This is a genomic window from Pseudomonas sp. F1_0610, from assembly GCF_047470865.1.
Classification (GTDB): Bacteria; Pseudomonadota; Gammaproteobacteria; order Pseudomonadales; family Pseudomonadaceae; genus JAZDRH01.
In genome coordinates this window covers 56,744-114,414 of record NZ_JAZDRH010000006.1, presented here as the reverse complement: position 1 = coordinate 114,414, position 57,671 = coordinate 56,744, and the positions used below count along the sequence as shown (strand labels likewise).

Sequence of the window (57,671 nt, the reverse complement as noted above, 5' to 3'; positions counted from 1 at the left end):
GGAATACATTGTCTTCAACAATAACTGCATCAGTATTGGGCGCGTTAATGTACTTTTCAACACTGACCGAAGTCCCTATCGTTGATGCGCTAATGGGGGCAGGAATGGGCAAAGGGCCAGCATTGGCTTTGTTATTAGCTGGCCCCGCGCTTTCGTTACCTAACATGCTAGTAATTCGAACCATATTGGGTACCGAAAAAACACTGGTTTATTGTGCTCTGGTGGTGGTAATGGCCACCGCAACGGGGTTTGTTTATGGCAACTGGTGGTAATTCCACCTAGTGCTCTTATGTCGTAAGTGAGAATACATAATGAAATTTACTATCTATGGTAGCGGCTGTGCTAAATGTAAACAGCTAACAGCAAATGCGGAAGAGGCTGCAAATGCGAAAGGAGTTAAATACGAAATCGAGAAAATCACCGACACTAACGCCATCATTGATGCTGGTATTATGCGCACACCCGCACTGGCGATTGATGGTGAGATTGTTATTGAAGGCAAGGTTGCTAATACGGATGAGATACAGCATTTGCTTCCCTAGATATCTTCAATTTGATCTAGCGCAACGGAGAGCGCTTTAAAGTGACTTGAGTCGCAAGATTCAGCCTGTGCAAAACTTTAACAGCTACTGCTCAGTGTTTTGGCGCTGAGCAGCTAACACTAAAGAGTAAGAAAAACAGCAAGTTTCAGGACTGAGGGTAAGTGAGGGGTTCTACCCGTATTCTAGGAATAAATATGATGAAAAAGACCTAATGACGGCACCTCTTGCACGGTCAACCAAGAAACATAGTCTTTATCAGGCCCTTGACCACGGCCTTGTTGAATACGACGGATAATCTGTATTTAAGAATCGGCACACGACCTCTTGAATGTAGGTAATTATGGTAACGTATCGGCCGATAATGAACATCACGATCCGAATGCACAATCAGCCCTTTCCTCGCATTCCGGCGGCCATAGACCATGCCCAGGGCATCGGTAATTAGTTGCTCTGTCATGCTCATATCCAGTGACCAGCCAACAATATAGCGTGAGTGAAGGTCCATCACCATTGTGCAAGTCTAGTTTAATTAACGGATCACTTCTAAACTCACACGCTCTGCCCATTTTTTAATTGACTCTTGATTCAGTAATCCTTGGTTTTCAGGGAGTGACTTGGGGTGTGAGATGCGTTTGTAATTATTCTCAAGTGTTCGCGTCAGAAAATAGGTTGGCCACACCAGCGAGTTCTTAATTAACTGTATTTCCAGTTCTCCAACATATTGCTGCGAGTTCAATGATACGTTTTTATGCTTTATCAGCAGGGTTGATAAGCTGCTTGGTTTGTCAGTCGTATCAACCTCGACTAGAGAGTAAAACTGATTACCTTTCTTAATCAGGTGCCATGCAAGGTAACGTGGACTTCCGTCTCTACGTAGGTTTTTAGAATAGCCGTAGATGGCCGGAAGCTTACGAATTTCATGATATGTATGAACGCAATCAGATGTATTTACTAACTGCTGAACCATCGCATCAAACGCTTTAAATTTGTCAGTATAAATATCGGCGTTATCATTTTTTTCGCCAGTTGTGCTGTAGTCGGCAGGCGATAGAATCCCGTGAATACTTGATTCATCCGTACTTACTTCTAGGCTGTTTTTTTCAAGTGGATCTGTTTGTTCTTCTTCTGTTACAGAGCCTCCAGTTCGGGTTTTTCCTGCACTGATACGTGATGTTTTAAATGACTGCGCAAACTCAAGTATCACTGCAGGTGCATCAATCAGTACCTCTTCAAGGTCAGTGTTTGGCTTTTCATCGTCATCAATCGCTGGCTCTGCCCCTGTATGGGGTCTGGCTTTCCCTGAGCGCCCTTGTCCTGGCTGTCCAGTAGCATATCTGGGGTCAACAATATCTACGTGTGCAGGGCAGCTAGAAGGCAGTTTAGAGATGCCATCTATTTCGTAAACAAAGAATGCATTCAAATCTGGCTCATAATGACCGCGTAGTGCTAGCTCTGCTCCTGCTAACGCTGGCGGGTCAAACTGAAAATCCCATAGTCTATATTTATCACTGTCATAACCATTCTTGAGCTGATAAGTAGCAATACTCTCAAATGAATGCCGTGCATCCTCGTCTAATAAAAGCCAGGCGAGCCGTTGTCTGAGTGCGTCATCACTTCGTGCCTTTAGGGGCAAGCTAGAGGTTGGTAATATATTAATCCAGACTTTATTTAGTTCACTTTCCTGCTGGACATCGAATTCTTGGGATAGGCCATTGTGGATTAGCGATAGACGGGCAAGGTAGGCCGTATGCAAAAACAGTACACGAGCCAGCTCAATTTGCGGCAAGAAGTATCGGACTCCATTGAAGTCAAATACAAAGCACCATTGTTTAGCATCGCACGCGCGGTTTACAGCTGGTATAGGACATGCCTTGATCTGCTCTACTTCCCAAAAGCGAGTGCTCGCTATGGTTACACTTCCCGTAAACCCTGCTTGTGGTAATGCCTTGGTTGCATTGAGTACTCGACGCCTTGCCAATATTGGTACTTGCGAAAAACCGAAGTATTGCTTCTGCTGATGAGGAGTTAATTTAACATTAATATTCCAATCTGAGCCCCCATGGCGGCGGAATACAGACCCAATTCCTTTGATTCTGCTATCGTCTTTTAGACCTTTGAACTTCATGCTGTGTACTCATCAATATATCTAAATAAACTCTAGCCTGTTCTGTTAACCGCTCATCACTGAGGGTAGCATTTCTCAGCAGTCGCCATCGTGGCGGCATATCAAATAGGGTTAGTAGGTCATTGTGGGCATTTTGTAAGCGTCGAATTTGGTACTGTGCGACGCTTTCCACGTGATCTGCCAGGAATGAATTGGATAAAGGCATTCGGCTAATATTTTTCTCAACGGTCGAAGCGTTGCCCAATAGTTTGAAAAAGCAGGCTTTAGAACGTCGAGGCCCTTGCGGATTAGATTGCAAGAAAACTGTTAGCTGTCGCAAAGCATGCAAATACTCTCTGTCCCGTTTGTCCCAGTCCACACGTCGACTGGTAGGCTTTGCTTTAGGAGCTGCATATTGGTAGTTGGTATCCAGCAGCCACTCACGGTGCTGACGATACAGCCTAGCGTATAGGGCTTTAGAGTTTTGCCGAGCTTGCTTGGGTGAGTGTAATACTAATAAATTAAGCCAGTCTTCTTGATCAAGTGTCAGATTGATGTGTACTGGCGTTTTAACCTGAACAAGTTGTTGTTTATTACTATTTGTTGGGTATTGACTGGCTTCTTTAATGGCTTCAGTAATTTGCCAGTTATTTCCAAGTAAAGCTTGGTGCACAACAATGTGTTCAAGATAGTTGAAGCTTTTTCGGTGCTTACGAAAGATACACCTGAGCCAGTCAGACTCTTTTGTACTTGAACCTTGTGGCAAAAGCTGATGACTGCTGAGCCATTTCACTGGCCAAGCTTGCAAGACTTTGTCTTTTACTACTTGATGATTTATTTGTGTTTTTCTGTACGTTAAATTGAGTTTGCTGGCGAGGTTGCGATAGTACATTGACCACTGTTCAAAGCTTGGCGAAGTTTGAGCAGGAGACTGCAGTAGTTGTCGTACCTGATGATTGACCCATAGTGACGCTTGGCTGCCAGCGCGCTGTTTAGTCAGAGAGCAATGCTCTGGAGATGCGGCAATAAAATGGTGACGTTCAATAAGCGGCCTAGCAATACGTGTATTAATTAATACGCCATGCTTAGGGCATGCATCGATTCCTTCTGCTTGCCATTCTCTGAGCCAAAAATACTCACCATATTGGTTACGTTGTTCGATTAAGCAGCCTGGGCAGTAGCGGACAAAACGAGGTGTTTGGACTCGTGATGCGGCAACACCTAAAGCAAGCTGGGACGCTCCTTGAGAGCCAATTAGCCATTGCATACACTGTCTACGGCGACCTTCAGGAACAAATGGGGCATAGAGCGGGAATAATGTATGGCTGTAAATCAGTGCTTCTGGAGTGAGTGTGCTGGGTAGCCAGCGTGCAACTTTTTCGATATTACTGGGCAAGTCAATCGTTGCCATAACAGTACGCGATCCAAATACCTCATCCAGTAATTGTTTAGGGCTGATTAGCCCCTGCCGAACACCAGCTCTTGCGATTGTGCTGTACAGCAACTCTTCAGCGTAAGGGACTGGGAAATTCAGCATGCCACTTACCTGAAAGAGTTTACCCACTGCTCAGTATCGAACAATAAGCCTGCTTGTTGTAGTGATTTTTGAATATCCACATCATTGGCGGCTTGAGAGTGCAGGAATCTCAGGTCATCAGACTCTAACGTGTGCCAGTCTGTTTTCTTGATACTTTGTGCTTTTGGAGTTGGAGTTGTTAGCTTCGATTTTACTGTATCAGTATTTTGATACCAGGACAGGATCAATGGCATAAGATCCTTCATGTGCATTTGCGGGTGGTCCTCAAAAGCTCTATTGATCAGCGGTTCTAGTAAATCCGATGCGTAACCCATATCAACCAGCATATTGTGCAGACGGATGGCTTGTTCATTGCCACGATATTTAGCCACTACATCAATACTTTCCTGATGCGAATGTAATAAGTTACTTAATTCCAATATTTTACGATCAACGTCAGGGATCGTCAGGTCTGAGTAACGCGCGATTTTAATAATATCTCCTGATCTCAGAGCATCTATCATCGGGTGAATCGGTTTGAGCTCATCTTCGTATACTCTTTTCATGAGTTCTGGAGTAATGCGCTCGATCTTAGTTACGACCGCTCTGATTTGAGAGAGAACAAATAGCTTGATAACAACATCCATTATCCCTTGGGAAAGATCGTACCAAGTTTCTCTAAGCTCATCAGAAATCACAGGCGCTGCTTTAGTTAGCCACTGATACTTCCAAAGTTGATTGGTGAAAGCCCCCCATTCTGAGCGTGATACATTTTGCTCTGGCAAGGGTTTACTTAATGGCTCCCACAAAATGGAGCCATATCCAGCACCCCGGCGCGCTGAGCGTAAGTCCAGTTCAAAAACAGGCTTAGCTTTTGGTGTGCCTACCATTACAACTGGGACTGATATTTCGTTAACAAGAGTTACAAAGAAATTAAGCATGCGCTCTGAGCCACCCGAGCGCTTGACACTCAGGTGCTGAATTTCATCTATCACAAGAAGGCCAATCGCATGAGTGTTTGCAGTATGTGCCATCATTGCAATCAAAGTTTCTACACCGTGGCGTTTTTCAACGTAGCGGCGTACATAGTTAGTGCCCAGTATTGCGTCAATTTCTCTGAAAAAGTTATGACATAGGCTCTTTAGAGAACCGTCATGCGGGCAATCAATTTTAAGAAATACAATTTGCGTGAAATTGTATTTTTCGTGATAAAGCAGTTGTGGGTAAGTTGCTAGAATACGATTTAATGAGCTTGTCTTACCAGAGCCTGAGCAGCCAATAAATGCCATGCTTTTAGCAGTTGATTCGACATGCTCAAAGCGGAAAACACCCAGGTCACCTTGCATGACACGTTCGTAACCGTTTTGGATATGGGTATTTAAATCGCCATTAGCTAAGTTTCTACCGACATAACCTTGGCGAAGCAAAACAGATAGCTTTGATTCTAACTCTATATGGCGCGATAACGGTTGAAAAAAGCTATCTAACAACTGAGAAATGACGTGAATACGAGTCTGAACATCAAGATAGATATCGTTCGGACGAAATGTAACTTTGCCTGAGAGCCCATCTCTTAACTGAGTCCGATCGAGTATCGGTGGTAGTGCTTCAATAAGAGGGTTTCCGTCATACTGGCTGACTCCAGTCTGATGATATATGGCTTGAAGCATGCCTTTTGGTAGAGTCATTCATCATCTCCAAATAACTCATCAAGAAAATTAGGATAAGCAGCGTCTTCAGGCGGATTATGTAAGTATCTGACGTCGGCTTTTGGTTTTGAATCAGTAGTTTTAGAGTCGGGTCGGCGTTGCTGCCGTTCAGCATTGCGAGCCTCCAATCTGCTTTTCTTAATCCCAGCCAACGTTTCAGTTTTCGAGTCACCAAAATAGGCAGGACGCAGCTTTTCTGCGGCCCTGATTGTTTTATCAATTATATTTTCTAGCGCTCTCTTATTTTCTTGTTCAGACAGTTTGGCAGTAGCTATTGCTTTTTTCTGCTGTTGTTTGCTTGCCCACATCTCCCACATGGACTTGCCTCTGAACTCTCTGGAGCGATCTGTTAACAAACATTCCCAATAATCTGGCTGGCCCTTATCAGGGAAAACATAAATCACATCAGCCACTGCTGGGTCGTAAGCTGCTATAAAAGAGCTTGGACGCTGCTGCCGTGTTCTATGGAGCCAGCCCGTCTCGACTAACTCCCTGCAGGTATAATAAGCACCAAAACATTGGATACCATAATCTGATAGGGTCACTTTCTGGCGAGGAAGCAAGGCGATTTTCAGTGCAGCTGCAGAGGTGTTTCGTAGACGGCCACTGCGATTCTGAATACCCCAGCGCCAAATATTAATCGGAATAGGTGCCAGCGTGTCGGGCATCTCTGGGTCACGATCATATTTAACTAAAACAGAGTGTTGGTTGCGCTGAAGAATGGAGCCAATAATGATTTTAGTGAACTCATGTAGCGTAAGAGTTGCATCTAAGCGGTAATCTTTTCCGCCACGTTTCCTTACGATATCTCCAGTCACCACACCCGGTGCAAAAGGTTTAAAATCAGCTTGTAGGGTTTTAAAACTGCGCTCAACAATACCTTTAGCATCGCCTCGATAAGGAGGCGTGTTTTCAATTCTCACGCCAAATGCTTGCTCAAGAGATTCAATTTGATACCCGAGTAGCTCTCCCCTGTCTGCTAAAATGGCATCAGGGATACCTATCGAAGGCCAATCTTCTGGCTCAATATTATAACCGTATGATTGACACAACTGTACTTTGTCAGTCATCGCATTAACTAGAGCTAACATGGCTGTAACGTACGAAGGGTTCTCAAGGCCGACATAGAAACCAGCAATTAGCCTACTGTAGACATCAACAACAGCGTATAACGTTGGGCGACCGATAATGCTTTTTCGATCAGCCGATAGAAGATAAATATCTGCAATGGTGGCATCAATTTCGTATCGTGCACCTGGGCCATGAACACCAGCTGTCGCTGTACCCTGCAGTGGCTTGATATCCTTATGGTAATTGATCTTATTTGCTCTCAGGCGAATACGATCTGGCCGGATATATTCGCGCTCATAAAAATGGCGTAATTGTCTGATTGTTGGGAAGTTCTCTTTGAGCTCATCAGGGTTTGCGACTTCAAACATATCTTCAAAGCGGCGATGTGCATAAGGCAGAGAATGGCTTTTCTCTGTTAAATAATAACGATCCAGCACAATACGGAACATGCGCTCAATGCTGCTATCAATAATTGCTCCCGTTCCAGGGGCTATACTTCTTGGACGGCCTAGTTTTTTATCTGACGCTGCACGCTTTGTGCCACGAGCACCTGAATTATTGTAGTCAGGTAAAAGAGCGTTTGGTGTACAGCCACGTTGCCAGTACTGGCGCAGGTATGAGTACAAAGTCTTTTTAGCGGAGCCGGATGCTTCAACAGCTTGCTGTATTAAGGCGCCTCTACCCGATCTATAATAAATATTAGGATGATTTATTAGTGTCTCAATGGCAGCAAGGCGCTTATCACGGACTTTCTGCGCAGCTGAACCCTGTTCTGGTAATTGTGCCGCAAGATACAAAAAAGGGTCCTCAACTCTTCTTAAGGTTTCAGATAATATTTCTGTGTCAACTTCTGATAAAGGTATTTGCTCTGGAAAAGCTTTATCAGAGTCAATATCTATCCAAGTATATTGAGTATCGGAGACGACAAGAATTCGATAGCGAATATCTGCATACATGACAACATCATTGATTCGCAGCATAGCGCTCCCTCAATGAATGTATGTCGGATGAGGCTTGCAGCTCACTAACGCATAAAGATGACCAGTGCTTGGTAATATCAAATAAGAAAACTCGTAAAGCTAATAGCGAGCGAATTTTTTGTAGTGATTCGCCGGGTGCCAGTGAGTATGCTTGGTCAAGGATCATTGCTGCTTGTGAAATCTGTAGGGTTGGATTCTGCAGGAAAAAATTTAAATAGAATGCCGCCATAGCTAATGTGCTTTCAAGTTCATCGAGGGCAACCTGCGCGGGATAAAGCCAAGCAATATTTTGTATGACTATCTTGGGTATTTGTTGCTCTGTTAGTAAATACCATGGGATATTTTTCTTAGCCCAATACCGTCGCTCAAGCTCTAGCTTCTCTATCGTTCTGGGGTTGTATAGTTCAGCTGATGTTTTAACTTGTATAGCTATTCTTGGTTGGCGCAACATATTCGTATCAATGAGAAAGTCACTAGACATAATCTGCACTTGCCCTTTAAGCGCGGGGTGGCGAATACCTGCTTGTTCTGCAAGCTCAAGGGTGTCTTCTAACCTGAGAGGATATTGCTCACGTATATCGGTAGCGAATGGGTTCCAGTCAAACAAAAAGAAAGCTGCTAACTCTAAATCTGAAAGCAGGTGGTGGGTACGCTGCGTTTGAAATCCCCAGATGCGATGGGAGCGGCCAGAAGAGGGTAAATCTCTGACCGTTAGCCAAGGTTGATAGTCTTTACCGGAGCCAGCTCCACGCCCTTGTTTTATCCATTTCAAAGAACGTGAGTCAAGTGTGCTGCTTGTCATGCTCCACACCTCAATTTTGAGCATTAAATGTATAGAGCAAGTTACCAATTATATTGTCAAGTTACCAACTTTATTGTTCAGTTACTAACTTTATTGTCATGCCACAAGAAAATGTGGGCGGACAAAATAGTTGGGAACTGGGAGGGGTGAAAATGGGGTTTTTAAGGATTATTTAGGGGAGAGTGACAAAATAGATGGGAACTGGGTGTAGCGTCGCAAGCTAATGCGAAAATTAAAAATGACAAAATAGTTTGGAACTAGATTTCACTTATCTGGTTAACTAATCTAGCTAACCTGCCGCTCAGCTTAGTACGATCCTATATCCAACTGATCATAATCCTTTCATCAGTATCCCAAATTAAATCCCCCTCCTAGACTGCCTCACCAACACTTTACAGTGATCCCGTATTTCCGGACAGGTGATTGATTTTTTTCGCTTGTACAGGTGTTAAGCCACAGTTATCTTGATGTAGACATTATGCATTGTAATAGCCCATTAACATGCGCTAAGAGCATAAATTAATATACAGTAACAAGCATTACGATGTGCTAATGTTTGGAAAGCAGCCTCCTCCACCCACAAATAATTACAAATGACCCCTTTCCGCTATAACTCCGATCTCACCAGCGGCTCGCTACAAACCCGAAAGTGTCGCATTATTACTGGCTTGTTACTCCAAGAGCTTGATGAAGCTGCCTGGGATAAAGCCATGTATGAGGAAAATGTGCTTCAGAAACGCACGCAATCTACGGTAAGACGTATTTCTTCAGCGCTTAGAAAACGCCTAGAACACCTAAGCTCTGACTTTTGGGCTTTTGCGTTTTTATGTTAGGCATTGTCTGGCAGCTGGAGGAAGTGTAATGACCATGAATGGTCACTGTGATTAACAGTATCTTGCTTAAACTTATCTGAACAATGGTAGAACTGGCTCATATTTATCCCCTCTATGATTTTTATCTTTTTCACCATAAAAAGTATCAGGGGCTACTCAGGGCTACATAAAGATATTTATCTACTTTTACTGATTGATAAGTAGCATCAGTCCATCCGCAGGACTGGTGGTGCCGGCAAAATGCTGACCCAACACATGCGTATAGATTTGCGTGGTCTTAACATCGGTATGCCCTAAGAGTTCTTGCACAGTGCGAATATCACGCCCCGCTTGTAATAGATGCGTAGCAAACGAGTGACGAAATGTATGACAAGTGACACGCTTGCTAACGATGCCTGCTTTTTGTACGGCTGCCTTCAATGCCTTTCGCGCAACGGAGTCATGCAGATGATGGCGGCATAATTTGCCGTTATACGGGTGGTTGCAGAGCGTGCTGGAGGGAAAGACAAACATCCACGCCGCTTGTCGATAAGCAGAAGGGTATTTGCGATCTAAAGCAAAAGGCAGCGATGGCCCTACGCCTTGTAAGTTGTCGTCTTGCTGAATAAGCCGCGCTTGCTCAATGAGTTGTTTTATTGCTGGGATTAGGCGCGTGGGCAGTAGGCTGTTTCTGCTTTTCCCACCCTTACCGTCATGCACAGTGATGCAGCCATTATCAAAATCAAAATCTTTAACCCGCAAACGCAAGCATTCATTAATGCGCAAACCTGCACCATACAGCAGCGCAAAAATTACTTGGTTGCGAGTATCCATAACCTGCAAAATGCGTTGCACTTCATTTGCAGAGATAACAGAGGGTAGCCGTCTAGGTTTGCTTGCAGGTATATAATCAATATCGCCCAACGGCTGTTGTAAAAACCTGTTGTACAAAAAAGCTAGGGCATTTAAAGCGATTTTCTGCGTGTTTATGGCTACATGTCTGCTGTTTGCTAAGCTGGATAAAAACAGCCTGACCTCTTCACTGCCCATGGTCTGAGGATGACGTTTTTTGTGAAACAGAATAAAACGCTTAATCCAGTGCAGGTAAGTTTTTTCAGTTTTCAGCGCATAACCTTTTTGCCGCATATCCGTGCGTATAGAATTTAAAAATGGACTGTTAGACATAAAACGCTCCTTGTCTTGCAACTGTCTGCCTATACAGCCTATTCTAGCTGGGATTTAAAAAAGTGCCTGTTTTTTACGCCTAGAGATGCTTGTTTACCGGTAGAGTTTTAATTTAATGCTAAATAAATTAAAGTGTTATGAGTTCTTTGGGTGAGATAATGTGCATCGTGCAAGCAGGATAGACGGCATGCACGATTTGTAATAACAGAGTGTCTTATATTTTTAAAGAAAGTCTATTTAATACAAGTGATTATATTAATTAACGGTAAGCATCAGCGGGTGACAAAACGAGCATGCTTACTAATAAAATGTTATGCCAAATAATAGTACTAAGGAGAAACCATGAAAAAGATTGAAGGAAAAGTAGCCCGTCAAATCCATTTTGTGAATTTTGCAGCAATGATGCCTATTTGGATATTTGTAGGATTTATTGCTGGTGCTGCTCTTGGCATCTGGCTGGAAAACTGGGTGGTTTTCTGGGTTGGGCTTGTGGGCTCCCCCTTGGTTTTCAATTACATGGTTTCATCTAAGCGAATAAATAATATTAATGCTGCGTATCAGTATATGAGTGGCGCTGTTACAGGGAAGTTGAAAAATGCAGATTATTACAATACGGGTGAATACGGTGCAATCGCAGTAGATGCGAAAAACAAGGAAGTATCAGTTATAAGTGCAGATCAAAAATTCAAATTTAAAGAGCCATTTGTATTTAATAGCGAAAAAATACGGAACTATAAGTCCTACGCACCAGGATACAGTACGTGGGACAGTGTTGGCAGGACAGATGCTATGACCCAGAACGACATGTTAAACAAAAATCTCAAAGCCAAAGCCAAAGCACATGCTGAATCTGGTCTATACATAGACCTCGATGATGTTTCCAAACCACAAATATTTGTCCAAATGGAATATTCTGAGGCGGAGAAATGGTTGCTTATCTTTGAAAAACTACTTAATGGTACTCTTGAATCGCAGCCCACCCCAATGCTATTTCCTCAAGCGCAGTAAATTGCATAACAATGCGCTGCACTCGGACAAATTTTCCGCTGCGCTCCAAATTTTCCGGTGAGCGCGGCGTTATGCAAGAGTCCCCACAGTTCTAAAGGAAACGTATGTTTATAATTGGAAAAACAAGACAGTTGACTGAGCTAAAAACAGTCGTTCAATCAAGAAAAGTGGAAAGGTCTTCGGTTTCAATTTTGTGTATTGATGATCAGGGGCTTGAATATGAACAAATTATTAGAAATCACAATTTTAATATTCGAGTTTTGAACGATATTGAGGATATTAAAGCCGTTAGTGATTACCCCGTGGTTATTTGTGATATCAAAGGCGTCGGCAAGAAGTTTGGATCGAAATATGAAGGGGGACATATTATTGAAGAAATCAAGAGTCATTACCCCGAAAAAGTTGTGGTTGCCTATACAGGCCAACAATTCGACGCAACATACAATAAGTTTTTCTCCTTAGCAGACTTCACATTAACTAAAGATGTAGATTCAGATGCATGGGTATCTTTGCTTGATCAAACAATTAATAAAGTGGTTTCTCCCATTGAGCAATGGAAGCGGATGAGAAATTTTCTTCTTGAAAAAGAAGTTCCAATTAAAGTTGTTTTTCAGCTAGAGCAAGAATTTATTGAGGCGGTATTAAAAGGCGATAAAGATAAGTTTGCGAAAGAATCTACTGTTAAAGGCTTGGAGGGTGATATTAGAGCTGTCATTTCCAGCTTCATTGCTAGTATTTTGTTTAAAATGGTGTTCGGAGCATGAGCAAAATATCAGCAATACCAGTGTGGAATGAGGAATCAGAACAGTTGGAGGGCGGCTGCTTTTCAAGCGTTCCCGATGTATGTTCTAAACAAAAGAAGAAAACGTGTAAAAAACACTATGAAAGGATAAAAACTTTAAAGGGATTTCATGAATGCCCTGCTGGACTTTCTTCATATAATTCTGGTGAAAACATATATTCTGGGGTGAGAATATCTGGGCACTATACTAAAAACAAAATAAAAAACTCTAACGCCTTTCTTCCAGCAATACCTCCGAATGTTATTTTGGAAAGCGTAGCAAATTCGAAGTCAATCGAGCGCGAACTTTTCGAAAGTGAAGTTCAAGCAGAATTTGATAAGGATCTTGTAGACTTCTGTCTGCATGAGGTCAGAAAATATAATTTGATCATTAAGCGGAGCTCTGAAGAGTATCTGACCGCTAAAGACACATCTAGTTTAGATTATGAAAAGCTAATGAAAACAGTATTTGCATCAAGCTCTTCAATTACAAACCGTCTTAATATATACGATTTTGAAAGCAACCCAAAAATCATTACTGCATCTACACCGTTCCAAGCATCAGTGTTTCAGAAATTTCAAAAAGCTTCGCATTGCTTGGAGATATATGCAAGAGACGCTGGGGTTAGAATTTCCCCCTTTAGAGGGCGACTTCATACAAATATAGATATGTTTCCAATATTCGATTTCGTACCTCATGTAATATTAGAGAACGCTATTAAATATTCTCCTACCAACCAAACTATTGATGTGTTTTTTGACGAGTACAGTAATTCTTTCGATATAAAAGTCGAGTCGATGGGGCCTAGCCTAAAAAACAAAGAAAAAGTAAGAATATTCGACAAGCGATTTAGGGGGAATAATGCTGAACTCGTTGATACAAGTGGGGGCGGCTATGGGCTCTATTTTGCGAAACTGATCTGTGAGCTACATAATATTGACCTTTCAGTAGAGGTTGAAGAAACAAATACTAGGTTAAACAATATTCCTTATTCAAAATTTACTTTTATCATTTCATACAATAAATTGCATAACAAAGCATTGCAGCGGACAATCCGCTGAATGCGGCGTTAGGTATTTTCATTACGACTCGGAGAGTAATCTAAATGGCAATTGGAACAGTCGATATAAAAATTCTTTGGGGGAGAGCGGGAGGAAGATGCTCGAAACCAGGTTGTGATGAAGATTTAACTGCTCTAGTGGCATCGGGTAACTACGTAGTAGGAGAAATGGCTCACGTTATTGGTAGCAAACCCACTGCTGCTAGAGGCACTCCCGAGGGTGGAGCTGATACATACAACAATTTGATTTTGCTCTGCCCGACACACCATACCCACATAGATAAAGCCCCAGAGGGAACATATTCAGTTGAAATGCTCCATGAATGGAAGCGAAACCATGAAGCAGAAATAAATAGTGCTGGAAAGGCACCAAGGTTTGATAGCTTTACTAAGTTACACATCGCGGTTGCACGACTACTTGCCAATAACAAGGCTACATTTGATGCACTAGGTCCAATGAGCGAAGCCGCTCAATCAGACCCAAGTTCTAATGCATACTTGGTATGGGAGTTGCGGAGAATCGACAAAATATTGCCTAACAATAGAAAAATATTAAACCTTATCGACGCAAACGAAGATCTTATCGAGGATATGCTTACTATCAGAGCTATCGAAAAGTTTCGCGTGCACGTAGAGTCATATGAGAAGCACGTATATCAAAGGTTGGATTCCTATCAGCTATTTCCTACAGAGTTTTCAGAGGTGTTCTCATAATGTCTAATGGTTCAAACTCATGGGGTGTGAGTTACAGTCGAATTGCGTGGCTAGAATCGGCTATCAAATCTCATGGTAATGTCATTCGTTATTCACGTCATGACGATATAATTATGAAATTCGACAGAAAAGATGGCAGTTCAATTACATTAATATGCCTTGACGAATATACGCTAGGGGAAGCCATGGTTCACCGAGTTCTGAACGAATTTCCAGAGGTCAATTTTATATCTGTAGGAGGCAATTGGAACGGATATACGAGAGAGGCAAAACAGCTTTGTCTATCCAACAGTATTGGCCTCTTCAACTCAAGCGAGTTAACAGGAGCTTTGTGGAAAAATGAGTTTTGGTTGTATCACCAAAGAGATGATGACGGAAATCCAATCTATCCATACAAAAAACAGCAATCTGCTTAGCGTTTATGGTTTTGGCTCATTTTTTCGAAGTGGCCACGCTAATGATTGTGACTTGTTGCTCGTAGTTAAAAATGACGCATCAAACTTAGGTAAACTCCATTCGGATTTGTCTAAAGAGTTCTTAGAGTTGGGTTTAAAGCTGTCAATTGATTTTGATTTGACTGTTCTTACAGAGCGCGAGCACAAGTCATCTCCACTTAAAGAGCATGATCGGTTGGTGTTAATCGTTGGCTAACGAGGCACAAATACCTAACAAAAAAATTAACACGGACATCAAACGCTGCGCGGATTTTTGGGGCTTGCCGCTTCGCGTCACTGTAGCCCAAAAATCCACTCCGGTTTGCAGCCGGTTATTTGAGCGTTATGCCCTTTGAAGAACTGAGTAAAATTCGACCTAAATGGTTTTAACTGAGAGAGTTATGCAAAAAGCTAAAAAATCGCCTTCTAGTTGCGAGCGAGAAATAATTAATAGTGATTTCTCAGAGAAACTTGAGGCGTACAAAGGTAGTTCAGCGACAACCCCATTATTAATGCTTGGTGATTCGCTACGAGTTCTGAAAGAACTCCCTGATTCATTGATAGATTGCGTAATAACGTCGCCACCTTATTGGGGAAAGGTCACATAATGACTCGAATTCTCGGCATAAAGAGATGACACAACGTGCGTATGCGTCTAGCCTGCTTAGTCTTTCAAATTAGTCAAAGCTGCTATAACTCTCAGCCTAACCATGCTCAAGAAAATGATGTTATTGAGGATTAGCTAATTCACTAACAGCTGATTAAAGTAACTAGGGTTTCAGTCATTCCTTTAATGCGTAAATTGCTCTCTAACCACTCTCTCAGCCCACCCCTCCATATCCTCTCTCGATACTTGCAGCTCCCCCAACCTCTTTGGATGATTCACCCCTCTATGCCCGTCTTGTCCATATAATTGATCAAACAAACTATTTGGCCAATTCAATGAGCTCTTCACCACTCCACGCCGTATCTTTTCAAAATCATTCCGCCATGTTTCGCTATCAACGCCACTCAACACTTTGGTAGAAAGCATTTTCACCCCATCCGATGCATCCACCTCTAGCAATACAAATTCACTGCCATTACGTTGCACCCCAACGGCTTTAATCACTCTTGGTGAGCCATCTTTACACAGATGTAATCGGCTACGCCCAACTTTTGGCAAAACCAAGGTTTCTTCAAAAAGCACCCGACATGCAAATTTAATTTTTAGAATTGAAATTAACTCATTAAAGGCTGCAAAACGATTGGCAAAAATAGAGTTGTAATTGGTTGCATCCTGCTTCCCACCCACATCTGCCGCTGCTAGGGCACCACCTAAGTGTGGCTCATCAGTACTAACCAAATTACTATTTTCACTTGTTGTTGCTTCTTCTTTTTCTAAAATAGTTTGGCTACTTTTTCTTGCCCTGCGAGATTTTTCAATTCGACTAGGTCTACTAAAACTTATCCATGTCGGCTCAGCCTCTATGACTCGTGTGTCTGTGTCTATATTGGCTGTTTCCTCATCGTCCAACTGTAGATGCTCATCATCAACAACTGACTTTGTTGAAACCGCTATGTGCTGCGCACTACCATCACCTGCCTCCTTTTCCTGAAAAGAGGCATGGCTAATAGCTGTTGTGCTAGGAAGCATAGCGTTGATTTCTAAACCTACTATTTCCTCAACTAAATAATCCTTATCCTCGTTAGAAGAACGTCCTTTTACATGTAATTTCCAACCCTGCATGGGCGGAGGGTCAAAGCTAAAGCACCAGCTTTCAACGCCGTTCTTAATTTCTCTAGTTTGTTGATAGTACCTAAAAATACTTTCATACGAATCCATAACATCTTGATCCGAAAACAACCAAACCAAAAGCTGCACTACGGCCGACTGCTCTAACGCCCCTTTAGGAAACGATGAACTGGGCAAGATCCTTATCTCTAAATGATCTCGCTCAACCTCATACTGAACGTCGAACTCTTGCTGTAAAGCGGTACTGCTCAAACAGCTTCGACAGAAATAGGAGTTAATTAAAAATAATGACCGAGCTAGCTCTAACTGTGGGATGTGATAACGAGTCTTGCTATATGGTGTTTCAGCTTCGTAAATAAATGAACTCTGCGCTCCATCCTTGTTGCGTACGGAAGCAAAGGACGAGAGATTAGGAAAATCGATTATTTTGGCTCGTTGAAGATCCGATGCTTCAAACTCAATCACACGATCCGCCTTATTTATTTGCTTTGTTGTACTGTTAACCACCTTAGCTCGACTTAATAAAGGCAAATGAGTAAATCGAGTCCATTTCCGTTCTTGCATTGGATTAAACCAAACAAAAATACGCCACTCCTTATGACCCGAGTTACGGAATAAATGACCAATATGTACAACCTGCACATTGTCATTAAATGTAGCTAGCCTAACCACTCACTCTTCCCCATAAACCATTTCCAAGAATCTTTGTGCTTCCTCAGTTATCCGCTCTTTAGATAACGTTGCACTTCTTAATAATCGCCAGCGCCTAAGCTCAACATCTTCCTGTTTAAGCTTAATAAAAGCTTGGCTAATCCGTCTAATTTGATAATCTTCCACACTCTCTGAGTAATGCTTTAAGCAAAGCGCTACCAAAGGCAGTTTCTGTAGATTTTTTGCAAGAGAGGTTCCGTTAGGAGTTTGCTTTAACAGCCAGCTCGATGTCGCTCTTGGGTGATCAAGGCTACTATCTAAACGCTTTATGATTCTTAGCAGTTGTCGTACAGCTATTCGATCTCTTTGTCCCCAGTCAACTCTAGGGGCGGGTGCCAGACGCTCTTGTTGATGCTGTTGATTCCAGTGAACTAGCCAATCCCTGTCATGTCGGTAAAGCCAAGCGTATAGCGCTCCACCCTCTAAAGACTGTCTTGCCGCCTTAATTCCTTGGTAGTTATGCACTAGTTGCTGCCAGTCTTTATGCTTAACAGATAAATCTTCAGAGTTAGGTTGCACAGACTGGCTGACAGGTCTTGTCGCTATAGAGTGCTCAGTAATAGCACTTGCCTGCTGTAGCGCTTCTATAACCGTTAGTTTTGGCAATAAGGCTTGCCACACAATACTATGCTGTAAATAACTAAAGGCTTTTCTATGCTTACGGAATATACTTTTCAGCCAACACGTGTCCTTGTTCTCTGCCAACTTTAAATCCAGTTTCTCTAGTGCCTCATCACTAAAAGTCTGCCTCACCCTCTCCGCCACCAAGTCATGACGAATGTGCTTGCTTTTGGTTAGCCCTAGATCCTGCGCTAAGCGCTGATAAAACAGCGTCCACTGCTCAAGGCTTGGGGAAAGCTCTTGCGCTCGTGGAGCATCTAACAGAGGGGCTATATAAGCAGCTAGTGCTGTTAATTGAGATAGGGAGTCTTTGGGGTAGTCTGAAAGCAGCTCAGTATGACCCAAAGCCCAAAATTGATGTCGGTGATCATCTACAGCTCTATCAAAGAAGACTAAAGCACCGTGTTTTGGACAATATGGCAAAGCGGGCAAATACCAATCTCGTTGCCAAAAGGCTTCCCCATACCTATTTAGCTGAAGAGCAACGCAATCAGGGCAGTATCTAAAGCGGTTATCGCTCTTAACTCTAGAAGCAGCGACTCCTAGCATTAAATGCACCGCACCTTGCGCTTGGTACTCCATTAACCGAATAGCTTCGTCTCGGCGCTCCTTGCCTACAAACGGAGCATATAAAGGGAATAAGGTATGCTCATAAATAAGCTGCTGAACAGCGTAACGTCCTGTTTGATGTAGATGTCTTGCTATCACACCTAAATGCGAGGGCAGACCTAAGGTAGCGACCACCTTGCGGTTGCCATACACCTCATCCAACAGCTGCTTAGGACTAACAATCCCTTGATAAACGCCTGCCCGTGCAATAGTGCTATAAATCAGCTCATTCGAGTACGGAACAGGAAAGTTTCTCATGGCTAGCCTGCTTGTTTAAATAAGCTCGCCATATCCACTATTACCCCTTTCCCTTTTAACCGTTCATGCATGGTTTTTTCAGGTTGGCGTTGTGAATAGATATAACGTAAATCCGTATCAGGCAAGCTATCCCAGTCGCTGGGCTTGACTACCTTTATAGCCGAAACCTTTTTACTCTTGGAGGGCTTTTCTAGTTCTGACACTACCGTTTCGCCTTCCATCAACCACTGCAAAACAAGAGGCAGTAACTTTTGTCTTGTCATCGTTGGATTCTGGCTAAACGCTTTTTTAATAGTGGGAATTAACAAGCTTGAATCGTAATCCTCTTTCAGCATCAGATATAAATGACGCTGATCTTCAGTATCTAAATCGTGAAGGGCTTTTTCTTCTGGTGTTTGTTCTTGTATCGCTGCGATATCTAGCTGAAGTTGGATTAACCGTTTGTCAATCTCGGGAACGACTAGATCAGAATAACGAGCAATGCGTTCTGGGATACCCGAGCGTAGGGCCTCTAGCATGGGATGAACGGGTTTCAATTCATCTTGATACACTTGCCGCAATAAACCAGAGGTAATACGCTCATTGCCTAAAGCTAGCGCACGGAGCTGTGCGAGTACAAAAATCTTTACTACAATGTCCATCACTCCTTGGCTTAGCTCATGCCATACATCACGGACCTCATCCGATAACAGCGCATCTTTGCGTTGTAAAAGCTGTAATTGCCAAAGATTATCCGTAAAGGCGATCCACTCTTGATTGGGCTTTCCACGTTGTGTTTGTTGTATAGGATCCCAGAATATAGCTCCAAACCCTGCCCCTCTACGGGCAGACCGCAAATCAGCCTCAAAAATCTCTCGTGCTTTAGGGGTACCAATCAACATCACTGGTACGCCAATAATATTCACCATCGTCACAAAAAAGTTCAGCATCTCTTGAGATCCACCCGAACGAGAGCGGCTTAAATGCTGAATTTCATCAATAACCAACAACCCTAAAGCATGAGCATTGGCTATTTGCGACATCAAAGCCAACATGGTTTCTATACCATGACGTTTTAAGCCATAACGACGCTCATAGTTCGAGCCTAAGGCTCGATCCAGCGCTCTGAAAAAATTCAAGCAAATTTCTTTTAGCGATCCATTATGCGAGCAGTCTATTTTCAAATACACCACCTGCTCTATATTGAGCTCACGATGGTAAATCACCTGAGGATACGTGGCTAGAATACGATGAAGAGAAGTCGTCTTCCCACTACCAGAACAACCAATTAACAATAAACTTTGTGCCGTGGACCGAGCCTCCTCAAAGCGAAATGCCTCTAACTCTCCCTTTTGAACACGCTCGTAGCCATTTTGTAAATGCCTTTGCAAATCACCTGTTTTAGGATTTCTACCTACATAACCACCTCGAATCATGACCGAAATACGCTCACTCAGTAGCAAATGAGTACCTAATGGCTGAAAATAGTCATCTGGAGTACGGCAAATGGTATGGGCTCTGATAACACGAGGCTTTTGCAAGTCAGAGGAAGTAAGCTGTAAAGAGGATTTCAGTGATGCAGCACTATTCACTGACTCTTGTAATGGTGGTAAGGCCTCGATAAAAGGATTACCACGATAAGCCTCTACCCCCGTATCACGATAAACCGCTTGAATCTGGGTAGCACTCATGACTCATCCTTTTCTGGTGGATCCTGAAATAATTCAGGCACGTATGTGGGTAGGCTGTAATCTTCTTGATCATCCACTTCCACTGCGTTGAAAGGAATAACTTTAGCCTCATCACCTGAAGAGCTTGGCTTCAAATGCTCCGCACGTTTTTTACGCTCTGAGGTCACGGCTTCTTTTTTATTGATTTTAATCTGCTTAATACGTGTTGATTTGGACTCAGTAGAACTAGGTGTTAGCTTGTTCGCTTTCTGAATGGTTTGCTGAATAAACGCCTCAAGCTCCCTGCGTTTAGTTAACTCATCCTGCTTCGCATTGGCTTTATTGTGTTTTTCTTGTGCCTGTATATCCCATACATCCCAAAATGAGAGGCCTTTAAACTGCCGACTACGTTCCGTTAGATTACAGCGCCAAAATACACGGCTGCCAACTTGCGGAAACAAATAAATCGTATCAACCAACACTGGGTCATAAGCCGCTTCTAAATGTTGAGGTCTAGCTATATCAGTGCTCCGCTGCAACCAACCCTCACGTAGAATCTCTGACCCCGAGTAATACAACCCCCACAAATTAACGCCAAATGAAGAAATAGAGACCTTTCGGCGAGGTAGTAACGCTACTCGCAACAGCTCTTGCTCCACAGCCCTTAAACTACCTGTACGATGCGGCATACCCCATTGCCATAGCTGGACAGGAATAGACGGTAAATCCGTAGGAAAATCAGCATCCCGATCGTATTTATCCATCACCAAATGGTTATTTCTGAATAGGATCGTGCGCAAAATAATTTGTGTGAACTCAAATACCGACAGAGATGCATCCAACCTATAGTCTGTTTCACCATGGCTTTTGATCCGACTGCCCTCCACAATGCCTGGCGCAAAGGATTTAAACTCGGCTTGTAGTGTTCTAAAAGTGCTTTCCACAATGCCTTTAGCATCACCACGTCTAGGTGGAGCACTTTCTACTCGTACATTAAAACTTGAGACTAAGGCTTCGACCTGATGACTCATTAACTCACCACGGTCCGCTAGCAACACATCTGGCAAACCTATACACGGCCAGTCTGAGCTACTAATCTCAATATCATGCTGGGCACAAATCGCCGTTTTGTCAGAGCAAGCATTTATAAAAGCCTGCATCGCCACCACATAAGACGGATTTTCAAAGCCGATATAAAAGCCCGTGATCATCCGACTAAACACATCAATCACAATGTAAAGCGTTGGTCTTCCTATGATTTTTTGGCGATCATGATGATCCACTAAATAAATATCAGCAATCGTGGCATCAATCTCATAACGACTACCAGGGCCTAATGCTTGAGAGGTTGCTGTGCTACTTAATGGTCGTACATCTTTTCTATATATCCCTGCTTTAACTCTAGACTTTAAGCGCTGAGCTTTAGGATATTCTCGATCATAAAAATAACGAAACTGACGTAGCGTTGGATAATCCTCTTGGGGAATGCGAGGAAAATACTGAGCAAACAAGTCCATAAATCGTCTATAGGCAACGGTGGTCTTTGTACCTTTTTGATTTAACAGGTGCTTTTCTATGGTCAGCCTAAAAAGCCGTTCAATCTCGGGGGTAACCTTGGTTCCTTCACCCTTACCATACACTCTGGCTCGGCCAATTTTTGCTGTTCCTGTCGCTGAACGTCTTTCCCCTGGTGCACCGCTGTTTTTGTAGTCTGGAATTAATGCATTAGGCGTTTGACCACGCTGCCAATAACGGCGTAACAACTTATAAACTGTAGCCTTAGTAACCTTATATTCTTGGACCACATGCTCAACGAGTTCGCTTCTGACTTTAGGGTCGAAACGATCCTTACTATTAATAATAGGAAGAATTTTTCGATAACCCTCCTCGCGCTTCTGGAAGCTGACAGAATCTACAGACGGCTCTTCTAAATCAAGATGTACATAAGGGTCATCAGTTCTAACTAAGCGGCCTTCATCTAAATACTGCATTAGCAACAACTCAGCCCTAGCTTGTGGAACTCCTTTATCAGCGCTTATTTGCATCCAGACAACTTGGCCATCCTCTATAGCCAAAATACGATACGGATCATTATCAAATAGCACAACCTCATTAATTTGCCACATAGCGCAACTCCTCCATATTCACTACTTGGCTAACACAGAGATCTGCACACTTATTTGCCCTGAAAGACTTATAAATATTGAACTTAATAAAACCATTTGCGGTTAAGGTTCGTATCTCACTCAATGTTTTGCCTAGCTCCAAATCATAAGCAATATCAACCTGCTTACAGACATTGATAATGTTTTTATCTCCTTTTTCTTGCAGGATATGGGCCAATGGAGGTAGTTGTGCTAAAAGCTCCGCAGAAACTTCTTCTGTTTTCACTGAATAAAGCCATTCAATATTTTCTTTTACTACGGGATTTATTTCTTTATCAGTAAAAATGAACCAAGGAATTTGCTTTTGCTGCCAATAACGACGCTCTAGTTCTAGTTTTTCTAAGGTACGCTCGTCTTGTAAGGCTGCTGCAGGTTTGACTTGAATAGCAAACTGCTCAAAAGGACCATCTTTGCAGTCCACTAAAAAATCAGTAGACATAACCTGATCTACACCGCGAATAGCAGGATGCTTAATGCCACTATCTATTGCAATCTGCCTGGTATCACTAGGTAATAGGGGGAACTGCTCGCGTATATCTAGCACGCTGCTCTCCCACTCAAGACTGAGAAAAACAGCAAGCTCTAAATCAGATAGCAAATGATGGACTCGTCCCGTTTTATGAGAATAAATACGGTGGGAACGACCTGAGGAAGGAACTTCTTGTACTGTTAGCCATGGAATATAGTCTTTACCATGCCCTTGGCCACGCCCCTCTTTAATACGACGGGCAATTTGTACTTCAGAAAATGAAGAGTTTGCTTTAGCCATAACAAAAGTCCAGTATGCTTTTTCACAGCATAACTGGACTGATTTCAGTCTACAACTATCTTGCTTAGTTTAAGACTTTATTGTCATAGTTTAGATCTATTTTGTTTGGTTTAATACTTTATTATCTTCCCACAGAAAACTCAACCAGCAACAGCAGATCACTCTACTGTCACTGATTTTGCTAGGTTTCTGGGTTGGTCTACGTCTGTGCCTCTTAGTACAGCGACATAGTAGGACAGCAGTTGTAGGGGAATGGTATAGAGCATAGGCTCTAGCAATTCGTGGATGCTGGGCATGTGAATAACGTGGGTGTCGGCGCTGTCTTCGAAGTGGGCGGCGCGGTCGGCGAAGACAAGGAGTTCGCCACCACGGGCGCGGACTTCTTGTAGGTTAGATTTGAGTTTTTCTAATAGCTCATTGCTAGGTGCAACGGCAACCACAGGCATTTCACTATCTACTAAGGCGAGTGGCCCATGTTTTAATTCGCCAGCGGGATAGGCTTCGGCATGGATATACGAAATCTCTTTCAGTTTTAGCGCGCCTTCCATGGCCACAGGGTATTGTTCGCCGCGTCCTAAGAATAAGGTATGTTGTTTTTCCGCAAAAAATTCACAGGTTCTTTCAATTTGTGCGCTCATGGAGAGTGCGTCATTGAGTTTGCTTGGTAATAGGCGTAATGCGGCTACTGCTTCTTTCTCGGTTTGGGTATTTAACCGGCCTTGTGCACGACCTAATGCTAAGGTAAAGAGCAATAGACCAACGAGTTGCGTGGTGAAGGCTTTAGTGGAGGCAACGCCAATTTCTGGGCCTGCGCGGGTGAGTAATACAAGGTCAGACTCACGTACCAGTGAGCTTGTGCCTATGTTGCAAATAGCCAAGCTAGCTAAGTAGCCTTTGTCTTTAGTGTTGCGCAAAGCGGCAAGGGTATCTGCCGTTTCGCCTGATTGAGAAATGCTAATAAACAGAGTGTTTGGTTGAATGGCAACATGGCGGTAGCGAAATTCGCTGGCTACCTCAACTTGGCAAGGTGTGTTGGTTAGGCTTTCAATCCAATAGCGTGCGACCATTCCTGCGTGGTAGCTGGTGCCACAGGCAACAATTTGAATATTTTGTACGTGTTGAAATAGTGTTTCTGCGTCTGCGCCAAAGCTGCTTGCGAGTACGTGATCTTTGGCTAGGCGATCTTCTAAGGTGCGTTGTACTACTTTGGGCTGCTCGTAGATTTCTTTGAGCATAAAGTGGCGATATTCACCTTTGTCAGCGCTTTCGGCATTGTCTAGATATTGCACTGTTTCACGGTTGATGGGCGTGAAGTTGGCATCGTAAATCTGTACTTGCTCGCGTTCGATCTCGGCAATATCGCCTTCTTCTAAGTAGATAAAACGGTCAGTGACTTGGCGTAATGCTAAAGGATCAGAGGCAAGGAAGTTTTCGCCAATACCTAAACCAATGACTAATGGGCTACCACTGCGTGCAGCTAAAATGCGCTTGGGATTGCAGGCTTCAATCACAGCTAAACCGTAAGCGCCTTCAAGTTTGCGCACAGCCGCTTGTAGGGTAGTTAGTAAAGAGTCATGTTGTTTACGTAAAGAATGCAGTAAGTGCACAATGGTTTCAGTGTCTGTTTGTGAAGTGAAGATGTAGCCTTGTGCTTTGAGTTCTTCGCGTAGTTCTTGGTAGTTTTCAATAATACCGTTATGTACTACGCCTAGTTCATTATTTGAAAAATGCGGATGGGCATTATCTTCACTGGGTGCGCCGTGTGTCGCCCAGCGAGTGTGGGCAATCCCCACTTTACCAAGTAGTGGATGAGCGTCCAGTGCGCTGGCTAATTCGGCTACTTTGCCTGTGCGGCGGCAGCGCTCTAAACCTTGATCAGTATAAACAGCTACACCAGCGCTATCGTAGCCGCGGTATTCTAAGCGTTTTAAACCTTCAATCAAAATGGCAGTAACGTTTCGCTCTGCAATTGCACCTACAATGCCACACATATTATTCGGCTCCTTTCAAACTTACACGGATGACTTGCACGCCTTGCTGGCTAATGGCCTGCGCTGTAGCCTCAGGTAGACGTTCATCGGTAATTAATGTGGTGATGCTGCTCCAAGGCAGCTCTAGATTAGGAATTTTTCGGCCTATTTTGTCAGCCTCAAGCATGACAATAACTTCCCGAGCCACTTCCGCCATTACTCGAGATAGGTTGAGTAACTCATTAAAACTGGTAGTTCCGCGCGCCAAATCTATGCCAGCTGCGCCAATAAATAGTTGGTCAAAATCATAGGAGCGCAATACATGCTCGGCCACTTGTCCTTGGAAGGATTCAGAATGTGGATCCCAAGTGCCGCCTGTCATTAATAGGGTTGGCTCAGGTTCTAATTCGCGAATGGCGTTAGCTATCATCAGGGAATTGGTCATAATCACAAGGTCAGGGCGATTATTTAGGAGCGGAATCATGCTGGCGGTTGTGCTGCCGCTATCAATAAGAATGCGTGCATGCAAGGGAATGCGTTGCATGGCCGCTTGGGCAATAGCTTTTTTATAGGCGGAAACAGGGCTATTAGGCTCGCTGATAAGCTCTTGGGGGATCGCAATAGCACCGCCATAACGGCGCAAGAGTAAGCCGTTTTTTTCAAGAGCAGTTAAATCCTTTCGAATCGTAACTTCAGAAACAGTAAACTGCCGCGCTAGCTCATCTACATTAACTTCGCCTTGGCGTTCTAGCTGGCTGATAATAGCGTGGCGACGTTGAGGTGTTGTGAGTTTAGACATAATAGGTTTCAAGTCGAAAGTTTAAGTTGCGAATCAAAACCTATTATGTTTTTTAGGTCAAGCTTTTTTATGCTTGGTAACTTATTTTTCCTTTGCGTATGGTGTAGTGCACCTTGCCATTGAGTGATTGTCCAAAGAAGGGGCAGTTACGTCCTTTGGAGTACCAATGCTCTCCTGCTAAGGTTGTTCCAGCAGGATCGAAAAGCACAAGGTTGGCATTAGCGCCAACGGTTAAACTGCCTGCGTTTAGCTTTAAGGCGCTTGCAGGGCCGCTGGTGAGTCTAGCTATGGCGGTTTGCAGGTCTAAAATCCCTTCATGCACCAGTGTTAGCGCGAGAGGAAGTAGGAGTTCAACACTGCTAATGCCAGGTTCTGTTTCCGCAAAAGGGGCTTCTTTAGCGTCTTTATCTTGCGGTTGATGGTGGCTTGCAATGCTACTGATAACGCCAGATTTTACAGCTTCACGTAAAGCATCACGGTCGGCAAGGCTGCGGATAGGCGGTTGCACATGGAAGTTACTGGAGAAGTCCAGCACCATGTCATCTGTTAAGAAAAGCTGATACATGGCTACGTCAGCAGTGACATCTAATCCGCGCTTTTGTGCTTGTTCAATAAGTTTTGCGCCACGTGCTGTGGTGATATTGCTAAAGTGCGCACGTACGCCGCTTTGTTCGACCAGCAATAAATCACGGGCTAAAGCAACAGTTTCAGCAGTTTCTGGAATGCCCGTTAAACCACGAAAACTAGCAGCCGCGCCTTCATGGGCAACGCCATCGGCAGCAAGGTCGTGGTCTTGTGATTTAAAAATCACCGTTAAGCCAAAACTGGCAGCATATTCTAATGCACGACGCAGTACCCGATTGTTTGCCATAGGTGCAAGATCATTGCTAAAGGCAACACAGCCCTCTTTATGCAGTGTGACTAATTCTGCAAGATGCTCGCCATCAAGATTTTGCGTTAACGCGCCAATAGGGTAGACACGCGTATGACCTTCCATTTTGGTGCGATCTAAAATCAGCTCAACAACGGCAGTGCTATCAATAACTGGCTTAGTGTTAGGTGTGCAACATAGCCCTGTTACGCCACCAACGGCAGCGGCTAAGGTTTCACTATTAATGTTACCTTTGCGTGTATGCCCAGGCTCACGTAGCGAAACGCCAAGATCAAGCAAGCCCGGTGCAGCTACTAAGCCTGTTGCATCAATCATTTGCTCTGCGACAAAGTCACGTGGCATCTTGCCAATGGCGACAATTTTGCTGTCTTGAATAAAGATATCGGTAATTTGGTCAACGCCATTAGTGGGATCAATAAGGCGTGCACCGCTGATCTGCATGCGCATTATAGTGCCTCCTTGGCGGTATTGATTTGCTGCTGTTCTTGTTGGCCGCTCATGGCCATGGACATTACAGCCATACGCACTGCAATACCATAAGTCACTTGGTCTAAAATACGGGACTGGGCGCAGTCAGCAACAATAGAGTCAATTTCAACGCCACGGTTAATCGGCCCAGGGTGCATCACAATAGAGTCTGTCGCGGTTTGCGCTAAGCGTTTTTCGCTTAATCCATATAGGCGGAAGTATTCACCTTGGCTTGGCAGTAATCCGCCTTGCATACGCTCACGTTGTAGACGCAGCATTATGATTACATCAACGCCTTCTAGCCCTTTATCCATATCGGTGTAAACCTTTACACCATATTGCTCTAGTCCAACAGGCAGTAAGGTTTGTGGGCCAATAATACGGATATCAGTGCAGCCGAGCGTACGCAAAGCCAGCATATCGGAGCGAGCAACTCGAGAATGCAGAATATCGCCGACGATGGCGACAGATAGCTTGCTAAAATCACCTTTATTGCGACGAATAGTCAGCATGTCCAGCATGCCTTGGGTCGGGTGTGCATGGCGACCATCGCCACCATTGATGATAGCTACATTTGGGCAAACCTGCTCAGCAATGAAATGAGCTGCACCTGAATTGGCGTGGCGCACTACAAACATATCTGCCGCCATGGATTCAAGATTGCGCAAGGTGTCGGTAAGAGTTTCACCTTTGCTTGTTGAAGAGGTGGAAACATTCAGGTTGATAACATCAGCGGATAGGCGTTTAGCCGCTAGTTCAAAGGTGGTGCGTGTGCGTGTTGAGTTTTCAAAAAATACGTTAAATACCGTCATGCCGCGCAATAATGGCACTTTTTTAACAGCACGCTCACCCACTTCTAAAAAGGAGTCAGCCGTATCTAATATTTCGGTGAGTAATTCGCGTGGTAAGCCATCAAGGGATAAAAAATGGCGTAAGTTGCCACGCTCGTTCAGTTGTAACGGGCACTTTGCGGAATTGGGCGTCATCGCGAAGTTCTCTTTAGTGGGCTAGGGTTTTTAACTCAAGGCTTAAGGGCGCAGGTCCGCGCACTTTAATGCGCTGGTTATCTGGTAGATCTATTGTAGCGCCAACAATATCTGGGCTAATAGGCAATTCGCGAGCATTAATGTCGAGTAAGCTGACTAAAGTGATGCTGGCAGGGCGGCCGTAATCAAATAGCTCATTCATGGCGGCACGTATGGTCCGCCCGCTCATTAACACATCGTCAATTAAAATAATGTGTTGATCCTCAATATCAAAAGGCAACTGTGATGGGCTTACTTGCGGGTGTAGCCCTGTGCGGCTAAAGTCATCGCGATAGAAGGATACATTAAGTACACCCAACGCTTCATTTTCTCGATTAAGCTTTTTAAGTAAGGCTTTAGACACCCAAACACCACCTGTTTGAATACCTACAAAACGTGGTTGTTGAATCCTCATTTGCTTGAGGTATTCAGTCAATTGGCTTGCCATGTTTGAGAGTAGTTGCTCAGGTTGAGGTAAGTTCATCACAGGCTCCTTGGTGCAACCAATATTAGTGAGAGATATTTTGTTCTAACCAGCTTTCTAGTAACAGCGCAGCGGCTAACGCATCAACAGGATTTTGTTTGTAGCTGGTGCTAAGTTGGCCTTGTTCAAAGCGTGCGCCTTTAGCTTCAAAGGTGGTTAGTCGCTCATCTTGCATATGGACGGGTAGGTTAAAGCGGCCATTTAAGCGGCGTGCAAATTTGTTAGCACGCTCGCACATTTCGCTTTCACTACCGTCCATGTTTAAAGGCAAGCCAACGACTAAGGCATCGGGTTGCCATTCTTTGATTAATTGTTCAACTTGCTGCCAATTGGGCGTGCCGTTTTGTGCTTTTAAAGTGCAGAGCTCACGTGCTTGTCCAGTGACGGCCTGGCCAATAGCCACACCAATTTGTTTGCTACCATAATCAAAGCCAAGTACAAGTCGAATGGTATTCTGGCTCATGCGCGTCCTACTTCTGGAGATAAGAGTGTTAAGTCAATACCGATAGCTTTTGCGGCTAGGTCGCGGCGCTGCTCAGCTGGCACATGAAAGATAATATCTGTATCTGCTTTGCTAACGAGCCATAGATTAGCGGCTATTTCATCTTCTAACTGTTGAGCACTCCAGCCAGCATAGCCGAGCACAATTAAACAATCAGCTGGGCCTTCACCTTTTGCGATATTGTGCAAAATATCTTGTGAACTGGTTAAACACAGAGTACCAATATCCAGTGTATGGGCGAAAGATGTACCTTTTTTGTGCAAAATTAGACCACGCTCTTGCTCTACAGGTCCACCAATATACACACGGGTTCGCTCAGCTAATGAGGTGCTTGCCAGTTCAGGCTTTAGCTGCTGTAGAACATCCGCTAGCTGAAAGTTGGCTGGCCTGTTAACGACTAGCCCCATACTGCCTTGAGTGTCATGTTGAATTAAATAAATAAGAGATTGGGCGAAATAGTCGTCGTCCATCTGAGGCATGGCAATTAAAAAATGTTGTGCTAGGCAAGCTATAGATTGGCTATTCATAGCCTAAGTTTCTAGGGAAATCTAAATAACTTCAAGTGCAATTACTATTGTGCGCTAGAAAGTATGTCCCCACGCTCAAAGCGCCATGTGCGGATAATTTCAATTTGATCGAAATTAGCAGCTAATTCGCCCGTAAAAGGGGAGAAAGGAGCAGATAAGCGAACACTGTCTTGTGCGGCTTTATCTAATACAGGATGTCCTGAAGACTCAAGAATACGCACTGTATCAATTGAGCCATTGCTGCGAATAATAACCAGCATGCGTAGGCTGCCATGGATTTTCTGACGACGAGCTTGTTCAGGGTAATTGAGGTTACCAATACGCTCTACAGTTTTGCGCCACTCATCACGATAGCCTGCACTCATATCGCGTTTGGTAGCAGCTGTATTTTGACGGCTGACGCGTGGGCGCTTGGCATATTCTTGTCGTTGCTGTTCAAGTGCAGCTTCTAGGCTGGCGATTTCAGCAGCAAGGCGTTCTTGATCAGTCAAAGGAGTAGGACGTTGCTGATCTTGCTGCTGCTTTGTGGGTTGCTGATTAACTTTGTCCAGCTGTGGTGTGAAGGTGGCCACTACTGTTTTTTGTGTTTGTGTTTGTTCTACTGGCTTAGGAGAGCTTTCAACTTGAACTTCATTGATTTTATTATCTTGAAATTCGGCTTTTTCAGTAGTAGTTGGAACCGTTGCTTTTTCCAGTGTCCCGCTTCCCATTTGGTTGGCTTGAGCAAGGAAATCAGCTTCTTTAGGTGCTTTTTCACTGGCAAACGAGGCTAAGGTAATTTCTAAGCTTTTACTTGGCTCAGGCATGCTCTCCATAGTAAAGCCTACGCCTAAAATTAAGGCGATATGCACTAAGGCGGCAATAAATAAAGTAAAGCCGAGGCGGTCAGTCGCTGTAATACGACTTTGCGGCAAATCAGTTGCACTATTTACAGAAGAAGGCGCTTTGCTCATGACACTACACAGTAAAAATAATCGGCAAATTCTGCCCATAGCCTAGTGAAAAGTCTATGAAGCTTCCAACACTTCCTTAAATAAAATGTTGGAAGTTGCAAGTGGTGAGTTAGGCGTTCAGTTTACGTTCAATAGCATCCATCAGTTGTTGAGCGATGCGCGTATCATATTTGGCATCAATTTCACGAATACAGGTAGGGCTTGTAACATTGATTTCCGTCAATTTTGCGCCAATTACATCCAGTCCGACAAACAGTAACCCACGTTTGCGAAGCTCGGGGCCAACAATAGCGGCAATTTGCTTATCTGTTTCTGTTAAGGGACGTGCTTCACCGCGCCCACCCGCGGCTAAGTTGCCACGGGTCTCACCCTGTGCGGGGATGCGAGCTAAGCAATAAGGAATAGGTTCGCCATCAATCATTAAAATACGCTTATCGCCATCAATAATTTCTGGAATGTACGCTTGTGCCATAATTTGTTGTTGGCCGTGTAGTGTCAGGGTCTCTAAAATAACGGAGAGGTTAGGGTCGCCTTGGCGATGACGAAAAATAGATGAGCCGCCCATACCGTCTAAGGGCTTTAAAATAATATCGTCATATTCTTGCGCAAATTCTTTCAAAATATCACTGCGACGGCTCACAATGGTGGCCGGCGTTAGCTGCGGAAATTGAGTGGCAAAAAATTTCTCATTACAATCACGCAATGACTGTGCCTTATTAACAACTAAGGTGCCTTCTTGCTCGGCCTGTTCTAGCAAATAAGTGCTATAAACAAACTCATTATCAAAGGGTGGATCCTTGCGCATTAAAATAACGTTGAGTGAGGAAAGTAGTTGATCCTCCTCTTCACCGAGCTCAAACCAATGACTCGGATCATGGAAAACGCGTAAACTTCTCATCCGCGCTCGCGCTTGTCCACGTTTTTGGTATAAATCGTGTTGTTCCATGTAAAAAATAGACCAGCCCTTTTCCTGTGCTGCTAAAAGCATGGCAAGAGAACTGTCTTTTTTAAAGTTGATTTGGTTAATAGGATCCATAACGATCCCCAAGCGGATGGACATACGGCTTTCTCCAAAAAGGGTGAATCATAGTCATCATAATGCTGCTATTTCGGAGAAGTTAACAGTGTTGGTTGTAAAATATGTATAAGCTATAGCAATGCATGCCTTGAATTTACTGGTTTCGTAGCGCTTAAAATAAGCAATGCGTAAGATGCAGGCATTAAAAATCATTGTTTAGTAAGCGGCTAAAGGCCGAGTACTAGGTTAATTTAGACTCACCAAGAAAGTGGTAGGGGCAAAAATGGAACAGCAATCTAATGGCTTAAAAGTGATGGTAATTGATGATTCCAAGACAATTCGGCGTACTGCAGAAACTTTGTTGAAAAAAGTTGGATGTAATGTAATCACTGCAGTGAATGGCTTTGAGGCGCTTTCATTGATTGCAGACACGCATCCCGATATTATTTTTGTTGATATTATGATGCCGCGCTTAGATGGTTACCAAACTTGCGCGCTGATTAAAAATAACAGCTCATACAAGTCGACCCCCGTTATCATGTTGTCATCTAAAGACGGTTTGTTTGATAAGGCCAAGGGTCGCATAGTAGGTTCCGATCAATACTTAACCAAGCCATTTAGCAAGGAAGAGTTGATAGGTGCAATCATGAAACATATTCCTTCGTTTGTGCCAACAGAAGTTTAAAGTTTAATTGTGAGATTTAGAGGTAATTATGGCTCGCGTATTAGTTATAGATGACTCACCTACTGAGTTATATAAGTTATGCACAATGTTAGAAAAAAATGGCCACCAAGTGCTGAAAGGCGAAAATGGAGCCGACGGCATAGCTATTGCTAAGCGTGAAAAGCCGGATGTAATTTTAATGGATATTGTCATGCCAGGGCTTAACGGCTTTCAAGCTACTCGGCAATTAACAAAAGATGCTGAAACACAGCATATCCCAGTCATTATTGTCACTACTAAAGATCAAGAAACAGATCGTGTCTGGGGTCGTCGTCAAGGCGCTAAAGATTATTTAACCAAGCCTGTTGATGAAGCACTTTTAGTTAAAGCGCTTAAATCTGTGCTAACAAGCGCCTAAATTATCTATCTGGGAATAGTTATGACAGCTTTAACTGTGACTAAAGAAATGAGCCCATTTGCGCAGCTACAGCAAATGGAGCATCTTTGCCACTTATATGCTGCAGGTCTACCAGCGCAAAGAGATTCCCAAGCTGAATGGGCTGGTGTTGGCTTTCGTTTAGGTGCTAGGCGATTTATATCTGCTTTAGATGATGTAAGCGAGGTTTTACATGAGCCTAAATACACCTTAATTCCAGGAGTTAAAAGTTGGGTTAAGGGTGTGGCCAATGTACGTGGACGTCTGCTCCCAGTAATTGACTTATGTGCTTTTTTGCAAATTGAAAGTCGCACTTCAGCTACTGAACAACGAGTGGTAGTTGTAGATGCAGAGGGTATCTTTGTTGGGGTAACGGTAGACGAGGTGTTTGGCATGCGCCATTTTGAGATAGAAAACTATCAAGAACAGTTTGATGACTCCGAGGCCAGTCTAAACCCTTATTTAATGGGAGAATTTGCCGATGAAGCACGTTGGACAGTCTTTAGTTTCTGTGCTTTAGCGCAAACACCAGCCTTTTTAGATGTAGTAGCTTAAGGTTGTCTCTGATGTAGAGGTCTAGTGGATGGGAATAACCCCATCTGAAAGTGGTTAGTATAGGTCCAGGCGGGGGCCAAGCAATGAATAATTCAAAAGGTAACTTTTTAGGCATAGGTTCTGGAGCATGGATAGGTATGTTATTTGTCCTGCTTCTTGTTTCTATTGCTTTACTCTTTTTAAACTTTTTTTACTTGAATAAACAAAGTAATTACGACAAAGAATATATTGCCCACGCAGGCGAGCTGCGAGTCTTATCCCAGCGTGTAGCAAAAAATGCTGCACTCTCAGTCACTGGTAATGTAAGTGCGTTCCAAGAGTTGAAAAGTGACCAGAAACTCATGGAAAGCCATATCAAGATCTTACAGGAAGGGGACAATGTTTCTGGGCTTGAACCCGTTTCAGGCATACCTAGCGAGGCCATGAGAGTAGTAGAAAAACAATGGACTCAAGTAGATAAGGGTATTAGTAGTATTACGACCCGAGAGCAAACCATTGTTCAGTTAGAGGAAAAGAGTTCAGCTATTCTTCGCGCTATTCCTGAAATTCAAGCACAATACGCTGAAGTTGTAGATATTATGGTGCAAAACCAAGATCCAGCCGCTCAGATTGCTATTGCGGAGCGTCAATCTTTGCTAGTTGAGCGTATTGGTGGATCATTACTAGGTATTATGCGCGCCGATGAAAACTCAGTAGAGTTAACAGATCGCTTTGCAAGTGATGTTTCACGTTTTTCTCGTGTCTTAAAAGGAATGCGTGAAGGCGATGTGAATATGCAGATTAACCGTGTAACAGATCCCCGTGCAGTAGCTCGACTACAAAAAATTGATGAGCTATTTATTCCAGTGTCAGACTCTGTTCAAGGTTTATTAATTGAGTCTCCTGAGATCTTCCAAGTGCGCGGTGTTGAGGCAACCATTGCAGAGCAAACTAAGCAAATGCTCAATAGTACGAAAGAGCTCGCACTAAAATTTGAAGAACAAAGTGGTGAACGTGTTATCTATACCTACGCAGGTTATGTGCTAGGTTTAATCGCCTTTATTTCGGTTGTATTTATGGGTTGGGTATCTACACGTGAAGCACGTTTCCGCTTACGTGAAACGCGTGATGCCAATGAGCGTAACCAAACGGCCATTTTACGTTTACTTGATGAAATTGGCGACTTGGCAGACGGTGATTTAACCTCGCAAGCTACAGTAACCGAGGACTTTACGGGCGCTATTGCTGACTCCATTAACTACGCCATTGACCAGCTACGCGACCTTGTGGGAACCATTAACGATACTGCAGTACAGGTATCAACAGCCGCACAAGAAACTCAAAGTACAGCAATGCATCTTGCTGAAGCTTCTGAGCATCAGGCGCAAGAAATTGCTGGCGCTTCTGCGGCAATTACTGAAATGGCCCGCTCGATTGACCACGTATCTGCGAACGCCGCTGAGTCCGCAAACGTTGCAAAACAATCGGTAGAGCTTGCAAACAAAGGTAACCAGCTGGTACATAACACTATTAAGGGCATGGATAATATTCGTGACCAGATTCAAGATACCTCAAAACGTATTAAGCGTTTAGGTGAATCTTCGCAAGAGATTGGCGATATCGTTGGTTTGATTAACGACATTGCCGACCAGACCAATATCTTGTCTTTGAACGCTGCAATTCAGGCCTCGATGGCTGGGGACGCAGGTCGTGGTTTCGCCGTGGTTGCGGACGAGGTTCAACGCCTTGCTGAACGCTCATCCAGTGCAACTAAACAAATTGAAGCCCTAGTTAAAACCATTCAGACCGACACCAACGAAGCTGTAATGTCGATGGAACAAACCACTACTGAAGTGGTGCGTGGTGCTCGACTTGCGGTGGATGCAGGTGTGTCTCTGGAAGAAATTGAACGCGTATCAAAAGTTCTGTCTGATCTGATCCAAAACATTTCACAGGCTGCACGCCAACAAGCGTCTTCTGCCTCACACGTTTCAAATACGATGAACGTAATCCAAGAAATTACCTCGCAAACCTCGGCCGGTACAACAGCTACAGCACACAGCATTGGTAACCTAGCGAAAATGGCTGTGGCAATGCGTGAGTCTGTATCGGGCTTTACTTTGCCGAATTAGTAATTTTAATCAGCACAAGCAAGCTGTATCTAGCCAGATGCAGCTTCAGTCAGCACAAGTCACTTGTATTCTGTGGCTGGCTTAGTAAGCGTATTTAGGACTTACTTTATGCTGGCTGTACTAACAGGAGTTTGGTTAACCAGCGTTAGCCAAACCATACCCACTAAAATAGTGGTAATGCGCAAATATGGGCGGAGTTGTTATGGGTGATCGACACGATTATGTCGCTCTAGAATGGGTTAAGGGAGAAATCAGGGAAACCCTCAAACTGGCGCAGAATGCGCTGGAAACCTATGTTGAGCATCCAGATGCTGTTACTAGCATGCAGGCATGCTCAGAATACATCCATCAAGTTCACGGCTCATTAAAAATGGTCGAGTTCTTTGGCGCTGCATTGCTGGCCGAAGAAATGGAGCAACTTGCACAAGCATTGGCTGCACAAAAAGTAGCCAATATTAGTGAAGCACTAGAAGTGATGATGCAAGCTGTTTTGCAGCTGCCATTATATATAGAGCAGGTACAAACAGCGCGTCATGACTTGCCCTTGGTTATTTTGCCACTGTTAAACGACTTACGTGCAGCCCGTGATGAGCAGTTATTATCCGAAACCAGTTTATTTGCTCCTAAAGATTTGCAAATACCGGCTGCATTATCCGATGCGGAGCTACGTAAACTACAAGTTAATGATTTACCATCATTGTTACGTAAAATGCGTCAAATTTTCCAAATGGCGCTTGTGGGTGTATTACGTGAGCAAGATGTAGAGCGTAATCTTCTTTATTTAAAGCGTGTGTTTACACACCTTGAAAACCTTTCAAAGAAAGCACCGCTGTCTATTTTATGGCAACTGTCTAGCGCGCTAGTGGATGGCTTGAGTTCAGGGCGTTTAGCATGCACGGCGTCTATTCGTCGTTTATTGCGAGAAATTGATGCTTATTTGCGTATCTTGGTGGATGAGGAGTTATCTGCATTTAATCATGTGCCACGCCAAGAACTATTAAAAAATTTATTGTTTTATATTGCTAAGGCTAAAGGCGGCAGCGAGTTAATTGATAAGTTGGTTATTGATTACCAACTAGAAACAGCCTTCCCTGATATTAAACCAATGGAAGAAGGCGAAACGCCAATTGTCGACCGTGGCGCTATGCGCTCAGTCGTTGTAGCTCTTAGTGAAGAGCTAATGCGTATTAAAGACGCATTGGATATCTTTGTTCGCGGTGATCGTAAAAACTACAACGAATTAGCGCGTTTACAAACACCCATGAAGCAAGTGGCAGATACCTTAGCAGTTATCGGTGTGCCTAACTTGCGACAAATGATACTGAGCCAAATTGATATTTTGGCGCATTATGAGCAGTCTCAGGAAAGTATTAGTGACAACACATTAATGGATGTGGCGGGTGCTATCCTATTTGTAGAAGTATCCTTGAACAACATGGTTGACCATGAGGATCAAGAGCACAATGAGCAGACACTATTACCAACCACAGATGTGCAAAAAATACATCATTTGGTGATTAAAGAAGCCCATACAGGCCTTGCTCAGGTTAAAGACCATATTATTGGTTTTATTACTTCGCAATGGGACCAAGTACATCTATCCTCTATTCCTGCATTATTGAACCAAGTGCGTGGCGCTTTGGTGATGATTCCATTACTGGATGCAGCAAAAATTATAGAGCGTTGTAACTTATTTATTGAACAAAAATTAATTCATGCGCAAACCGTACCCAATTGGCACATCTTAGATACCTTGGCGGATATTATTACAGGTGTTGAATACTATCTGGAGTGCTTAGTAGAAGATTCAGTGTCAACTACTGAAGAAGCCTTGAATGTAGCACGCCAAGGTTTAGTAGAGCTAGGTTACAGCGTAGATGCTGAGCTACTGCCAGAGTTAACACCACCTGCGCCAACAGATATTGACCTGGAACCTGTTGTTGAAGTGGGTGAAGATATTTTCTTTGATGCCACACCAACAGCCGCCGAGGAAGATATCCCTGTTTTATCCATTGATCAATTAGAGTCTGAGTTAACAGCAGCCAATTTATCTTACAAAGCAACAGAAGCAGAAGATGACATTAACCTAGACTCATCAGAGCTTGTATTTGATGACAACAGGCTTGAGCTTGCTGAAGAAGACTCAGGCATTATTGATCTTACTGCCTTTAATGAAACGGATACTGACCTTGACGGCGAACTTGGTTTAGAACTATCTGAGCCTGAAAGCATTGATTTAACACTAGAACTAGAACAGGAAGCCAATATAGACCTTCTAGGTGAGGCTGAACTTGTCAGCGCTGAAGCGGATAATGGGCCAGAGATTACAGCTAGCGAACAAACAATGACCATCGCCCAAGTGATGGCGCAACCTGTACGGGAAATTAACCCTCAAGCAAAAAGTGTACCTGAAACCTTACTTCCGCCCCCAGCTGACGAAGAACCAATTGATGAAGAATTAAGAGAAATCTTTGTCGAAGAAGCAGGCGAAGTGCAGGAAACCATTGCAGAATATTATCCACAATGGAAAGAAGACACAGACAATAACACCGCACTAACAGAAGTACGTCGTGCATTCCATACCTTAAAAGGTAGTGGACGTATGGTGCGTGCATTAGTGATTGGCGAGTTAGCCTGGTCAATTGAAAACATGCTAAACAGGGTCATTGATGGCACTATTAGTATTACTGACGATTTATTCCAAGTCATTGACAACGTACTCGCCATCCTGCCATCGCTAATTAAAGAGTTTGAAGAACAAGCTCAGCGTCAACGTGACGATGTGGACCTCTATGCGAGCATTGCCCACGCCTTATCGCGTAACCAGCCTATTCCTGTGCTGGAAATGGATGCTGTGGTTGAGAATAGTGAAACTGAGCCCGCCATTGAGCCTGCTCTTCAAGAACGGGAAGAATCTCTAGCTAATGCTGCGCCACTGCTAGAAGAAGTAGAGATTCCTGTGTTGCAAGAGATTGCACCAGAACCTAGGTTATCCGAAGCAGAACAACGCTTACAGGCTGAGCAAGCGCTTGATCCCATTTTGATGGAAATCTTCGCCCAAGAAACGGAAACTCATCTTGAAGCCTTCCAGTATTTCTTAAATAAATGCGCTGTGCATTTACCGCAAGCTTTCCCAGAGGAAATTCAGCGTGCACTACATACCTTAAAAGGTAGTGCAAAAATGGCGGAAGTTACACCAATTGCGGATATTGTTAGCCCACTAGAAAAACTCGCTAAAGAATATAAAGCGAGCTTATGGATGGTTAACCAAGTTGAGTATGACCTGTTACGTGACAGTTATGCATTACTTGTTAAAGGCTTACGTCAACTATCGACAACACCGCTACGTCCGATTGATGGTGCTCAAGCCTTAATTGAGCGTATTGAAGACGTAAATCAGCAATTTAATGCGTATCAAACAGCGCAACCAATACCAACTGCAGACGAGCAGTCAGCTGAAAATACTGAGTTAGATCCACCCAGTCAGCGTGACCTAGCAGCCTGCTCTGATCTGTTATTTAGCACCGAAGAAACGCTGGAAAATTGGCGTGAAAATCCGCATACACAGCCTGATGTGCAGCAGCTAATTGCCGATTTAAACAAGCTGAGCGGTTATGCACAGGCTGCCCAGCTACCACAAATTGCACGTTATGCTGAGGTCTTAGCTCAGCTTTATCACGCTGTAGAGAGTGGTGAAATACCAGTAAGTGCAACATTCTTTGCTGAAGCCGCCAGTGCGCATGCTGGGTTAATTAATATGATGGATCAGTTTATGGCTGGTCTTGATGTTGAGGATAACCCACTACCTATTACAAACTTAGAAAGCTTTATTAAACTGAATCAGGTTGCGCCATCAGTTAGTTCTGAGAGAAAGCAGATTACAACATCAACAGAGCCTGTAATCAGCAGTCAAAAACAAGCAGATACGAGTGCTTTTGAGGTTGATTATAAGGATGAACTGGTTGAAATCTTTATTGAAGAAGCAGTAGATGTAACCGAGAGTGCTAATAATCGCTTAGAACAGTGGTTGCTAGATCCGCAAGACGATCAACAGCTAACAGCCCTAATGCGTGATTTACATACCTTAAAAGGTGGTGCTCGCATGGCAGGTATTGAACCTGTTGGCAACTTGGCACATGCAGCTGAAAGTTTGTATGAGAGTATTATTCAAGGCCGTTGCCAGTTCATGCCCGAGCTTGCAAGTATTGTGCAAAAAGCACATGACGATCTAGCGCAGATGGTTGAGCTATTACAAGCAAAACAACCACTCTTTAATGCTAGCCAGAGTCTACACGCATTAGAACAATTTACACATACAGAGAATGTAATAGAAAACATTAATCTCACGGCAAGTGTTATACCTGAGCAAGAGATTGAATCAGGCTCAGCCGACTTGAAGCTGGCAGAAGATAGCTTTGAGCTGCCAGAGTTTGAAACTGCACCACGAGTAGAAGATATCGTACTGGATGAGGCTGTTTCTATTGAGCCAAGCCTAGTGCCTGAAAAATCAGCTAAACCAGCCCAGAATAATCCAACATTCTCTGTGGATTACACTGATGAGATGATTGATATCTTCCTTGAAGAAGCATCAGATATCAGTGAAAGTGCTAATAACCAATTAGAAACTTGGTTAGAAAATCCAACAGATATTAGCCAACTGTCATCATTAATGCGTGATCTGCACACCTTAAAAGGTGGTGCTCGCATGGCAGGTTTGCAGCCCCTAGGCGATTTGGCGCATGAGACAGAATCTATATATGAAGGCTTAATTAGTGGCAAATATGCCTTCGAGCCTAACTTAGCTGAACTCTTGCATCGTGCCCATGATGAAATAGCCCAATTAGTAGAGCTTTTGGTGGCTAAGCAGCCATTATTTATTGCCGAGTCTACTTTTCGTAGCTTTAAAACCTTTCGTGAAACTGGTCAGGTTGAATTACCAAGTACCAGTATTACTGAACCGAGCATCACAGAAGCCCCCACCGCCAGCACTACGCAAAGCACGCGTGATCCGGAGCTGGTGGAAATCTTCTTAGATGAAGCGGTGGATTTACTCGATAACGCAACACATTCATTACAAAACTGGGTTTCCGATCCAAATAATTTAGCGCAACTAGCCTCTATGCAGCGTGATATGCACACCATTAAAGGTGGCGCGCGTATGGCTGAAATTCCAGAAATTGCTAACTTAGCGCATGAACTAGAATTTATTTATGAGGATTTAAGTACTGAACGTTTAAAAGCCACGCATGCGCTCTTTGAGTTAATGCAAGAAACGCACGATATGTTGTCGGTACTGTTGGATCAAACCAAAGCAGATAAAGCATTAACAGATACCTCTGAATTACTGCTACGCATTAAACGTGTACGAGATCCAAACGCGCGTTTAGAGCATTTAGTGCAGGTTGCAGGTGCAGAGCACGTTGACCCCACAACAGCGTTAGTAACGGCACGAGTTGCCGCTGCGCAAGCACAGTCTGACAAGCAAGAAAGCAAGCTCAAAGTGCTGCCGTTCTTAGCAAAAAATCAGGAACAAAAAGAGCAATCTAGCCAGCAAGATCAAGATGAGCAAGTGCGTGTATCCTCAGGTCTGTTAGAGGAGCTGGTTAACTTAGCGGGTGAAACATCGATCTTCCGTGGACGTATTGAACAGCAAATTAGTGGTTTCCTATTTACTCTAGGTGAAATGGACGCCACCATTGAGCGGGTGCGTGATCAGTTGCGTCGTATGGATATGGAGACGCAAGCACAAATTATTAGCCGCCACCATGAAGAGTTAAGTGATATTGCAGGTAGTGAATATTTTGACCCATTGGAAATGGACCAGTATTCGCAATTGCAACAATTATCCCGCTCGCTGTTTGAGTCTGCCTCAGACTTATCGGATTTAAAAGAAACCTTAGCATTAAATGTGCGTGACACTGAAACGCTCCTGTTACAGCAAGCGCGTATTAATACGGAGTTGCAAGAAGGCTTAATGCGCACGCGCATGGTTCCTTTTGATCGACTATTACCGCGTTTGCGTCGTATTGTTCGCCAAATTAGTGGCGAATTAGATAAAAAAGTTAACTTTGATGTACGCGATAACCAAGGTGAAATGGACCGTACCGTAATGGAGCGGATGGTTGCACCACTTGAGCACCTATTGCGTAATGCAATTGACCATGGCGTAGAGCCTGCCGAGAAGCGCCAACAGCAAGGCAAAACAGCGGTAGGGAATATTACGCTAACTATCACGCGCGAGGGTGGTGACATCCTTATGGTGTTAGCAGATGATGGCGCAGGCGTTAACATTGATGCCGTGCGTAAAAAAGCTATTGAACGTGGCTTTATCACGGCTGATCAAAACCTTACGGACCATGAAGTAGTGCAGTTAATTTTGCGTTCAGGTTTATCAACAGCCAAACAGCTTACCCAGATTTCAGGTCGTGGTGTAGGTATGGACGTGGTGAACTCGCAAATTAAACAGCTAGGTGGCTCAGTAGAAATTGAATCGCACCCTGGTAAAGGTACCAACTTCCTGATTCGCTTACCCTTTACCGTATCGGTTGACCGTGCTTTGATGGTGATTGCAGGGGAAGATTTATATGCCGTACCACTTAACACAATAGATGGTATTGTGCGCGTTCCACCCCGTGAGTTAGAAGCCCTCTATAAGCAAGCTGAACAAGCAGGGCAAGCTTACTTCGAATATGCAGGGCATTCTTATGCGCTGCGTTACATTGGTGAATTACTGCAAAACGGGCAACGCCCAAAACTAGAGGGGCAAGTGCTTCCGTTACCCGTTATTTTAGTACGTGGTAGTGAATATTCAGTAGCGGTGCAAGTAGATATCCTGTCAGGTTCACGTGAGATTGTGGTAAAAAGCTTAGGCGCACAATTCTCTAGTGTACGTGGTATTTCGGGTGCAACTATTTTAGGGGATGGTCGAGTTGTTGTGATTCTTGACTTGCTGGCGATGATTCGTAGTCGCCAAGTACAGCAAATCGATATTCCAGAAGTGAAAGAGGAAAAAGAAGAGCGTCGCATCCAAGTTATGGTAGTGGACGACTCAGTGACTGTGCGTAAAGTCACTTCACGTCTATTAGAGCGTAACCAAATGGATGTGATTACCGCAAAAGATGGTGCTGATGCTATTGCTCAGTTGCAAGAGGCTTCTCCAGACATTATGTTGTTAGACATTGAGATGCCACGTATGGATGGTTTTGAAGTAGCCCGTTTAGTGCGCCATAATGATCGTATAAAAGATTTACCAATCATTATGATCACTTCGCGAACAGGTGATAAACACCGTGAACGAGCCTTTAGCTTGGGCGTAAATGAATACCTTGGTAAACCTTTCCAAGAGAATCTATTATTAGAAACAATCTACTCGTTGTTAGGACAGAAACGATGAGCAATTTGCGAGTTGCGGTTGTTGTTGATCAGCCTGAAAAAATGCCGCTAATACAAAATGTATTAGCGTTGCATGGTTATCAGGTTGTGCTGAACGAGCATATTGCAGAACTGGAAGATGCAACAGTAATGGCATGTAAAACTGATCTTTGGTTGCTTGCCATTAGTGAAGATGTAGATCTTCCTATTCTTGATACGTTGCTTGATCAAAATGAGGCACCTGTTTTGATGGGTGAAGGTAGATTGTGTTCAGATTTAAAAGATAACTTTGCACTAGCAGGCACCTACTTATATAAAAAAGTGGAGCAAGCCATTGGTCGTAGTGCTTTAGAAAGAGAGTATGATTTCTCAGCTATTTCACTGACACAGTCTCAGCTGCTAACAAAGCCTACAAACCTACCAACAGAGCATAATGTTTGGTTACTAGTGGGTGATAAAGGCGCTATTCCAGCAGTAACTGAATTTTTAGCGAGTTTACCGGCAAACCTGCCACTAACTTTTATCTATGTTCAGCATATGCTGAATGCGCCAGAAGAATTGCAAAAATTCTTACAGCCGCATATTCAAATGCCAGTCGAGGTTTTGACAACAGGTGAAGTTTTGGCAACAGGGCAAGTATTAATAGCACCACCGACGCCTATTTTTTCTCTGCAAGGTGGGCAAGTCCATTTTGACCAACATCTCAATACAGTATCTAACTACATACCTTCTGCCAGTGCTGCAATGAAAGCCGTAGCGCAAGAATATACACAAGCCAGTGGTGTCATATTTTTTAGCGGGTTAGGTTTAGATGGTGCTGATAGTTTGCTTTATGCTAAGCGCCAAGGTATGCAAATTTGGATTCAGGATCCTGCCACTAGCCAAGTTGACTTTGTACCTAACTATATTAACAGCACAGGCTTAACAAGCTTCAGTGGTACGCCTTTAGCCTTAGCTGAGCAGCTATTAACGCATTTGAATACGGCGGCGTGATAAGAGAGATTTATTATGAGTGAAGACGTAGAAAGCAGTACTGAAATACGTGGCTTATTATTGCCTTTAAGTGATCGTTCGTTATTAATTCCCAACGTATTAATAGCAGAAGTAGTCGAAACAATTCGTCACGTAGAACCCGTGCATGATGCCCCTAGTTGGTTATTAGGAGTAATTAGCTGGCGCGAATTAAAACTACCACTGATCTCATTTGAAAGTGCTGAAACCAGTTATTCTGGTAAATACCGCATTTCTTATATTGCGATTATTAATGCCATTGGCGGGCGCGAGAACTGTAAGTTTTTAGCTATTGCTTTGCGTGGATTGCCTAGTGCAATTAAGGTTGATGATCAAATTGATTATGATTTATCAGTAAAGCCAGAAGGTTTGGAACTCAGTGCCGTAAAGTTAGGGCAAGTACAGGCACGCATTCCAGACTTGCAAGGCCTTGAAAATAAACTAGCCGAGCTTGGCTTAATTTAATTTAAAGATGCCTGTTGGTAGTTTTAGATCTAAAGCCACTGGCAGGTGATCAGAAATACGCTCAGACAGTACGCGCACATTCTCAATGTCTAGCTCAGGCGTAATCAAAATATGATCTAGGCAACGTTGCGGGTTCCAGCTAGGAAAAGTAGCTAGCGCCTGAGGTGCGCGTAAATCCATAGTATTTAAAGGTGAATGCAAAAGTAAATCATCAACTGGAGTATTCATATCTCCCATAAGCACAACATGTTTATAAGCTTGGGTAATTTCACGGATATACGCTAGTTGTTTGTTGCGTGTACGTGAGCCTAAAGCCAAGTGCATCATCACAATAGCTAGCGCTTCTTTACCCTCGCCTACCTGCATCAAAATAGCACCGCGCCCAGCAGGGCCAGGAAGCTTATGGTTTTCTAAATGATGCGGCTGAAAACGGCTCAATAAGCCATTGCTATGTTGAGCAAAATGTCCCAAGTTGCGATTGAGTTGCTGATACCAGAAAGGGAAACAACCAAGGATAGAGAGATATTCAACTTGGTTAATGTAACCTGAGCGCAAGCTACCACCATCAACTTCTTGTAGCGCCACAATATCGTATTGGTTAAGTAATGCGGCAATTTTACTTAGATTGCGCTGGCGATTATGGTTGGGCAATACATGCTGCCAGCTACGGGTCAGATAATGTTTGTAAGAAGCCGTGGTTATGCCAACTTGGATATTAAAGCTCAATAAGCGCAATGACAGCGCATTAGTTGGCTTTTTTTGTTGCTCAAGCCATTGAAAGTTAACTTGCGGCTGGCAAACCTCAACCAGCCGCTCTTTCAATGGTGGTAATTTTATTAACATAAACCACCTTGTACGGCTTATTTGGCTTTAGCAGTACGTACCATGTCAATCAGCTGGTCAGCGACTTGAGTAGTTTCTTGTAAACCACCTGCAGTACCAATATCAAATAAGTATTGGCCATCTACAACCATTACAGGAACACCTTGTACTTGATAGGCAAGCGCTAGCTTACGTGCTTTGTCCATTTGTCCTTTAATGGCAAATGAGTTCCACATTTTGCTGAATTTGTCTTTATCAACGCCAATTTCAACAATAAATTTTTCAATGTCAGTGTAGTCTTTTAATTGGCGGCGTTCTTTGTGGATAGCGTCAAATACTTTGCTATGTAATTGGGAATCGACTTTTAGTGCTTCTAAGGTTAAAAATAATTGGCCATGAATATCCCATACGCCACCAAACATTGCAGGAACACGTACTAATTTTACGTCCTCAGGAAGGTTTTTTTGCCAGTTGGTGACAAAGGGCTCTAACTGGTTGCAATGTGGGCAGCCATACCAAAACATTTCAACCACTTCAATTTTGCTTTCATCAGCGACAGGTACTTTATTCTTTAGGACTTGGTATTCAACACCGGCTTGAATGCTAGGGGCTGCAATGGCAGTAGTGCCAGCTAAGCTAGCGCAGGCTAAAGTTAGGCCAAGGATAAGTTTACGCATGAGGACTCCATATAATTAAAGGTGCATCGCATACGGACGAAGGCGATTCTCTCGGTTCCATGATGGAATGCGTGTTGCAAGTTGTAATTGAGTATAGCTAAGTTTAGCCAGTGAAATCAGTAACAGTTAAACTAAATGTAAAAATTTAACTGGGATGTATTAACGATAAATTAAATAAGCGGCTTTGAATATCTGTGTTTATTCAGCGGGTTACCCAAGTACCTTGATGCTGTGTTTCACAGGCCGCCTTTAAAAATACAGCATCACTAGCGACGCCGTAGTAGTGGATATCATAGGTATAAGCCACGCCACCTACTTTGGCGTTGCGACAAACGCCATAAGACTCTTTAGGACAAAGATCCACATGCTTTACGCTAACTTCTTGACCCTTTAACTGTGGTTGACAAAAGCCATCTTTAAACATTTGCTCAGGAATATTTCGATTTTGCTGACACAGGGTGACCGATAGGTTTTCAGATTTACTGGTAATCACACAGGCCTTTGCCCAAGTTAACGTAGGTAGAGAAAACAACATCAGCAAAATAAACACACGCATGAAACAAACCTTATAAAAATAGTTTAAAACTTAGTCCAAGCAAGGATAAGGTATAGCCTTGCTGGCTAATCGTCTAGGGTATCATTGTGGAAACGGCTATGTTGCACGAAAATATTCCAACACACATTGTTTGCGGGCAACTGGGTGTAGGCAAAACCAGCCTATTGCGCTTTATGTTAAACAATAAACCTAAACATGAGCGTTGGGCAGTGCTTATTAATGAGTTTGGACAAATTGGTCTGGATGCCGCTTTGTTAGCTCAAGATGGTGATGGCGTCACCTTGCACGAGGTAGCTGGTGGCTGTGTGTGTTGTGTTAATGGCGTACCTTTTCAGGTAGGTTTAACGCGTTTACTGAACGCGAGTAAGGCTCAGCGTTTGTTTATCGAGCCTTCTGGGTTAGGGCATCCTCTGCAAATTATGCAGCAATTAGAACGACTACCCTGGCAGCAGGTTTTAGCACTGCAGCCACTTACTTATGTAGTAGATGCTAAAGCTCAAGTGCAAGGACGCGAATTAACAGCAGAGCAGATGGAGGTTGCACGAAAAGCAGGTTTAGTGGTGCTGAATAAGTGTGATCAGTTAAGTGCAGCTGAATTAACTCAAGTGCAACAGCAATGGCATGATTTTGCTATTACCAGTGTTGCACATGCACAGCTTGATTGGCGCCTAATTGCAGGTTCAACACGTATTGCAGCAGAACAAACAATTGAATTAGCCCAGCCTACAGCTAAAGTATTGAATAGTCTTTGGTTAGATCCATCTAAGCCTTTTTGTGCAGTGACAGAGGCGCAGCAAGGGTGGAGTATAGGTTGGCGTTGGCACAATAGCATTCAATTTGATTTATTAAAATTGCAGCTATGGTTGTCTTGCCAGCAATTTTTACGGGCAAAAGCTGTGGTTCAAACCAATGCTGGCTGCTTAAGTTTCAATCTTACTGCTGGGCAGGCAGTTCAGTGGCAAACGAGTGAGTGGCGCAATGATAGCCGCATAGAACTTATTTTTGATAAGGCGCAAAACCAGCAGCAACTGACGGCTGAACTCGCATTTTGTCATGCGCAATAAGGAACACAATAATGCAATTAGTGGCGTGGAAAGAACAGGTATCAGCAGGTATTAGCTTAACGGGTTGGCATAGTACGCCAACAGGTAAACCCGTTTTACACTTTTTGCATGGCAATGGTTTTTGTTGTCGAACCTACGAACCCATGTTAAAGCATTTATCAGAAAGCTTTGATTTGTGGTTATGTGATATTCAAGGGCATGGTGATAGTGAGCATGGTAAGAAGTTTTTAGGCTGGAACCGTAATGCCCAATTAGCTGCCGAGGTATTTCAAAAACGCCGCGGTATTTTTGGCAATGTACCTATTTACGGTGCAGGGCATAGTTTAGGCGCGGTATTAACTAGCTTGATGGCCGCAGAGAATCCTCGTTTATTTAATAAAATTATTTTGCTGGACCCTGTATTCTTCTCGCCACGTATGATTTTTCTTATGCAAAGCTTAAGTTGGCTTGGTTTAAGCAAGCAACATTCACTGGCTAAAAGCGCCGCACGCCGACGTAACCAATGGCCTAGCAAAGAAGCTGCTTTTTCTGCGTTGCGTCCGCGTGGAGTGTTTAAATATTGGACAGATGACTCAATGTGGGCTTACGTCAATCATGCCATGATGGAGGTACAAGGTGGGGTGCAACTGAAATGTCGACCTAGTTTGGAAGCAAAGATTTTTTCCAGCACGCCCAATAAACTATGGAAGTCGATATTTAGCATTGGCATACCTGTGCGTATTCTGTATGCAGATAAAACCTTTCCTTTTGTCCGACAGTCCGCATTACGTTGGTCAGCGAGCAAAACTAATGTGTCAACGCAAGAAGTGGTGGGTGACCATTGTTTTATGCAAGGAACGCCAGAAGAAACCGCGCAGCTAATGAAACGCTTCCTTATTGATTAAACTTGGCCATACTCTTGCCCATACCTTAACCAACGATCAAGCAGTGGGCTGGCGTGGTCAGGATAGGAGCGCATTAATTCAATGGCTGCTTCACGCACATTAGGTAGTAAAGCAGCATCACGCATAAGATCGGCTACTTTAAATTGAAGTAGCCCAGTTTGACGTGTTCCTAGCATTTCACCTGGTCCACGCAGCTCTAAATCACGCTCAGCAATAATAAAGCCGTCATTGGTTTCTCGCATAATAGCTAAACGTTCGCGTCCAATATGCGATAAAGGTGGATGATAGAGCAGTACACAATGGCTAGCGGCACTGCCTCGCCCAACGCGACCTCGTAACTGATGTAGTTGCGCCAAACCTAAACGCTCTGGGTTTTCAATCACCATTAAACTGGCATTAGGCACATCAACGCCCACCTCAATAACTGTCGTTGCCACAAGTAGTTGTAGCTCTCCTGCTTTAAAGGACTCCATAACCTGCGCTTTTTCTGCAGGTTTCATGCGCCCATGAATTAACCCAACAGACAAGCCTACTAATGCAAGTTGTAATTCCTCAAAGGTGGTTTGAGCGGCTTGGCAGGTGAGTTCTTCTGATTCTTCAATGAGCGTGCATACCCAATAGGCTTGTCGACCTTCAGCGCAAGCTAGGCGTACCCGCTCAATTATATCAGGGCGCTTGCTATCGGCTAACACCACGGTATTCACAGGAGTTCTGCCTGGAGGAAGCTCATCTAAAACCGAAGTATCTAAATCGGCATAAGCGCTCATGGCGAGCGTGCGGGGAATAGGTGTAGCGGTCATGATAAGTTGGTGCGGGCTTAAACGGCCTTCAACCCCTTTTTGGCGCAAAGCCAAACGCTGTTGCACGCCAAACCTATGCTGCTCATCAATAATAGCTAAGGCTAGATTTTTAAACTGCACTTCTGCTTGAAAGAGTGCGTGGGTGCCTACAACCATAGGCGTGCCGTTGGCAATTTGCTCAAGCGCTGCCGCGCGTGCTTTGCCTTTTAGTTTGCCAGCTAGCCAAGCTACCTCGATATTTAGCGGGGCAAGCCATTTGCTGAAGTTGATAAAATGCTGCTCAGCAAGAATCTCTGTTGGTGCCATCAACGCCACTTGATAACCCGCTTCTAGCGCTTGCAAAGCAGCAATCGCAGCGACTACGGTTTTTCCTGCGCCTACATCACCTTGGACTAAACGTAGCATAGGCAGCGATTGGGCTAAATCCCAAGCAATCTCAGCGCCTACACGTTTTTGTGCATTGGTTGGGCTAAACCCTAGATTTTCTAAAAACTGATTCACTAAATAGGTGCTAGGTGCTAACTGAGGAGCAAGCTGCTCTCGCATTTGTTCACGTAAACGCTGCAAAGATAACTGGTGAGTTAATAGTTCTTCAAAGGCTAAGCGTTTTTGCGCCCAATGTTGACCTTCGGCAAGCTCTGCAAGATTGGCATCCTGTGGTGGTTGGTGTAGATAACGAATAGCCTCATTAAGTGGGCCTAAGTGATATTTCTCTGCTAAGGCAGAAGGCATCCAATCAGGCAAGTTGCGCGGTGTTAAGTGTTCTAATGTTTGGCTGGCCAACAAACGCATACGTTGTTGAGTTAGGCCTTCTGTTAAAGGGTAGATAGCAGTTAGTGTCTGCTCTAAAGGGCCAGTATCCTGTTGCTCTGTACGGTACTCAGGATGATAAATTTCTAATCCACTGGCGCCAGGGCGAACTTCCCCGTAACAACGAACCTTAGTGCCTTTAGCAAAGCCATTTTTTTGTGCTGTGCTAAAATGGAAAAAGCGAAGCACTATGCTGCCTGTTGAATCTTGTAAGCGTACTACTAGGCTACGGCGGCGCCCCATGGAAACATCAGTAACAGCTACACTGCCCTCAATAACCGCATCTTGACCTGGACGCAAGGCGGCAATGGGAACAATGCGAGTGCGGTCTTGGTAACGTAAAGGTAAATGAAACAGCATATCTTGCAAGGTTTCAATGCCAACCTTCTTTAATTTTTCAGCCAGGGCTGCACCTACTCCTTTTAGAGTAGTAATAGAGAGTTGAGAAAGATCAGACATAGACTACTGAGTTTTACGCGCTAATGAGCACTCACTAATGGCATTGGAGAGTATTTCAATTGCTTTAGGGCGAGGAAAGCTAGCGCGCCAAGCAATAGCTACTGTGCGTTTTGGAGCAGGTTCTTCCATGGGGCGGACCTCAATAACGCCAGGTGCATAGTGGTGCGTATCTACCGCTGATAATGGTAGAACAGACACACCTAAGCCAGATGCCACCATATGACGAATAGTTTCAAGCGAGTTGGCTTCTACAGTAGTGTATTTACTGTTAGAGCCTAGCTCCTTATTAGTGGTTGGACAGGCTTCCAATACTTGATCACGGAAACAGTGGCCTTCGCCTAGTAACAACAAGCTCTTATCATCAAGTAAACTGCTGCTAATAGTGGTTTTTTGGGTCCACGGATGTTCTGCTGACATCAGTACATAGAAGGGCTCGTCGTAGAGCGCTTTGGTAAGAATATCTGCATCTTGAAATGGCAACGCCACAATAATGGCATCTAGTTCGCCATTACGTAGCTTGTCACGTAAAACATGAGTGAAGTTTTCTTCAATATAAAGCGGCATTTCAGGTGCTACTTTATGTAATTGAGGAATTAAATGTGGAAATAAATAAGGCCCAATAGTATAAATAGCTCCGACCCGCAAAGGCGCTGCTAATTGATCCTTACCAGCTTGTGCTAGTTCGCGAATACTTTGTGTTTGCTCAAGTACTCTTTGTGCTTGGGCGATAATACCCTCGCCGACAGGTGTGACTCGAACTGCGCTTTTACTGCGTTCGAATATTAAAATGCCGAGCTCATCCTCAAGCTTTTTAACACCTACGGATAATGTAGGCTGACTTACATGACAGCGCTCAGCTGCACGACCAAAATGTTGCTCTTGGGCTAAAGTGACAATATAGCGTAATTCAGTAAGAGTCATAATTTCATTCCATCGGTGACTGAACAAGCATATCTTTTGTTGACCATGAAAACCATGTCTAAAGGATAAAGGACAATAGAATGACACAAAAAAAATGCCAAAAAATTCTCATCATTGGTTGTGGTGATTTAGGCATGCGTCTAGTGCGTGGATTAACAGCGCAGGGCTGGGAGGTGTATGCCTTGCGTAGAACTATAGTGGAAATGCCAGAGAGTGCGAGACAAATTGTCGCAGATGTGACTTCAAGTCACTTACCTGCCGATTGGCCGACGGATTATGACTATGTTGTCTACTCTATTGCAGCTTCTGAGTTTACTGAACAAGGTTATCGAGCCGCCTACGTGCAAGGTTTACAGAACGTTTTAACTTGGTTGGCAAACAATGAAAGTCCGCTTAAACGGTTTATTTTTACTTCCAGTACAGCTGTATATGGGCAAACCGATGGGCAATGGGTTAACGAGGATTCTGTAACAGAACCTAATCGCTGGAATGGCCAGCTTATGTTAGAAGCTGAACAATTAGCACAGACCAGTGGTTATCCTGCAACTGTGGTACGTCTTTCAGGTATTTATGGTCCGAATCGTGATCATTTAGTGCAAAGAGCCTTAGCTGGCTATTCAGCTCATAAAGGCTCAATGACTAATCGTATTCATGTGCAAGATGCCGCAGATTTTTTACTAACGCTACTCGCGCAGAGTGAAGCTGGCGCAATTATTGATAACTGCTATCTGGTAAATGATGATTTGCCTGTAGAGCTAGAAGATGTGCTAGCTTGGTTGCGACAAGAATTAAATATTACAATCAAAGAATCGTTGTTTATGCCAGCAATGGCGGGCAGTAAGCGCTGCGATAATGCACGGGCTAAAGCCTTAGGTTGGCAACCAAAATATCCAGATTATCGTATCGGTTATGCGCCTATGATTGCGCCCTTGTTATCAAAAAACGGGTCGTAATTAGGTAGTCTAGTGTTTAAGCTGCGATTAGTTTGCTTGAGGTGACTTATGCCTAATATCTTGCTTAATAATCAGCAGTTTGAGCGCATCGCAAAAGCGATTGGCTATTTGTATACGCATCATAAACAACAGCCTAGTTTGCAACAGCTAGCACAAGCTTTACATTTAAGCCCTGAGCATTTACAGCGGCAGTTTACGCAATGGGTGGGCATTAGTCCGAAAAAGCTTTTGCAGTATTTAAATGTCGAATATGCCAAGCAGCAACTGAGCCAACAACACAGTTTACTTCATGTAGCTGGGGAGACAGGTTTGTCTGGTACAGGTCGACTGCATGATTTATTTGTGCAGATTGAAGGTATGACACCAGGTGAATTTAAACAAGGTGGTGCGGGTTTAGACATCAACTATGCATACTTAAGCAGTCCTTTTGGTGATTTGCTAGCCGCAGCAACGCCTAAAGGTTTGTGTCATTTGATGTTTTATAGCCAAGCAGATCAAGCCTTAGTACAACTGCAACAAGGCTTTCCTGCCGCTAGGTTGGTGCAACAAAGCACTAGCACACTAGAGCAAGTAGAAAGACTGTTAGCGGGTTTATCTGTAGATCAACCATTGGCCTTGCATATTAAAGGTAGCGCATTTCAAATTAAGGTTTGGCAGGCGCTCTTGAAGATTCGATCTGGGCAGTTACGCAGTTATCAGCATATTGCACAGGACATCTCCCAGCCTACGGCCAGCCGTGCAGTAGCTAGTGCGATTGCTAGTAATACAATTGCTTTGCTGATTCCTTGTCATAGGGTCATTCGCAGCACTGGTGTTATTGGTGAGTATCGTTGGCAACATGAGCGTAAATTGGCCGTTTTGGCCTGGGAACTGGCTCATGCAGATAGATGATTTATTTAGCCAGTTAGGCGCCACACAACGCAACTTATTACCCTACGATGGTGAACTCTACAATTACGGTTTTACACTGAGCAAACAGCAGGCAGATAAGTATTTCACTGAACTATTAACTCAGATTGACTGGCAGGCCGACACTGCATTTATCTATAACAAGCTGCACCGCACTGAGCGCCAAATTGCGTGATTTGACGATAAAGCTTTTGTACACCACTATTCAGGCACTAACAAAATAGCTCAGCCTTGGTTGGCTGTAGTGCATGAACTGAAAATGCAAGTAGAACAGCGTTTACAGCAGTGTTTTAATTCCTGTTTAGTCAATCTTTACCACAATGGGCAAGAAGGTATGGGGTGGCACAGTGATGATGAGCAAACTTTAGGTATTACTACAAGTATTGCCAGTTTAAGCTTAGGTAGCACTAGGCGCTTTTGTTTTAAGCACAAAACAACCAAACATAAGTGCGAACTTAGTTTGCAGCATGGGCAATTGGTTGTAATGCAAGGCGTTACCCAAAGGTTTTGGTGGCATTGCATTCCCAAAATGGCAGATATTCATCAACCACGTATTAATCTGACCTTTAGAACAATTATTCCTGCCCAGTAATGAGCAGTTTGCTAATTTTGCACTATCTTTTTTTAGGTATTCAGTTAGTTTGGCTACTGAAATTTTCAAGGAGCAAAAATATGCATAGCAAACTTATGGTCGGCTGTTTTTTGGGCAGCTTAATGGCGTTTAGCGGACAGGCTTTAGCCAATGAAGTAATAGGCGGAGATTTAGCCTTTTTCTGTAAAACAACCAATAATAAAGAAATTTTTGTGCGCCAATTAGGAAACACCGTCGTGTATTCGTTTGGTAAACCAGGTGCAAAGCCTGATATTGTATTACAACGCCGTTTTGACCAGCTACCAGAGCGTTTTTGGACAGGTGTGGGAAGCAGTATCTCATCTTATTTAGTGATTCCAAATGGCGACTACAGCTATGTATTGGGCGTTCATGTAAATCGTAATTCTGAAGAGCATGAAGCTAGCTTCAACCTTCCGGTAGAGAAAAGTGGCACTGAAATAGCAACACTACAGTGCGACCCTAAGTTTGTCTTTGATAACCGCGCCAATGTTAACCTCCCTTGGTAAGCTAACTTACTTTTACTGCAAACCTATAAGACACTTGCCATGTTGAATGTATTGAATAATCAGTCTCGTGCGCTACTTGCACTTAAACCAATTGATCCGGTATGGCAATGTGTCAGCCAAGATGATATGCAGTTTTATCATGCAGATGGCGTGCTGTATAAAGCTATTTTTCGAGTGCCGATAAATCCGTATTCACAATTAGCTTATGAGGATGTTAAGTATGATTTTATTGTCGAATATGACTTGAACTTACCCTTAAATGAGCAATTAGAGGTGATTGCCCCACGAGGTCAGGCAAAAACTATTAATTATAGATATATCAGTGGTTTGCGTACTCACAAACTGCCCCATATAAAAATGGATTTAACTAACAAAGCGGCGCTGGTTGAGTGTGGCGTGCGTTGGCTACCAGGTTTTACCTTTAATTCAACTGATACTCTCAACCAAGATATTGCGGCTTTTGTGCAAAGCTACGGCGAAAAAGAATGGCAAAAACAGCTTAAGCTGCTTTGTAAAAGCCCGAAAACACGACAAAAGTACGCAGAAGGCGATATTTTCTGTGTGAGTGTAGGACCTAATCAGTTCGTGTATTTACTTTTAATTGGCTCCTTAATGCACTTGCGTAAAACAAAGCTCTGGGCTGAACAAGTGCCCAAAAATCACTATATGAAATCATGGATGGGTATTCCTGTTATATATCGAAAATATGACTTCATAAGTGATCGTAATGATTTAGCACAGGATGAAATAACGCAACATACCTTATTAGCTGCTGAATACAGCATGGATGATCAATTTATGCGCGGTGACTATAAAATCATAGGGCATAAACCGTTAGTGGCGGATGATATCGACTTTCCCATTTCTTTTAGCGTACATACTCGGCAAGGGGAAGGTGCTACCACCGCAGCAGGCATGGGATTATTGGCTGATGATGAGGTTGAAAACCTGCATATACTGCAAAGCTATGCACAGCGTAAGGCAGATGTATGGTTAACCTTAGAATGGGGAATAGGTTCATATCGTTGGCGTTTGCAGGATTACTTGGCGCATAAAGATCTTGATCTGTGTTTTATACCGCATTCAGGTGTTGGCTGGGGAGTTGCTGGGTTTCATCCAGCAGCTGAACCTAAAGTAGGTAATGCATTAGATGCCTTTGGTGAGGATAAATTAGTTCAGCTATTAACTAGCTTAGGTCAACCACCTATTACCGATTTTGATGCATTTAACCAAGCGCATTTGGGGTTAACCCGCCAAGCGTATATTGATTACATACAGGCTAATTAAGCACTTTTAGTGCAAGGATGAACCATGGCACGCAAACGTAAAAAATTACCTGAAAACTTTGAAGAAATCGCAAAAACAGGTGATTTAGCCCAACTACAAGCAGTCTTTGAACAGTGCGAGATTAACGCATATGGCGGTTATCGAAAGGGTAATGCCTTAAGCTTTAAAGGTATCAGTCTTGAGGGAATAGCATGGTTAGTGGCACAAGGCATTGATATAAAAATGGGCGACAGTTGGGGTGTTCCGCCTATTCAACATCAAGCAAGGCAAAGTGCCGCGAATGTTAAGTGTTTATTGCAGTATGGCGCAGATATTGAACAACAAGACAACTACCAGAAAACACCCCTGTTTAATCTGGTGAGTGAGTACAACTTAGCCGCAGTAAAAAATTTAATAGCAAATGGCGCTAATCTACACGCAGTCAATTTTGACTATTCAACTCAAATGACGGTGTTAGATGCAGCGTTATGGCGTTGTAGCAATGCTCACATTCCACGTGCTGCCGAAATGGCTGAGTTCTTGCTGGCGCAAGGCGCAGTAGTGGGCGCAGAAGCCAAGAATTACGTGCAAAACATTGGTGAAGAGTTTGAGTTTTACCGTGCTGATTTTGATCCTGACTACCTTCCAGAGGTTGAGCAAGGATTGAGCAAGCTGTATCAATTATTTGAGGTAAAACCAGCCGCTAAACGGCTTATTCATGATGGAAAACAGCCTATTATTGTGGCTGACGGCACTTGGCGGCAACAGTTCAACCAGCTATGGGAGATGTTGGTACCAGGAAGTGGTAGTGCGCTAACCATACAAGGCGAAGTGATTCGTATCATAGGTAAGGTCAGTAATGAAATTTTGGGCAATGGCGGGATAAATTGGAGTAAAGACTACAAAAAATTACCGCAAGCACTGCCGTATTATTTCGCCCAAGGCAACTCATTACCTGAAGATCAAATGCAACAATTGCTTGAGTTAGCCAATGCAGTCTCGGCGCACTCTAGTGAAGAACTGCTGGGGCGTTTAAGTGAGTTGGCTGTGCAATGGGTTCAGCTAAATCCACAACCTATGACTTTAGGTAAAGTGGCTTATAAACGTTAATTAATCTTGCTAGGCAAGCACAGCTGCCTAGCGAGAGACAGACTAACTTAATACCATTATGGCTTCAGCTTCAACCAGCGCTTGGCGGGGTAATTCAGAAATGCCCACCGCAGCGCGTGCAGGAAAAGGCTGGCTAAAATAACGGCTCATGACTTCATTAACAGTCGCAAAATTAGCAAGGTCGGTGAGGTACACATTGATTTTCACCAAGTCATCTAAATTACCGCCTGCCGCTTGAGCTACGGCTTTAAGGTTTTCAAACACTTGCACTGTTTGTGCTTCAATACCACCTTCAACAATTTGCATGGTGCTGGGGTTTAGTGGGATTTGCCCAGAAAGATATACCGTAGAACCTGCTTTAATAGCCTGTGAGTAAGTACCAATAGCAGCAGGTGCGTTATCTGTATGAATGGCGGTTTTGCCCATTACAAACTCCAAAATAATAGGTTAAGCACTAATACGATTAATGCGTGAAACGCCTTTGATGGCACGTAAGCGGCGGATAACACGCGCTAAATGAACACGATCAGTAACGCTAACGCCCAGCTGCACTACGCTCATACGTCCATCGCGTTCATCGACTGAAACTTTTTCGATATTAGCATCGGCTGAGGCAACTGCTGTGGCTAAGGTAGCGATTAAGCCGCGCTGATGAATAAGATCAATACGCAGCTCCACATTAAACTCGCCTTCAATATCCTTGGCCCAGAGCAAGGGGATGCATTTTTCAGGGTTACTACGAATATCCGCAATGTTCTTACAGCTAGTGCGGTGCACAACCATACCTTTACCTGCAGATAAGTGCCCTAGCACAGCATCGCCAGGAATAGGTGT

The 57,671-nt window shown here is 43.6% G+C and carries 51 protein-coding genes and 1 pseudogene (2 of these 52 running past the window's edge); 24 read left to right on the top strand and 28 right to left on the bottom strand.

The annotated features are described in order from the left end of the window. Both VQ643_RS05440 and VQ643_RS05435 read left to right on the top strand, forming a co-directional pair. A protein-coding gene (locus tag VQ643_RS05440) for a permease (protein WP_414198277.1) crosses the window boundary here: on the top strand, window positions 1–272 show its end. Its footprint begins 1,048 nt before the window's first position; only the last 272 of its 1,320 coding nucleotides appear in the window; the start codon falls outside the window, past its left edge; its stop codon occupies window positions 270–272. A 39-nt stretch (window positions 273–311) separates the two neighbouring features. Then, complete coding sequence (locus VQ643_RS05435; protein WP_414198276.1) at window positions 312–542, top strand: thioredoxin family protein; 231 nt, start codon at window positions 312–314, stop codon at window positions 540–542. 232 nt (window positions 543–774) lie between these two features. On the opposite strand, the gene VQ643_RS05430 is transcribed toward VQ643_RS05435, so the two are convergent. The 6 genes from VQ643_RS05430 to VQ643_RS05405 form a co-directional block, all read right to left on the bottom strand. Then, on the bottom strand, window positions 775–1,047 hold the full coding sequence (locus VQ643_RS05430) for a hypothetical protein (protein ID WP_414198289.1): 273 nt from the start codon (window positions 1,045–1,047) through the stop codon (window positions 775–777). Between the two features lie 24 nt (window positions 1,048–1,071). Beyond that, complete coding sequence (locus VQ643_RS05425) at window positions 1,072–2,520, bottom strand: Tn7-like element transposition protein TnsE (protein WP_414198275.1); 1,449 nt, start codon at window positions 2,518–2,520, stop codon at window positions 1,072–1,074. A 118-nt stretch (window positions 2,521–2,638) separates the two neighbouring features. Then, window positions 2,639–4,183 carry a TnsD family Tn7-like transposition protein gene (locus VQ643_RS05420; RefSeq protein WP_414198274.1) on the bottom strand — a complete coding sequence of 515 codons (1,545 nt, stop codon included), beginning with the start codon at window positions 4,181–4,183 and terminating at the stop codon, window positions 2,639–2,641. A gap of 5 nt (window positions 4,184–4,188) precedes the next feature. Beyond that, window positions 4,189–5,850: an AAA family ATPase gene (locus VQ643_RS05415; RefSeq protein ID WP_414198273.1), complete on the bottom strand. Its 1,662-nt coding sequence runs from the start codon at window positions 5,848–5,850 to the stop codon at window positions 4,189–4,191. Continuing rightward, entirely contained in the window at window positions 5,847–7,922 is a 2,076-nt protein-coding gene (locus tag VQ643_RS05410) for a Mu transposase C-terminal domain-containing protein (protein WP_414198272.1), read from the bottom strand. The genes VQ643_RS05415 and VQ643_RS05410 overlap by 4 nt, the downstream gene beginning before the upstream one ends. After that, window positions 7,906–8,724 (bottom strand): TnsA endonuclease N-terminal domain-containing protein, encoded by an 819-nt coding sequence (locus VQ643_RS05405; RefSeq protein ID WP_286594622.1) that lies wholly within the window; start codon window positions 8,722–8,724, stop codon window positions 7,906–7,908. The genes VQ643_RS05410 and VQ643_RS05405 overlap by 17 nt, the downstream gene beginning before the upstream one ends. 593 nt (window positions 8,725–9,317) lie before the next feature. Here VQ643_RS05405 and VQ643_RS05400 point away from each other — a divergent pair. Continuing rightward, window positions 9,318–9,557 carry a BrxA family protein gene (locus VQ643_RS05400; protein ID WP_023994229.1) on the top strand — a complete coding sequence of 80 codons (240 nt, stop codon included), beginning with the start codon at window positions 9,318–9,320 and terminating at the stop codon, window positions 9,555–9,557. Between the two features lie 186 nt (window positions 9,558–9,743). On the opposite strand, the gene intI2 is transcribed toward VQ643_RS05400, so the two are convergent. Next, the gene (gene intI2 / locus VQ643_RS05395) at window positions 9,744–10,721 is read right to left on the bottom strand and encodes a class 2 integron integrase IntI2 (protein WP_063962748.1); all 978 of its coding nucleotides are present in this window, start codon (window positions 10,719–10,721) and stop codon (window positions 9,744–9,746) included. A 342-nt stretch (window positions 10,722–11,063) separates the two neighbouring features. Here intI2 and VQ643_RS05390 point away from each other — a divergent pair, with 342 nt between their 5' ends. The 5 genes from VQ643_RS05390 (at window position 11,064) to VQ643_RS05370 (ending at window position 14,701) form a co-directional block, all read left to right on the top strand. Further along, window positions 11,064–11,729: a hypothetical protein gene (locus tag VQ643_RS05390; protein WP_414198271.1), complete on the top strand. Its 666-nt coding sequence runs from the start codon at window positions 11,064–11,066 to the stop codon at window positions 11,727–11,729. Between the two features lie 104 nt (window positions 11,730–11,833). Further along, a complete protein-coding gene (locus VQ643_RS05385; protein ID WP_414198270.1) occupies window positions 11,834–12,493 on the top strand; it encodes a hypothetical protein in 660 nt (219 codons plus the stop codon). Further along, a complete protein-coding gene (locus VQ643_RS05380) occupies window positions 12,490–13,572 on the top strand; it encodes a sensor histidine kinase (protein ID WP_414198269.1) in 1,083 nt (360 codons plus the stop codon). The genes VQ643_RS05385 and VQ643_RS05380 overlap by 4 nt, the downstream gene beginning before the upstream one ends. Before the next feature lie 44 nt (window positions 13,573–13,616). Continuing rightward, window positions 13,617–14,285: an HNH endonuclease signature motif containing protein gene (locus VQ643_RS05375; protein ID WP_414198268.1), complete on the top strand. Its 669-nt coding sequence runs from the start codon at window positions 13,617–13,619 to the stop codon at window positions 14,283–14,285. Continuing rightward, complete coding sequence (locus VQ643_RS05370) at window positions 14,285–14,701, top strand: hypothetical protein (protein WP_414198267.1); 417 nt, start codon at window positions 14,285–14,287, stop codon at window positions 14,699–14,701. The genes VQ643_RS05375 and VQ643_RS05370 overlap by 1 nt, the downstream gene beginning before the upstream one ends. 808 nt (window positions 14,702–15,509) lie before the next feature. On the opposite strand, the gene VQ643_RS05365 is transcribed toward VQ643_RS05370, so the two are convergent. The 14 genes from VQ643_RS05365 to gshB form a co-directional block, all read right to left on the bottom strand. After that, window positions 15,510–17,126, bottom strand: a complete 1,617-nt coding sequence (locus tag VQ643_RS05365; protein WP_414198266.1) for a Tn7-like element transposition protein TnsE — start codon at window positions 17,124–17,126, stop codon at window positions 15,510–15,512. Then, window positions 17,127–18,653, bottom strand: a complete 1,527-nt coding sequence (locus tag VQ643_RS05360; protein ID WP_414198265.1) for a TnsD family Tn7-like transposition protein — start codon at window positions 18,651–18,653, stop codon at window positions 17,127–17,129. It lies immediately after the preceding gene. Window positions 18,654–18,655: 2 nt separating this feature from the next. After that, entirely contained in the window at window positions 18,656–20,323 is a 1,668-nt protein-coding gene (locus VQ643_RS05355) for an AAA family ATPase (RefSeq protein ID WP_414198264.1), read from the bottom strand. Next, window positions 20,320–22,428 (bottom strand): transposase, encoded by a 2,109-nt coding sequence (locus VQ643_RS05350; RefSeq protein WP_414198263.1) that lies wholly within the window; start codon window positions 22,426–22,428, stop codon window positions 20,320–20,322. Before VQ643_RS05350 ends, VQ643_RS05355 begins: the two co-directional genes overlap by 4 nt. Further along, the gene (locus VQ643_RS05345) at window positions 22,415–23,236 is read right to left on the bottom strand and encodes a TnsA endonuclease N-terminal domain-containing protein (RefSeq protein ID WP_286594413.1); all 822 of its coding nucleotides are present in this window, start codon (window positions 23,234–23,236) and stop codon (window positions 22,415–22,417) included. Before VQ643_RS05345 ends, VQ643_RS05350 begins: the two co-directional genes overlap by 14 nt. A gap of 158 nt (window positions 23,237–23,394) precedes the next feature. After that, window positions 23,395–25,227, bottom strand: a complete 1,833-nt coding sequence (glmS, locus tag VQ643_RS05340; RefSeq protein ID WP_414198262.1) for a glutamine--fructose-6-phosphate transaminase (isomerizing) — start codon at window positions 25,225–25,227, stop codon at window positions 23,395–23,397. Between the two features lies 1 nt (window position 25,228). Further along, entirely contained in the window at window positions 25,229–26,005 is a 777-nt protein-coding gene (locus tag VQ643_RS05335; protein WP_414198261.1) for a DeoR/GlpR family DNA-binding transcription regulator, read from the bottom strand. 67 nt (window positions 26,006–26,072) lie between these two features. Next, complete coding sequence (locus VQ643_RS05330; RefSeq protein ID WP_414198260.1) at window positions 26,073–27,344, bottom strand: dihydroorotase; 1,272 nt, start codon at window positions 27,342–27,344, stop codon at window positions 26,073–26,075. Then, complete coding sequence (locus VQ643_RS05325; RefSeq protein WP_414198259.1) at window positions 27,344–28,351, bottom strand: aspartate carbamoyltransferase catalytic subunit; 1,008 nt, start codon at window positions 28,349–28,351, stop codon at window positions 27,344–27,346. Before VQ643_RS05325 ends, VQ643_RS05330 begins: the two co-directional genes overlap by 1 nt. A gap of 13 nt (window positions 28,352–28,364) precedes the next feature. Then, on the bottom strand, window positions 28,365–28,874 hold the full coding sequence (pyrR, locus tag VQ643_RS05320) for a bifunctional pyr operon transcriptional regulator/uracil phosphoribosyltransferase PyrR (RefSeq protein WP_414198258.1): 510 nt from the start codon (window positions 28,872–28,874) through the stop codon (window positions 28,365–28,367). Window positions 28,875–28,899: 25 nt separating this feature from the next. After that, complete coding sequence (ruvX, locus tag VQ643_RS05315) at window positions 28,900–29,337, bottom strand: Holliday junction resolvase RuvX (RefSeq protein ID WP_414198257.1); 438 nt, start codon at window positions 29,335–29,337, stop codon at window positions 28,900–28,902. Next, window positions 29,334–29,903 (bottom strand): YqgE/AlgH family protein, encoded by a 570-nt coding sequence (locus tag VQ643_RS05310; RefSeq protein WP_414198256.1) that lies wholly within the window; start codon window positions 29,901–29,903, stop codon window positions 29,334–29,336. Before VQ643_RS05310 ends, ruvX begins: the two co-directional genes overlap by 4 nt. Before the next feature lie 44 nt (window positions 29,904–29,947). After that, on the bottom strand, window positions 29,948–30,856 hold the full coding sequence (locus tag VQ643_RS05305; RefSeq protein WP_414198255.1) for an energy transducer TonB: 909 nt from the start codon (window positions 30,854–30,856) through the stop codon (window positions 29,948–29,950). A gap of 109 nt (window positions 30,857–30,965) precedes the next feature. Further along, window positions 30,966–31,916, bottom strand: a complete 951-nt coding sequence (gshB, locus tag VQ643_RS05300; protein ID WP_414198254.1) for a glutathione synthase — start codon at window positions 31,914–31,916, stop codon at window positions 30,966–30,968. A 241-nt stretch (window positions 31,917–32,157) separates the two neighbouring features. Here gshB and pilG point away from each other — a divergent pair, with 241 nt between their 5' ends. From pilG to VQ643_RS05265, 7 genes are all read left to right on the top strand, one after another. Next, a complete protein-coding gene (pilG, locus tag VQ643_RS05295; RefSeq protein ID WP_414198253.1) occupies window positions 32,158–32,559 on the top strand; it encodes a twitching motility response regulator PilG in 402 nt (133 codons plus the stop codon). A 28-nt stretch (window positions 32,560–32,587) separates the two neighbouring features. Further along, window positions 32,588–32,956: a twitching motility response regulator PilH gene (gene pilH, locus VQ643_RS05290; protein ID WP_414198252.1), complete on the top strand. Its 369-nt coding sequence runs from the start codon at window positions 32,588–32,590 to the stop codon at window positions 32,954–32,956. 21 nt (window positions 32,957–32,977) lie between these two features. Then, window positions 32,978–33,529 (top strand): chemotaxis protein CheW, encoded by a 552-nt coding sequence (locus tag VQ643_RS05285; protein ID WP_414198251.1) that lies wholly within the window; start codon window positions 32,978–32,980, stop codon window positions 33,527–33,529. Between the two features lie 83 nt (window positions 33,530–33,612). Further along, the gene (locus VQ643_RS05280; protein ID WP_414198250.1) at window positions 33,613–35,640 is read left to right on the top strand and encodes a methyl-accepting chemotaxis protein; all 2,028 of its coding nucleotides are present in this window, start codon (window positions 33,613–33,615) and stop codon (window positions 35,638–35,640) included. A 202-nt stretch (window positions 35,641–35,842) separates the two neighbouring features. Continuing rightward, on the top strand, window positions 35,843–43,033 hold the full coding sequence (locus tag VQ643_RS05275; RefSeq protein WP_414198249.1) for an Hpt domain-containing protein: 7,191 nt from the start codon (window positions 35,843–35,845) through the stop codon (window positions 43,031–43,033). Beyond that, entirely contained in the window at window positions 43,030–44,004 is a 975-nt protein-coding gene (locus VQ643_RS05270) for a chemotaxis protein CheB (protein ID WP_414198248.1), read from the top strand. The genes VQ643_RS05275 and VQ643_RS05270 overlap by 4 nt, the downstream gene beginning before the upstream one ends. A 15-nt stretch (window positions 44,005–44,019) precedes the next feature. Then, window positions 44,020–44,487: a chemotaxis protein CheW gene (locus VQ643_RS05265; RefSeq protein ID WP_414198247.1), complete on the top strand. Its 468-nt coding sequence runs from the start codon at window positions 44,020–44,022 to the stop codon at window positions 44,485–44,487. Here the strand turns inward: VQ643_RS05265 and VQ643_RS05260 are convergent. The 3 genes from VQ643_RS05260 to VQ643_RS05250 all read right to left on the bottom strand — a co-directional run bounded on the left by VQ643_RS05260 (window position 44,479) and on the right by VQ643_RS05250 (window position 46,542). Beyond that, window positions 44,479–45,330 (bottom strand): endonuclease/exonuclease/phosphatase family protein, encoded by an 852-nt coding sequence (locus VQ643_RS05260; RefSeq protein ID WP_414198246.1) that lies wholly within the window; start codon window positions 45,328–45,330, stop codon window positions 44,479–44,481. The two genes, VQ643_RS05265 and VQ643_RS05260, sit on opposite strands and share 9 nt — an antisense overlap. Window positions 45,331–45,347: 17 nt before the next feature. Further along, window positions 45,348–45,986: a thiol:disulfide interchange protein DsbA/DsbL gene (locus VQ643_RS05255; RefSeq protein ID WP_414198244.1), complete on the bottom strand. Its 639-nt coding sequence runs from the start codon at window positions 45,984–45,986 to the stop codon at window positions 45,348–45,350. 202 nt (window positions 45,987–46,188) lie between these two features. Further along, a complete protein-coding gene (locus VQ643_RS05250) occupies window positions 46,189–46,542 on the bottom strand; it encodes an NADH:ubiquinone oxidoreductase (protein WP_414198243.1) in 354 nt (117 codons plus the stop codon). A gap of 98 nt (window positions 46,543–46,640) precedes the next feature. On the opposite strand from VQ643_RS05250, the gene VQ643_RS05245 reads away from it, so the two are divergent. Then, the gene (locus VQ643_RS05245) at window positions 46,641–47,606 is read left to right on the top strand and encodes a CobW family GTP-binding protein (RefSeq protein WP_414198242.1); all 966 of its coding nucleotides are present in this window, start codon (window positions 46,641–46,643) and stop codon (window positions 47,604–47,606) included. Window positions 47,607–47,617: 11 nt separating this feature from the next. Then, window positions 47,618–48,490, top strand: a complete 873-nt coding sequence (locus VQ643_RS05240) for an alpha/beta hydrolase (protein WP_414198241.1) — start codon at window positions 47,618–47,620, stop codon at window positions 48,488–48,490. Here VQ643_RS05240 and recG read toward each other — a convergent pair. Next, window positions 48,487–50,559: an ATP-dependent DNA helicase RecG gene (gene recG, locus VQ643_RS05235; protein WP_414198240.1), complete on the bottom strand. Its 2,073-nt coding sequence runs from the start codon at window positions 50,557–50,559 to the stop codon at window positions 48,487–48,489. The genes VQ643_RS05240 and recG overlap by 4 nt on opposite strands. Window positions 50,560–50,562: 3 nt before the next feature. Next, complete coding sequence (locus VQ643_RS05230) at window positions 50,563–51,480, bottom strand: LysR substrate-binding domain-containing protein (protein ID WP_414198239.1); 918 nt, start codon at window positions 51,478–51,480, stop codon at window positions 50,563–50,565. A gap of 80 nt (window positions 51,481–51,560) precedes the next feature. Here VQ643_RS05230 and VQ643_RS05225 point away from each other — a divergent pair, with 80 nt between their 5' ends. The 7 genes and pseudogenes from VQ643_RS05225 to VQ643_RS05195 all read left to right on the top strand — a co-directional run bounded on the left by VQ643_RS05225 (window position 51,561) and on the right by VQ643_RS05195 (window position 56,837). After that, window positions 51,561–52,433, top strand: a complete 873-nt coding sequence (locus VQ643_RS05225; protein WP_414198238.1) for an SDR family oxidoreductase — start codon at window positions 51,561–51,563, stop codon at window positions 52,431–52,433. 48 nt (window positions 52,434–52,481) lie between these two features. Further along, on the top strand, window positions 52,482–53,324 hold the full coding sequence (locus VQ643_RS05220; protein ID WP_414198237.1) for a bifunctional transcriptional activator/DNA repair enzyme AdaA: 843 nt from the start codon (window positions 52,482–52,484) through the stop codon (window positions 53,322–53,324). Further along, entirely contained in the window at window positions 53,311–53,517 is a 207-nt protein-coding gene (locus tag VQ643_RS05215; RefSeq protein WP_414198236.1) for a hypothetical protein, read from the top strand. Before VQ643_RS05220 ends, VQ643_RS05215 begins: the two co-directional genes overlap by 14 nt. 33 nt (window positions 53,518–53,550) lie before the next feature. Beyond that, window positions 53,551–53,934, top strand: a pseudogene (locus VQ643_RS05210) (alpha-ketoglutarate-dependent dioxygenase AlkB family protein); the annotation flags it as partial. Between the two features lie 80 nt (window positions 53,935–54,014). After that, window positions 54,015–54,461: a hypothetical protein gene (locus tag VQ643_RS05205; RefSeq protein WP_414198235.1), complete on the top strand. Its 447-nt coding sequence runs from the start codon at window positions 54,015–54,017 to the stop codon at window positions 54,459–54,461. Window positions 54,462–54,500: 39 nt separating this feature from the next. Then, the gene (locus tag VQ643_RS05200; protein ID WP_414198234.1) at window positions 54,501–55,748 is read left to right on the top strand and encodes an immunity 26/phosphotriesterase HocA family protein; all 1,248 of its coding nucleotides are present in this window, start codon (window positions 54,501–54,503) and stop codon (window positions 55,746–55,748) included. Window positions 55,749–55,772: 24 nt separating this feature from the next. Continuing rightward, entirely contained in the window at window positions 55,773–56,837 is a 1,065-nt protein-coding gene (locus VQ643_RS05195; protein ID WP_414198233.1) for an ankyrin repeat domain-containing protein, read from the top strand. A 42-nt stretch (window positions 56,838–56,879) separates the two neighbouring features. Here VQ643_RS05195 and VQ643_RS05190 read toward each other — a convergent pair whose 3' ends face one another. Beyond that, entirely contained in the window at window positions 56,880–57,263 is a 384-nt protein-coding gene (locus VQ643_RS05190; RefSeq protein WP_414198232.1) for a RidA family protein, read from the bottom strand. Between the two features lie 21 nt (window positions 57,264–57,284). Then, a protein-coding gene (spoT, locus tag VQ643_RS05185) for a bifunctional GTP diphosphokinase/guanosine-3',5'-bis pyrophosphate 3'-pyrophosphohydrolase (protein WP_414198231.1) crosses the window boundary here: on the bottom strand, window positions 57,285–57,671 show its 3' portion. The gene runs 1,725 nt beyond the window's last position; only the last 387 of its 2,112 coding nucleotides appear in the window; the start codon falls outside the window, past its right edge — the gene reads right to left on this strand; it ends in the stop codon at window positions 57,285–57,287.

What these genes read in the sequence shown, in the direction of transcription:
- VQ643_RS05435 (WP_414198276.1), top strand. Translation starts at nt 312, where the DNA reads ATGAAATTTACTATCTATGGTAGCGGCTGTGCTAAATGTAAACAGCTA.
- VQ643_RS05430 (WP_414198289.1), bottom strand. Translation starts at nt 1,047, where the DNA reads ATGGACCTTCACTCACGCTATATTGTTGGCTGGTCACTGGATATGAGC.
- VQ643_RS05420 (WP_414198274.1), bottom strand. Translation starts at nt 4,183, where the DNA reads ATGCTGAATTTCCCAGTCCCTTACGCTGAAGAGTTGCTGTACAGCACA.
- VQ643_RS05415 (WP_414198273.1), bottom strand. Translation starts at nt 5,850, where the DNA reads ATGACTCTACCAAAAGGCATGCTTCAAGCCATATATCATCAGACTGGA.
- VQ643_RS05410 (WP_414198272.1), bottom strand. Translation starts at nt 7,922, where the DNA reads ATGCTGCGAATCAATGATGTTGTCATGTATGCAGATATTCGCTATCGA.
- VQ643_RS05405 (WP_286594622.1), bottom strand. Translation starts at nt 8,724, where the DNA reads ATGACAAGCAGCACACTTGACTCACGTTCTTTGAAATGGATAAAACAA.
- VQ643_RS05400 (WP_023994229.1), top strand. Translation starts at nt 9,318, where the DNA reads ATGACCCCTTTCCGCTATAACTCCGATCTCACCAGCGGCTCGCTACAA.
- intI2 (WP_063962748.1), bottom strand. Translation starts at nt 10,721, where the DNA reads ATGTCTAACAGTCCATTTTTAAATTCTATACGCACGGATATGCGGCAA.
- VQ643_RS05390 (WP_414198271.1), top strand. Translation starts at nt 11,064, where the DNA reads ATGAAAAAGATTGAAGGAAAAGTAGCCCGTCAAATCCATTTTGTGAAT.
- VQ643_RS05385 (WP_414198270.1), top strand. Translation starts at nt 11,834, where the DNA reads ATGTTTATAATTGGAAAAACAAGACAGTTGACTGAGCTAAAAACAGTC.
- VQ643_RS05380 (WP_414198269.1), top strand. Translation starts at nt 12,490, where the DNA reads ATGAGCAAAATATCAGCAATACCAGTGTGGAATGAGGAATCAGAACAG.
- VQ643_RS05375 (WP_414198268.1), top strand. Translation starts at nt 13,617, where the DNA reads ATGGCAATTGGAACAGTCGATATAAAAATTCTTTGGGGGAGAGCGGGA.
- VQ643_RS05370 (WP_414198267.1), top strand. Translation starts at nt 14,285, where the DNA reads ATGTCTAATGGTTCAAACTCATGGGGTGTGAGTTACAGTCGAATTGCG.
- VQ643_RS05360 (WP_414198265.1), bottom strand. Translation starts at nt 18,653, where the DNA reads ATGAGAAACTTTCCTGTTCCGTACTCGAATGAGCTGATTTATAGCACT.
- VQ643_RS05355 (WP_414198264.1), bottom strand. Translation starts at nt 20,323, where the DNA reads ATGAGTGCTACCCAGATTCAAGCGGTTTATCGTGATACGGGGGTAGAG.
- VQ643_RS05350 (WP_414198263.1), bottom strand. Translation starts at nt 22,428, where the DNA reads ATGTGGCAAATTAATGAGGTTGTGCTATTTGATAATGATCCGTATCGT.
- VQ643_RS05345 (WP_286594413.1), bottom strand. Translation starts at nt 23,236, where the DNA reads ATGGCTAAAGCAAACTCTTCATTTTCTGAAGTACAAATTGCCCGTCGT.
- glmS (WP_414198262.1), bottom strand. Translation starts at nt 25,227, where the DNA reads ATGTGTGGCATTGTAGGTGCAATTGCAGAGCGAAACGTTACTGCCATT.
- VQ643_RS05335 (WP_414198261.1), bottom strand. Translation starts at nt 26,005, where the DNA reads ATGTCTAAACTCACAACACCTCAACGTCGCCACGCTATTATCAGCCAG.
- VQ643_RS05330 (WP_414198260.1), bottom strand. Translation starts at nt 27,344, where the DNA reads ATGCGCATGCAGATCAGCGGTGCACGCCTTATTGATCCCACTAATGGC.
- VQ643_RS05325 (WP_414198259.1), bottom strand. Translation starts at nt 28,351, where the DNA reads ATGACGCCCAATTCCGCAAAGTGCCCGTTACAACTGAACGAGCGTGGC.
- pyrR (WP_414198258.1), bottom strand. Translation starts at nt 28,874, where the DNA reads ATGAACTTACCTCAACCTGAGCAACTACTCTCAAACATGGCAAGCCAA.
- ruvX (WP_414198257.1), bottom strand. Translation starts at nt 29,337, where the DNA reads ATGAGCCAGAATACCATTCGACTTGTACTTGGCTTTGATTATGGTAGC.
- VQ643_RS05310 (WP_414198256.1), bottom strand. Translation starts at nt 29,903, where the DNA reads ATGAATAGCCAATCTATAGCTTGCCTAGCACAACATTTTTTAATTGCC.
- VQ643_RS05305 (WP_414198255.1), bottom strand. Translation starts at nt 30,856, where the DNA reads ATGAGCAAAGCGCCTTCTTCTGTAAATAGTGCAACTGATTTGCCGCAA.
- gshB (WP_414198254.1), bottom strand. Translation starts at nt 31,916, where the DNA reads ATGTCCATCCGCTTGGGGATCGTTATGGATCCTATTAACCAAATCAAC.
- pilG (WP_414198253.1), top strand. Translation starts at nt 32,158, where the DNA reads ATGGAACAGCAATCTAATGGCTTAAAAGTGATGGTAATTGATGATTCC.
- pilH (WP_414198252.1), top strand. Translation starts at nt 32,588, where the DNA reads ATGGCTCGCGTATTAGTTATAGATGACTCACCTACTGAGTTATATAAG.
- VQ643_RS05285 (WP_414198251.1), top strand. Translation starts at nt 32,978, where the DNA reads ATGACAGCTTTAACTGTGACTAAAGAAATGAGCCCATTTGCGCAGCTA.
- VQ643_RS05280 (WP_414198250.1), top strand. Translation starts at nt 33,613, where the DNA reads ATGAATAATTCAAAAGGTAACTTTTTAGGCATAGGTTCTGGAGCATGG.
- VQ643_RS05275 (WP_414198249.1), top strand. Translation starts at nt 35,843, where the DNA reads ATGGGTGATCGACACGATTATGTCGCTCTAGAATGGGTTAAGGGAGAA.
- VQ643_RS05270 (WP_414198248.1), top strand. Translation starts at nt 43,030, where the DNA reads ATGAGCAATTTGCGAGTTGCGGTTGTTGTTGATCAGCCTGAAAAAATG.
- VQ643_RS05265 (WP_414198247.1), top strand. Translation starts at nt 44,020, where the DNA reads ATGAGTGAAGACGTAGAAAGCAGTACTGAAATACGTGGCTTATTATTG.
- VQ643_RS05260 (WP_414198246.1), bottom strand. Translation starts at nt 45,330, where the DNA reads ATGTTAATAAAATTACCACCATTGAAAGAGCGGCTGGTTGAGGTTTGC.
- VQ643_RS05255 (WP_414198244.1), bottom strand. Translation starts at nt 45,986, where the DNA reads ATGCGTAAACTTATCCTTGGCCTAACTTTAGCCTGCGCTAGCTTAGCT.
- VQ643_RS05250 (WP_414198243.1), bottom strand. Translation starts at nt 46,542, where the DNA reads ATGCGTGTGTTTATTTTGCTGATGTTGTTTTCTCTACCTACGTTAACT.
- VQ643_RS05245 (WP_414198242.1), top strand. Translation starts at nt 46,641, where the DNA reads ATGTTGCACGAAAATATTCCAACACACATTGTTTGCGGGCAACTGGGT.
- VQ643_RS05240 (WP_414198241.1), top strand. Translation starts at nt 47,618, where the DNA reads ATGCAATTAGTGGCGTGGAAAGAACAGGTATCAGCAGGTATTAGCTTA.
- recG (WP_414198240.1), bottom strand. Translation starts at nt 50,559, where the DNA reads ATGTCTGATCTTTCTCAACTCTCTATTACTACTCTAAAAGGAGTAGGT.
- VQ643_RS05230 (WP_414198239.1), bottom strand. Translation starts at nt 51,480, where the DNA reads ATGACTCTTACTGAATTACGCTATATTGTCACTTTAGCCCAAGAGCAA.
- VQ643_RS05225 (WP_414198238.1), top strand. Translation starts at nt 51,561, where the DNA reads ATGACACAAAAAAAATGCCAAAAAATTCTCATCATTGGTTGTGGTGAT.
- VQ643_RS05220 (WP_414198237.1), top strand. Translation starts at nt 52,482, where the DNA reads ATGCCTAATATCTTGCTTAATAATCAGCAGTTTGAGCGCATCGCAAAA.
- VQ643_RS05215 (WP_414198236.1), top strand. Translation starts at nt 53,311, where the DNA reads ATGCAGATAGATGATTTATTTAGCCAGTTAGGCGCCACACAACGCAAC.
- VQ643_RS05205 (WP_414198235.1), top strand. Translation starts at nt 54,015, where the DNA reads ATGCATAGCAAACTTATGGTCGGCTGTTTTTTGGGCAGCTTAATGGCG.
- VQ643_RS05200 (WP_414198234.1), top strand. Translation starts at nt 54,501, where the DNA reads ATGTTGAATGTATTGAATAATCAGTCTCGTGCGCTACTTGCACTTAAA.
- VQ643_RS05195 (WP_414198233.1), top strand. Translation starts at nt 55,773, where the DNA reads ATGGCACGCAAACGTAAAAAATTACCTGAAAACTTTGAAGAAATCGCA.
- VQ643_RS05190 (WP_414198232.1), bottom strand. Translation starts at nt 57,263, where the DNA reads ATGGGCAAAACCGCCATTCATACAGATAACGCACCTGCTGCTATTGGT.